Annotated in this window: 52 protein-coding genes and 1 tRNA gene (1 of these 53 running past the window's edge); 39 read left to right on the top strand and 14 right to left on the bottom strand. The window is 71.7% G+C overall.

Going from position 1 to position 56,960, the window contains the following annotated elements; genetic code table 11:
- Both NQ707_RS01860 and NQ707_RS01855 read left to right on the top strand, forming a co-directional pair.
- Positions 1-220: the 3' portion of a metal-sulfur cluster assembly factor gene (locus NQ707_RS01860; RefSeq protein ID WP_058731191.1), read on the top strand. It extends 116 nt beyond the left edge of the window; only the last 220 of its 336 coding nucleotides appear in the window; its start codon lies beyond the left edge, outside the window; it ends in the stop codon at positions 218-220.
- 129 nt (positions 221-349) lie between these two features.
- The gene (locus NQ707_RS01855) at positions 350-1,948 is read left to right on the top strand and encodes an ABC-F family ATP-binding cassette domain-containing protein (RefSeq protein WP_058731190.1); all 1,599 of its coding nucleotides are present in this window, start codon (positions 350-352) and stop codon (positions 1,946-1,948) included.
- 54 nt (positions 1,949-2,002) lie between these two features.
- On the opposite strand, the gene NQ707_RS01850 is transcribed toward NQ707_RS01855, so the two are convergent.
- The 3 genes from NQ707_RS01850 to NQ707_RS01840 are packed head-to-tail and all read right to left on the bottom strand — an operon-like array spanning position 2,003 to position 3,735.
- A complete protein-coding gene (locus NQ707_RS01850) occupies positions 2,003-2,989 on the bottom strand; it encodes an SURF1 family protein (RefSeq protein ID WP_404434471.1) in 987 nt (328 codons plus the stop codon).
- A 57-nt stretch (positions 2,990-3,046) separates the two neighbouring features.
- Positions 3,047-3,292, bottom strand: coding sequence for a hypothetical protein (locus NQ707_RS01845; protein ID WP_058731188.1), 246 nt, complete (start codon positions 3,290-3,292; stop codon positions 3,047-3,049).
- Complete coding sequence (locus NQ707_RS01840; protein ID WP_058731187.1) at positions 3,283-3,735, bottom strand: DUF3099 domain-containing protein; 453 nt, start codon at positions 3,733-3,735, stop codon at positions 3,283-3,285. The genes NQ707_RS01845 and NQ707_RS01840 overlap by 10 nt, the downstream gene beginning before the upstream one ends.
- A 206-nt stretch (positions 3,736-3,941) precedes the next feature.
- Here NQ707_RS01840 and NQ707_RS01835 point away from each other — a divergent pair, with 206 nt between their 5' ends.
- Both NQ707_RS01835 and NQ707_RS01830 read left to right on the top strand, forming a co-directional pair.
- Positions 3,942-4,679, top strand: a complete 738-nt coding sequence (locus NQ707_RS01835; protein ID WP_058731186.1) for a beta-ketoacyl-ACP reductase — start codon at positions 3,942-3,944, stop codon at positions 4,677-4,679.
- A gap of 113 nt (positions 4,680-4,792) precedes the next feature.
- Positions 4,793-5,536, top strand: coding sequence for an SDR family oxidoreductase (locus NQ707_RS01830; protein ID WP_058731185.1), 744 nt, complete (start codon positions 4,793-4,795; stop codon positions 5,534-5,536).
- Positions 5,537-5,591: 55 nt separating this feature from the next.
- Here the strand turns inward: NQ707_RS01830 and serB are convergent, their stop codons facing one another.
- Entirely contained in the window at positions 5,592-6,734 is a 1,143-nt protein-coding gene (gene serB / locus NQ707_RS01825; RefSeq protein WP_328798555.1) for a phosphoserine phosphatase SerB, read from the bottom strand.
- A 150-nt stretch (positions 6,735-6,884) separates the two neighbouring features.
- Between serB and NQ707_RS01820 the strand changes: the two genes are divergently transcribed.
- The 7 genes from NQ707_RS01820 to NQ707_RS01790 all read left to right on the top strand — a co-directional run bounded on the left by NQ707_RS01820 (position 6,885) and on the right by NQ707_RS01790 (position 12,477).
- Positions 6,885-7,319, top strand: a complete 435-nt coding sequence (locus tag NQ707_RS01820) for a thioesterase family protein (RefSeq protein WP_129357494.1) — start codon at positions 6,885-6,887, stop codon at positions 7,317-7,319.
- Between the two features lie 138 nt (positions 7,320-7,457).
- The gene (locus tag NQ707_RS01815) at positions 7,458-8,129 is read left to right on the top strand and encodes a DUF6318 family protein (protein ID WP_404434460.1); all 672 of its coding nucleotides are present in this window, start codon (positions 7,458-7,460) and stop codon (positions 8,127-8,129) included.
- Positions 8,130-8,615: 486 nt separating this feature from the next.
- Positions 8,616-9,068, top strand: coding sequence for a hypothetical protein (locus tag NQ707_RS01810; RefSeq protein WP_404434458.1), 453 nt, complete (start codon positions 8,616-8,618; stop codon positions 9,066-9,068).
- 98 nt (positions 9,069-9,166) lie between these two features.
- Positions 9,167-9,955, top strand: coding sequence for an ABC transporter ATP-binding protein (locus NQ707_RS01805; RefSeq protein ID WP_058731780.1), 789 nt, complete (start codon positions 9,167-9,169; stop codon positions 9,953-9,955).
- Entirely contained in the window at positions 9,952-10,887 is a 936-nt protein-coding gene (locus NQ707_RS01800; RefSeq protein ID WP_404434452.1) for a TrmH family RNA methyltransferase, read from the top strand. The genes NQ707_RS01805 and NQ707_RS01800 overlap by 4 nt, the downstream gene beginning before the upstream one ends.
- 125 nt (positions 10,888-11,012) lie before the next feature.
- On the top strand, positions 11,013-11,273 hold the full coding sequence (locus NQ707_RS01795) for a type B 50S ribosomal protein L31 (protein ID WP_058731781.1): 261 nt from the start codon (positions 11,013-11,015) through the stop codon (positions 11,271-11,273).
- Between the two features lie 178 nt (positions 11,274-11,451).
- Positions 11,452-12,477 (top strand): LCP family protein, encoded by a 1,026-nt coding sequence (locus NQ707_RS01790; RefSeq protein ID WP_058731782.1) that lies wholly within the window; start codon positions 11,452-11,454, stop codon positions 12,475-12,477.
- Between the two features lie 35 nt (positions 12,478-12,512).
- Here NQ707_RS01790 and NQ707_RS01785 read toward each other — a convergent pair whose 3' ends face one another.
- From NQ707_RS01785 to NQ707_RS01760, 6 genes are all read right to left on the bottom strand, one after another.
- A complete protein-coding gene (locus NQ707_RS01785) occupies positions 12,513-12,917 on the bottom strand; it encodes a hypothetical protein (RefSeq protein ID WP_404434449.1) in 405 nt (134 codons plus the stop codon).
- Positions 12,905-14,176, bottom strand: coding sequence for an ABC1 kinase family protein (locus NQ707_RS01780; RefSeq protein WP_404434447.1), 1,272 nt, complete (start codon positions 14,174-14,176; stop codon positions 12,905-12,907). Before NQ707_RS01780 ends, NQ707_RS01785 begins: the two co-directional genes overlap by 13 nt.
- Positions 14,176-15,558 carry a hypothetical protein gene (locus tag NQ707_RS01775; protein ID WP_058731784.1) on the bottom strand — a complete coding sequence of 461 codons (1,383 nt, stop codon included), beginning with the start codon at positions 15,556-15,558 and terminating at the stop codon, positions 14,176-14,178. Before NQ707_RS01775 ends, NQ707_RS01780 begins: the two co-directional genes overlap by 1 nt.
- A gap of 71 nt (positions 15,559-15,629) precedes the next feature.
- The gene (pepN, locus tag NQ707_RS01770; RefSeq protein ID WP_404434444.1) at positions 15,630-18,233 is read right to left on the bottom strand and encodes an aminopeptidase N; all 2,604 of its coding nucleotides are present in this window, start codon (positions 18,231-18,233) and stop codon (positions 15,630-15,632) included.
- A gap of 119 nt (positions 18,234-18,352) precedes the next feature.
- A complete protein-coding gene (locus tag NQ707_RS01765) occupies positions 18,353-20,494 on the bottom strand; it encodes an acyl-CoA dehydrogenase (protein ID WP_404434441.1) in 2,142 nt (713 codons plus the stop codon).
- 68 nt (positions 20,495-20,562) lie between these two features.
- Positions 20,563-21,282, bottom strand: coding sequence for a TetR/AcrR family transcriptional regulator (locus NQ707_RS01760; protein WP_279751873.1), 720 nt, complete (start codon positions 21,280-21,282; stop codon positions 20,563-20,565).
- A 97-nt stretch (positions 21,283-21,379) separates the two neighbouring features.
- On the opposite strand from NQ707_RS01760, the gene NQ707_RS01755 reads away from it, so the two are divergent.
- The 23 genes from NQ707_RS01755 to NQ707_RS01645 all read left to right on the top strand — a co-directional run bounded on the left by NQ707_RS01755 (position 21,380) and on the right by NQ707_RS01645 (position 46,576).
- A complete protein-coding gene (locus tag NQ707_RS01755) occupies positions 21,380-22,678 on the top strand; it encodes an acetyl-CoA C-acetyltransferase (RefSeq protein WP_129357498.1) in 1,299 nt (432 codons plus the stop codon).
- Between the two features lie 131 nt (positions 22,679-22,809).
- Positions 22,810-24,150, top strand: a complete 1,341-nt coding sequence (locus tag NQ707_RS01750; protein WP_404434437.1) for a 3-oxoacyl-ACP reductase — start codon at positions 22,810-22,812, stop codon at positions 24,148-24,150.
- Positions 24,151-24,158: 8 nt separating this feature from the next.
- Entirely contained in the window at positions 24,159-25,112 is a 954-nt protein-coding gene (locus tag NQ707_RS01745) for a MaoC/PaaZ C-terminal domain-containing protein (RefSeq protein ID WP_404434431.1), read from the top strand.
- A gap of 134 nt (positions 25,113-25,246) precedes the next feature.
- Positions 25,247-25,332, top strand: a tRNA-Leu gene (locus NQ707_RS01740).
- Positions 25,333-25,555: 223 nt separating this feature from the next.
- A complete protein-coding gene (locus NQ707_RS01735; protein WP_058731590.1) occupies positions 25,556-26,521 on the top strand; it encodes an L-lactate dehydrogenase in 966 nt (321 codons plus the stop codon).
- A 154-nt stretch (positions 26,522-26,675) separates the two neighbouring features.
- Positions 26,676-26,972, top strand: a complete 297-nt coding sequence (locus NQ707_RS01730; RefSeq protein ID WP_058731591.1) for a hypothetical protein — start codon at positions 26,676-26,678, stop codon at positions 26,970-26,972.
- A 111-nt stretch (positions 26,973-27,083) separates the two neighbouring features.
- Positions 27,084-27,914 (top strand): undecaprenyl-diphosphate phosphatase, encoded by an 831-nt coding sequence (locus NQ707_RS01725; RefSeq protein ID WP_058731592.1) that lies wholly within the window; start codon positions 27,084-27,086, stop codon positions 27,912-27,914.
- Between the two features lie 77 nt (positions 27,915-27,991).
- Positions 27,992-29,320 carry a cysteine--1-D-myo-inosityl 2-amino-2-deoxy-alpha-D-glucopyranoside ligase gene (gene mshC, locus NQ707_RS01720; RefSeq protein ID WP_058731725.1) on the top strand — a complete coding sequence of 443 codons (1,329 nt, stop codon included), beginning with the start codon at positions 27,992-27,994 and terminating at the stop codon, positions 29,318-29,320.
- Positions 29,321-29,325: 5 nt separating this feature from the next.
- Complete coding sequence (locus NQ707_RS01715) at positions 29,326-30,459, top strand: site-2 protease family protein (protein WP_404434425.1); 1,134 nt, start codon at positions 29,326-29,328, stop codon at positions 30,457-30,459.
- A gap of 70 nt (positions 30,460-30,529) precedes the next feature.
- On the top strand, positions 30,530-31,603 hold the full coding sequence (locus tag NQ707_RS01710) for a tRNA (adenine-N1)-methyltransferase (RefSeq protein WP_081046162.1): 1,074 nt from the start codon (positions 30,530-30,532) through the stop codon (positions 31,601-31,603).
- 58 nt (positions 31,604-31,661) lie between these two features.
- Positions 31,662-33,356, top strand: a complete 1,695-nt coding sequence (gene arc, locus NQ707_RS01705; protein WP_279751879.1) for a proteasome ATPase — start codon at positions 31,662-31,664, stop codon at positions 33,354-33,356.
- Positions 33,353-34,939 (top strand): depupylase/deamidase Dop, encoded by a 1,587-nt coding sequence (gene dop / locus NQ707_RS01700; RefSeq protein ID WP_404434422.1) that lies wholly within the window; start codon positions 33,353-33,355, stop codon positions 34,937-34,939. The genes arc and dop overlap by 4 nt, the downstream gene beginning before the upstream one ends.
- A 36-nt stretch (positions 34,940-34,975) precedes the next feature.
- The gene (locus NQ707_RS01695; protein WP_058731722.1) at positions 34,976-35,176 is read left to right on the top strand and encodes a ubiquitin-like protein Pup; all 201 of its coding nucleotides are present in this window, start codon (positions 34,976-34,978) and stop codon (positions 35,174-35,176) included.
- A gap of 5 nt (positions 35,177-35,181) precedes the next feature.
- Complete coding sequence (pafA, locus tag NQ707_RS01690; protein ID WP_404434420.1) at positions 35,182-36,624, top strand: Pup--protein ligase; 1,443 nt, start codon at positions 35,182-35,184, stop codon at positions 36,622-36,624.
- Positions 36,625-36,727: 103 nt separating this feature from the next.
- A complete protein-coding gene (locus NQ707_RS01685; protein ID WP_058743676.1) occupies positions 36,728-37,714 on the top strand; it encodes an FKBP-type peptidyl-prolyl cis-trans isomerase in 987 nt (328 codons plus the stop codon).
- Between the two features lie 33 nt (positions 37,715-37,747).
- Positions 37,748-38,143 carry an FKBP-type peptidyl-prolyl cis-trans isomerase gene (locus tag NQ707_RS01680; protein WP_260008456.1) on the top strand — a complete coding sequence of 132 codons (396 nt, stop codon included), beginning with the start codon at positions 37,748-37,750 and terminating at the stop codon, positions 38,141-38,143.
- 52 nt (positions 38,144-38,195) lie between these two features.
- Positions 38,196-40,283, top strand: coding sequence for a helix-turn-helix transcriptional regulator (locus NQ707_RS01675; RefSeq protein WP_404434417.1), 2,088 nt, complete (start codon positions 38,196-38,198; stop codon positions 40,281-40,283).
- Between the two features lie 73 nt (positions 40,284-40,356).
- Positions 40,357-40,725 (top strand): hypothetical protein, encoded by a 369-nt coding sequence (locus NQ707_RS01670; protein WP_058730877.1) that lies wholly within the window; start codon positions 40,357-40,359, stop codon positions 40,723-40,725.
- The gene (tatA, locus tag NQ707_RS01665; RefSeq protein WP_404434415.1) at positions 40,718-41,017 is read left to right on the top strand and encodes a Sec-independent protein translocase subunit TatA; all 300 of its coding nucleotides are present in this window, start codon (positions 40,718-40,720) and stop codon (positions 41,015-41,017) included. The genes NQ707_RS01670 and tatA overlap by 8 nt, the downstream gene beginning before the upstream one ends.
- A gap of 9 nt (positions 41,018-41,026) precedes the next feature.
- Positions 41,027-41,887, top strand: coding sequence for a twin-arginine translocase subunit TatC (gene tatC / locus NQ707_RS01660; protein ID WP_224799497.1), 861 nt, complete (start codon positions 41,027-41,029; stop codon positions 41,885-41,887).
- A gap of 72 nt (positions 41,888-41,959) precedes the next feature.
- Complete coding sequence (locus NQ707_RS01655) at positions 41,960-44,830, top strand: DEAD/DEAH box helicase (RefSeq protein WP_404434413.1); 2,871 nt, start codon at positions 41,960-41,962, stop codon at positions 44,828-44,830.
- Positions 44,827-45,696, top strand: a complete 870-nt coding sequence (locus NQ707_RS01650; RefSeq protein ID WP_404434411.1) for a hypothetical protein — start codon at positions 44,827-44,829, stop codon at positions 45,694-45,696. The genes NQ707_RS01655 and NQ707_RS01650 overlap by 4 nt, the downstream gene beginning before the upstream one ends.
- 130 nt (positions 45,697-45,826) lie before the next feature.
- Positions 45,827-46,576 carry a polyprenol monophosphomannose synthase gene (locus NQ707_RS01645; protein ID WP_064725701.1) on the top strand — a complete coding sequence of 250 codons (750 nt, stop codon included), beginning with the start codon at positions 45,827-45,829 and terminating at the stop codon, positions 46,574-46,576.
- 168 nt (positions 46,577-46,744) lie between these two features.
- Here NQ707_RS01645 and NQ707_RS01640 read toward each other — a convergent pair whose 3' ends face one another.
- The 3 genes from NQ707_RS01640 to NQ707_RS01630 all read right to left on the bottom strand — a co-directional run bounded on the left by NQ707_RS01640 (position 46,745) and on the right by NQ707_RS01630 (position 48,940).
- Positions 46,745-47,080 (bottom strand): RNA polymerase-binding protein RbpA, encoded by a 336-nt coding sequence (locus tag NQ707_RS01640; RefSeq protein WP_058730873.1) that lies wholly within the window; start codon positions 47,078-47,080, stop codon positions 46,745-46,747.
- 140 nt (positions 47,081-47,220) lie between these two features.
- Positions 47,221-48,396, bottom strand: coding sequence for an SPFH domain-containing protein (locus NQ707_RS01635; RefSeq protein WP_058730872.1), 1,176 nt, complete (start codon positions 48,394-48,396; stop codon positions 47,221-47,223).
- Positions 48,397-48,460: 64 nt separating this feature from the next.
- Positions 48,461-48,940 carry an NfeD family protein gene (locus NQ707_RS01630; RefSeq protein ID WP_404434409.1) on the bottom strand — a complete coding sequence of 160 codons (480 nt, stop codon included), beginning with the start codon at positions 48,938-48,940 and terminating at the stop codon, positions 48,461-48,463.
- 205 nt (positions 48,941-49,145) lie between these two features.
- On the opposite strand from NQ707_RS01630, the gene NQ707_RS01625 reads away from it, so the two are divergent.
- Positions 49,146-49,550 carry a DUF3054 domain-containing protein gene (locus tag NQ707_RS01625; protein WP_081046185.1) on the top strand — a complete coding sequence of 135 codons (405 nt, stop codon included), beginning with the start codon at positions 49,146-49,148 and terminating at the stop codon, positions 49,548-49,550.
- A 22-nt stretch (positions 49,551-49,572) separates the two neighbouring features.
- Here the strand turns inward: NQ707_RS01625 and trpD are convergent, their stop codons facing one another.
- Complete coding sequence (trpD, locus tag NQ707_RS01620) at positions 49,573-50,652, bottom strand: anthranilate phosphoribosyltransferase (RefSeq protein WP_058730870.1); 1,080 nt, start codon at positions 50,650-50,652, stop codon at positions 49,573-49,575.
- A gap of 257 nt (positions 50,653-50,909) precedes the next feature.
- Here trpD and NQ707_RS01615 point away from each other — a divergent pair, with 257 nt between their 5' ends.
- Genes NQ707_RS01615 through NQ707_RS01600 form a run of 4 tightly spaced genes read left to right on the top strand, consistent with a single transcriptional unit; the run spans position 50,910 to position 55,175 of the window.
- Positions 50,910-51,548 carry a heme-copper oxidase subunit III gene (locus NQ707_RS01615; protein WP_058730869.1) on the top strand — a complete coding sequence of 213 codons (639 nt, stop codon included), beginning with the start codon at positions 50,910-50,912 and terminating at the stop codon, positions 51,546-51,548.
- A 54-nt stretch (positions 51,549-51,602) separates the two neighbouring features.
- Positions 51,603-52,394, top strand: coding sequence for a cytochrome c (locus NQ707_RS01610; protein ID WP_058730868.1), 792 nt, complete (start codon positions 51,603-51,605; stop codon positions 52,392-52,394).
- Between the two features lie 55 nt (positions 52,395-52,449).
- Positions 52,450-53,541 carry a ubiquinol-cytochrome c reductase iron-sulfur subunit gene (locus NQ707_RS01605; RefSeq protein ID WP_061225508.1) on the top strand — a complete coding sequence of 364 codons (1,092 nt, stop codon included), beginning with the start codon at positions 52,450-52,452 and terminating at the stop codon, positions 53,539-53,541.
- 2 nt (positions 53,542-53,543) lie between these two features.
- Positions 53,544-55,175, top strand: coding sequence for a cytochrome bc complex cytochrome b subunit (locus NQ707_RS01600; protein WP_058730866.1), 1,632 nt, complete (start codon positions 53,544-53,546; stop codon positions 55,173-55,175).
- Positions 55,176-56,960 lie beyond the last annotated feature (1,785 nt).

Raw genomic sequence — 56,960 nt, 5'->3', positions numbered from 1 at the left:
GACCCGCTGGAACGAGGAGGACGGCGCGCTGGTCATGGACATGACCCTGACCACCGCCGCCTGCCCCCTGCAGGACGTCATCGAGGAGCAGGTCGCCCAGAACCTCGAGCCGCTGATCGACCAGTGGCACGTGAACTGGGTGTGGATGCCGCCGTGGGGTCCCGAGCGGATCACCGAGGAGGGCCGGGACCAGATGCGCGCCCTCGGCTTCAACATCTGATCCCGCGGCACCGACCCGACGCGGTGACCGCACGCCGCTAGGATGAGGGGTCGGCGGGCGCCTGTGGGCCCGCCGGCCCCTCGTCTCGCCCCATCCCACTCCCGCAACCGAAAGGCTGGCCGTAAGCCCTTGCTGACCGTCTCCCACCTCGAACTGCGCGCCGGCGCCCGACTGCTCATGGAGGATGTGAGCTTCCGCATCAACCGCGGGGACAAGATCGGGCTGGTCGGACGCAACGGCGCCGGCAAGACCACGATGACCAAGGTCCTGGCCGGGCAGACCCTGCCCGCCGACGGCGAGGTCACCCGCTCCGGGTCCATCGGCTACCTGCCGCAGGACCCGAAGGTCGAGGACATGACCCAGTCCGCCCGGGACCGGATCTTCTCCGCCCGCAACCTCGCCGGGGTCGTCTCCCGGATGCGGCGCACCCAGGAGGAGATGGCCAGCGAGGACGAGTCCGTGCGGGCCAAGGCCCTGCGCCGCTACGACCGGCTGGAGGCCGAGTTCATCGCCGGCGGCGGGTACGCGGCCGAATCCGAGGCCGCGACCATCACCCACAACCTGGACCTGCCCGATCGCGTCCTGGACCAGCCCCTGTCCACCCTCTCCGGCGGGCAGCGGCGTCGTGTGGAGCTGGCCCGCATCCTCTTCCAGGGTGCTGACACCATGCTGCTGGACGAGCCGACCAACCACCTCGACGCCGATTCGATCGAGTGGCTGCGGGAGTTCCTGCGCACCTACTCGGGCGGCCTGCTGGTGATCAGCCACGACGTCGCCCTGATGGAGCTGGTGGTCAACAAGGTGCTGTACCTGGACGCCATGCGCTGCGTGGTCGACGAATACAACATGGACTGGAAGCACTACCTCGCCCAGCGCGAGCAGGACGAGGCCCGGCGCAAGCGGGAGCGGGCCAACGCGCAGAAGAAGGCCGGGGCCCTGATGGCCCAGGCGGAGAAGATGCGCGCCAAGGCGACCAAGGCCGTGGCCGCCCAGCAGATGATCAAGCGGGCCGAGCGGCTGATGCGCGAGGTCGAGCCGGAGCAGGCCCAGGACCGGGTGGCCGCGATCCGCTTCCCGGCGCCGGCCCCCTGCGGGAAGACCCCGCTGCGGGCCCAGGGGCTGTCGAAGTCCTACGGGTCCCTGGAGATCTTCACCAACGTGGACCTGGCCATCGACCGCGGCTCGCGCGTGGTGGTGCTGGGCCTGAACGGGGCCGGCAAGACGACCCTGCTGCGCATGCTCGCCGGGGTGTCCGCCCCGGACTCCGGCCAGGTGCAGCCCGGGCACGGGCTGAAGCTGGGCTACTTCGCCCAGGAGCACGACACCCTGGACGGCAGCCGCACCGTGCTGGAGAACATGCGCACCGCCGCACCGGATCTGCAGGACACCCAGGTGCGCACCATCCTCGGATCCTTCCTGTTCTCCGGGGACGACGTCGCCAAACCCGCCGGGGTGCTCTCCGGCGGGGAGAAGACCCGCCTGGCCCTGGCGACCCTGGTGGCCTCCTCGGCCAACGTGCTGCTGCTGGATGAGCCGACCAACAACCTGGATCCGGCCAGCCGCGAGGAGATCCTCAACGCGCTGAAGACCTACGAGGGCGCGATCGTCATGGTCTCCCACGACGAGGGCGCGGTGGAGGCGCTGAACCCGGAGCGGGTGCTCATGCTGCCCGACGCGGTGGAGGACCACTGGTCCCAGGAGTACCAGGACCTCATCAGTCTCGCCTGAGCCGGCGGGCCGGGGCGGTCCCGGGTCGGAGTCGGGGCCGTCGGCTCTGTCGGCTCAGTCGCGATCCACCGGGTCCGCGTCGCGGGAGCGGGCCATCGCGTCCAGCAGGGCGTCCTCCTCCTCGGCGTCCGTCGGACGGCTGCGGGCCTTGGCGAGCTTGGGGCGCACGATCGACTTCATGTGCGGGGGCATGTCGTCGATCATCTCCATCTGACGGCGCACCACCGCCTCGTCCTCGGTGCCGATGTAGGTGCCGTCCTCGGCGTAGTAGCTGCGGAACCGGCGCTGCAGCTCCTCGGCCAGCTGGGCATCCAGGCGATCGTTGCGCACCTTCTGCCGGGCGCACCAGCCGTAGGCCACGTACACCAGCACCGCGAAGGAGTACCACTGCAGGGAGTAGGACAGGTTGGGTCCGGCGCTCTGCTCCGGGGCGGACAGCTGCTGCGGCCGCTGGGCCGGGGCGGGATCCTCCGAGGCCATGATCCCGTAGGCGGCCTCGGCCAGATCCAGTCCCGTCTTCCGGGCGTAGTCCGGCAGGTCCACGGACTGGATCTGCCCGGCCGGGGCGGAGCGGTCCGTGGAGGGCTCACCCGCGTGCAGCCGGGCCGTGACCTGCACCGTCCCCGACGGCGGGACGGGCACTGCCTGGGCCGGAGCCGCGTTGGAGTCCCCGGCGGGCACCCAGCCGCGGTCGATCACCACGATTTCACCCTGCGAGGTGCGTAGCGGCACCAGCACCTCGAAGCCGACGGCGCCCTCGTGCGGGCGGTTGCGCACCAGCACCTGGTGCTCGGGCAGGTACCGCCCCTGCACGCGGGCCGGGGTCCACTGCCGGTCGGGATCGAAGCGCTCGAACTGCTCCAGCGCGGCCTGGCCCTCCAGGGGGCGGGCGTCGTAGTTCTCGCTGATCAGGTTGTTGCGGTGATCCAGGGCCTCCTTGCGGTCCATCTGCCAGCCGGCCAGGTACACGCACAGCAGGGAGAACAGCACGCAGACCAGGAAGCCCGCGATCCACCGGCCGCTGACGAGAAATCGGTACACGGAAGTCAGGGGCTCCTCTCGGATCGGGAAAGGGTAAGGGAGGGGAAAGGGCGGGCGTCAGTCGTCGGGGGCGTCCATCGGGCGGATGTCCCGCAGGAATCCGCGGGCCCGCAGGAATCGCGCCAGGTGCTCCCGGTGTTCCTCGCAGGCCAGCCACGTCTTGCGCCGCTCGGGGGCGTGGATCTTCGGGTTGTTCCATTCCAGGCGCCAGCGGGCCGGGGCGGTGCACCCGCGGCGGGAGCACACGGGCCGCTCCGGTGCGGGCGGTTCCCGGCCGACGCCGAGCAGGTCGGTCAGGTCCATGACCGCCCCTTGCGCGGATCCGGCCCGTCCCCGCCGGTTCCGCGCGTCGGCGAGGCGCCCGGGCCCTCGCGGAACTCGCCCTCGATGACGTCCTCCCGCGGCGTGCTCGCGTGATCCCCGGAGAGATCGGGCGAGGGCAGGGGGCGCGGCGCGGGATCGGTGTAGGCGGAGACGTCGCGCACCTCCGCGCGATCGCTGCCGTTGGCCAGGACCACCGCCACCCACGGCAGCACCATGGCCGCGCCCACGCAGGTCCAGCGGATCCAGCCGTCGGTGACTAGCGCCAGGACGATGCACACCAGGCGCAGGGCCATCTTCAGCGCGTAGCGGCGCATCCGCGTCTCGACGCCCTGGCTGTGCGGGGCCTGCGCCCCGGTGATGGAGTACGCCTCGGGCTCCTCCCGGCGGGATGCGCGGGAGCGCGACGTCGTGGCCTCGGACATGGGACACCGCCCTCCTCACCGGATGATCGCGGCGCCCGCCCGGTGCTCATGGAGAGGGGGACCCGCTGGGTTGATGACCGTGCCCATTGTGTCACCTCCGGCTCCGATCGGCAGGGGCCGGTGTCCCGGATCCCACCGGGCGGGCCGGAGGGGACCTCGGCTAGGATGGGGGCGATTCCATCCACCGCATCCCGGGAAGGACCCCGATGAGCATCGAGCACCCCGACGAACCCGCCACGACCCCCCGCACCGTGCTGGTGACCGGCGGCAACCGGGGGATCGGACGCAGCATCGCCGAGGCCTTCCGCGAGCAGGGGCACCGGGTCTGCGTGACCTACCGCTCGGGCGAGGCGCCTGAGGGCTTCTTCGCGGTGCAGGCCGACGTGACCGACGCAGCCTCCGTGGACCGGGCCTTCTCCGAGATCGAGGCCGAGTTCGGCCCGGTGGAGGTCCTGGTCGCCAACGCCGGGATCACCCGCGACACCCTCCTGCTGCGGATGAAGGAGGAGGACTTCTCCGCGGTCATCGACACCAACCTCACCGGCGCGTTCCGGGTGGTGCAGCGGGCGGCCAAGGGGTTCCTGCGGAAGAAGTTCGGTCGCGTCATCCTGATCTCCTCCGTCGTCGGGCTCTACGGCTCCCCGGGCCAGCTGAACTACGCGGCCTCCAAGGCCGGGCTGGTGGGCATCGCCCGCTCCCTGACCCGCGAGCTGGGGTCGCGCAACGTCACGGCCAACGTCGTGGCCCCCGGGTACATCCAGACCGAGATGACCGACGCCCTGCCGGAGGAGACGCAGCAGAAGTACCTCGAGGCGATCCCCGCCAAGCGCTACGGGCAGGCCGAGGAGGTCGCGCGCGTGGTCCGCTGGCTGGCCGGGGAGGACGCCGGGTACATCTCCGGAGCCGTGATCCCCGTCGACGGCGGGCTCGGCATGGGCCACTGAGACACATCGCGGGAATCCCCTCCGGGGGACCCGCGCACCGATCATCCGCCGCGAGCCGGGCCCGCCTGAACGAGGCGGGCCCGGGTGCGGCATCGAGGAAAGGACACGAAGCAATGGGACAGTTGGACGGGAAGTCCGCGATCATCACCGGCTCCTCGCGGGGGGTTGGGGCGGACACGGCCAAGCTGCTGGCCGCCGAGGGCGCCGGCGTCGTGGTGAACTACCGGCAGAAGGCCCCGCGGGCCAAGAAGGTGGTCCAGGCGATCGAGGAGGCCGGGGGCCGCGCCGTCGCCGTGGGAGCGGACGTCACGAAGCACGAGGACGTGCAGACCCTGGTGGACACGGCGGTGCAGACCTACGGGGGCCTGGACGTGCTGGTGCTCAACGCCTCCGGCGGCATGGAGACCGATCTGGGGGAGGACTACGCGCTGCGGCTGAACCGCGACGCGCAGCTGGATGTGCTGCGCACCGCCGCCGCCGTGATGCGCCCCGGGGGTCGGGTCGTGTACGTGACCAGCCACCAGGCGCACTTCATCCGCGAGGTCGAGACGATGCCCGAGTACGAGGCCGTCGCCCGCTCCAAGCGCGCCGGAGAGGACGCCCTCACCGAGGAGATCCCGCAGCTGTCCGAGAGGGGCATCGACTTCGTCGTCGTCTCGGGGGACATGATCGAGGGCACCGTCACCGCGACCCTGCTCAACCGGGCTCGCCCCGGGGCGCTGGAGGCCCGTCGGGCGGAGGCCGGGAAGCTGTACTCGGTCGAGGAGTTCGCCTCCGAGGTCGCCGCGATGGTCACGGCCGGTGTTCCCACCGGCCACGTGGAGCTGGTCGGCGGGGCCAAGGGCTTCGTAGACTGATCGACGCCGCCTCGGTGCCGCCGGTCCCGGATCGGCGGCACCCGTGCTGTCGCGCTCAGCCCAGCAGCGCCAGCAGCGCATCCAGCCGCGGCACGGGGATCCGTGCCGCGGCTGCCGCGTCCAGGGTCGGCTTGGCGCAGTAGGCGACGCCCAGTCCGGCGGCCTCGACCATGAGCAGGTCGTTGGCGCCGTCGCCCATCGCCGTCGTCGCCTCTTCGGCGACGCCGAGCTCCCCGGCCCAGGCGGTCAGGGCGCGGCGCTTGGCCGCGGCATCCACCACGGGCCCGAGCACCCGACCGGTCAGGCGGGGTCCGGACCCGTCGTCGGCGATCTCCAGGCCGTTGGCCAGGGTCCGATCCAGCCCGAGGCTTGCACCCAGGGGATCCAGGATCGCACAGAAGCCGCCGGAGACGGCGCCGATCCGATCCCCCCGGGCGTGCAGCCGCGCCACCAGCTCGCGCGCCCCCGAATTCAGGACGAGGTCCTCGCGCACCTCCTCCAGCACGCTGGCCGACAGGCCCGCCAGGGCGGCGACTCGTTCGCGCAGGGAGGCCGCGAAATCCAGCTCCCCCCGCATGGCCCGCTCGGTGATCGCCGCGATCCGCTCGCGGGCCCCGGCGCGGGCGCCCAGCTCGTCGATGACCTCCTGGCCGATCAGTGTGGAGTCCACGTCCGTGACCACCAGTCGGGGGGTGCCCTCCGGCAGCGCGGGCACGGCCATGACCTGCCAGCGCGCCTGCGGATCCAGGGCGTCCAGGACGCTCTGCACCCGTTCGACGCCGGGGTCCGGGACCTCCAGGTTCACGTCAGCTTCCGACCCTGCGGCGGCTCCGTGAGCGGAAGACTCCGCATCGGCTGCGAGCGTCGGGGGCCAGCGCAGCACGCGGAACCCGGGGCCGGGGGCCTGGCGGGGTCCCCGGCGAGCGGAGGTGCCGCCGTCGCGCGGGGGAAGGGGCGGCACGTGGATCTCCTCGACCCCCGCCGGAAGGCCGATTCCTGCGGCGGCTGCGCGTTGCACCAGCGCCGTGGGCCGGGTACGGGATCCGAGCAGCCCGGGCACGGCCTCCGTCCTCTCCCCGGGTGCTGGCACGGGCAGCTGCCCCAGCGGCGGCGCGGCCGAGGCGGGGGCGGAGGAGGACCGGTTCTCCTCGGACGGGGGACGGGAGGAGAAGGCGATGAGACGGCGGGGGTCGGACATGTCCCCATCGTAGGTGCCGTGCCGAGAGGGACCGTCGGTGGGGGATCGGAGAGCGGTCGCGGGTGCGGCTGGCGTCCGGGCGGCGGTACGGTGATCGAAAGCCGCCGGCGTCCTCGGATGCCCGCGGGTGGTTCGTCGGAAGAGGACGTCATGGCCGAGTATCCCGCGTACGTGTGCACCCCCGAGGTGCGCTGGTCGGATCAGGATCTGCTGGGGCACGTGAACAACGCCCGGGTGATCACCCTGATCGAGGAGGCCCGCATCCGGTGGCTCCGAGAGGCCTGGGACCGGACCGATGTGCGGGATCGCCCGACGCTCGTGGCGCGGATGGAGCTGAACTACCGCCGCCCCGTCGTCTACGGGCCGCAGCTGAGCGTGGAGCTCGGCGTCGGGCGCGTGGGCCGCAGCTCGTACACGATCACCTGCCGCGGCATCCAGGACGGTCGGGTGGCCTTCGACGGCCTGACGGTGATGGTCATGGTCGATGCCGAGACCGGTGAGCCCACGGCCCTGAGCGAGCGGGAGCGGGATCTGCTCGGTCGCTACGGCAGCTTCGACCCGGAGGACCCGACGCGGCTGGACTGAGTCGCCGGTGCGGAGGCGTCGCCCCCCCGGAGCTGTGGACAACCTTCCGGCCGGGGCGTGGGATGGGCTAGTCTCGGGGGACCTGAGTGATTCACATCGCATGATCCTCGTCTGACCCTCGAGCACCCGGAGGCTCCCGTGGCCCGTTCGCACCGTCCCGCATCATTCCTGGCGCCGCTGGTCCTGGCCGGCGCCCTCCTGCTGTCCGGCTGCGGGGGTGAGAGCAGCGGTGAGGTGGTCGGCACCGCGGATCCGCAGGCATCGGCCAGCGCCTCGGTTTCCGCCAGCGCCTCTGCGTCGGCGTCCTCGACCGGGTACGAGAAGGCGACGCCGGAGCACCCGGCCCGCAATGTGCCGGTGCCGAGTCTGCCGGACGTGGGCAAGGAGGAGACCGACGCCGGGGCGAGAGCTTTCCTCCAGTACTGGGCGGACTCCCTGAACTACCTCCTGCAGACCGGGGACCCGCAGTACGTCCGCGAAGCGATGTCGGCGGACAACGACCAGTTCACCAAGGTCATGGAGAACTACGAGCGGTACTACCGCGAGGGCAAGTGGAGCGTGGGCACGGAGCAGCAGATCTACCTGGAGCCGCAGCCCCTGGAGAAGGTCGACCCCCAATACCAGGAACTCTACGTGCGTCTCAACCGACTCAGTGGTGGGGTGTACTCCCCATCAGGACACGAGCATGACACTCCCGGGAGAGACTTCAACAATCAACCCATGACTGCCGTCCTCTCGTGGGAGAAGGACCAATGGAAGTTCCGCGGATTCAACCACATCCAGGATGTTGATTATGGCGATCCGGAGTAAGTGGAAAAGGCTGTGCTTGATCGCAATGGCGCTCCTTTTATATTCATCGTTCGCGTTGCCCCCGAGCTTCGCAGAGAAGTCCGCTGATGATGGGTGGATCGATGGAAACGGCTCCCTCATCATCAAGAGGCAGAAGACCCAACCCGGAGGACGGCCGACCGAACCAGGGAGCCAGCCTCCATCCGGCGGTGACCAAGGAGGAGGTTCTGTCGATGAGATCCCGGAGGACCCTTATGAATACTTCGCACACTACGGATGCCCGAGGCCCGGGGAGGACGTGCCCGGAGACGCATGCAACCCTGCGCTAGACCCGATGGAGGTCGTGGCGTTTTGCATCGAGTCTTTCGTCGCCTCAAATCAGGCGGCGAATGGGAGTCCACGGGAACGCAATACTGCGCGTCTCCCGGCTCCCAGTCCCCCGAAGACGCCGCCGAAAGAGTCACCACACCGCCGACCCCGACCGTCACCGCCGAAGATCTGAAGAAGATGCCCATCCACCCGGGGACCGTGAGCATCCAGCCCGGCCCCAACACGCTGAAGAACTACCACACCAACATCTACGTCGACAGCCGGCCCCAGGAACTGGAGGTCACCCTGTTGGGGCAGCCGGTGCGGGTGCGGGCCACCCCGGTCTCCTACACTTTCGACTACGGCGACGGCCCCACCACCGGCCCCACCACCGACCCCGGGCGCGCCTTGCCGGAGAACAGCTGGGACACCCCCACCTCGACCTCCCACCAGTACCGGGAGACCGGGGACTACGCCATCGTCATCTCCACCGAGTTCCGCGGGGAGTACCGGGTGGGGGACGGCGAGTGGCAGCCGGTCGAGGGTACCGCGACCCTCCCGTCGCAACCGCAGACGGTGAGCGTGTGGCGCACCAAATCCGGGTGGGTTCAGGACGGCTGCTCCGCGAACCCCCGTGCCTGGGGATGCTGAGACCCTGGCGGGATCGGAGAAGAGTCCCTCTGCGGGCGGCCGACCCGAACCGCGGACCGGGTTGGGTCGGTGCGCGCGCCGTGGCTTAGGGTCGAGGCATGAGCACTGTACTGGATCTGGTCGACGTCTCGGTCGTGCGCGGCGGCCGCGCCCTCCTGGACGGAGTGACCTGGCGGGTGGAGGCCGGGCAGCGCTGGGCCGTGATGGGCCCCAACGGGGCCGGGAAGTCCACGCTGATGAACGTCGCCTCGGCACGGCTGCATCCCACGCGCGGCTCGGTGGACATCCTCGATGAGATCCTCGGGGCCGTGGATGTCTTCGAGCTGCGCCCGCGCATCGGGCTGACTTCCGCCGCCGTGGCCGCCCAGATCCCGGCGGGGGAGACGGTGCGCGACGTCGTCGTCACCGCCGCCTACGGGGTGACCGGGCGCTGGCGGGAATCCTACGACGCCGACGACCACGACCGCGCCGAGCAGCTGCTGGTGGACTGGGGCATCTCCCGCCTGGCCGAGCGGACCTTCGGCACGCTGTCCGACGGGGAGCGCAAGCGCACCCTGATCGCCCGCGCCCTGATGACGGATCCCGAGCTGCTGATCCTCGATGAGCCCGCCGCGGGCATGGACATCGGCGGGCGCGAGGACCTCGTGCAGCGTCTGTCCGCGCTCAATGCCGACCCGGACGCGCCCGCGAGCGTCCTGGTGACCCACCACCTCGAGGAGCTGCCGCAGGGAATCACCCACCTGCTGCTGCTCAGCCACGGGCGGGTCATCGCCCAGGGCCCGTTGGAGGAGGTCCTCACGGACCGCAGCTTCTCCCGCGCCTACCAGACCCCGCTGCGGCTGCGCACCGTCGACGGGCGGCACACGGCCTTCGCCGCGCGCCCGTGAGCACCCCGCAGAACGGCCCCGCCCAGCTGGCTGCCCGGCGGGCGCTGGTCGATGCGATCCCCTCGGTGCGTCGGATCGACGCCGAGCAGGTGGAGGCCGCCGACGGGCGAGCCGCGGACCCGGTGCTGCGAGACCTGCGCTTCTACCGGGGGCTGACGGACGTGCGCCTGCGCACCTCCCGGGAAGCCGAGTGGGGCGTCTACCTCGCGGAATCCTCCAAGGTGGTCCGCCGCGCCCTGGCGGCCGGGCACGAGCCGCTCTCCTTCCTCATGTCGGACAAATGGGCCGAGGACCTGGCGGACGTGCTGCGCAGTCATCCGCAGACCCCCGCGTACGTCGCGGAGGACGCCGTGCTGGAGGGTCTGACCGGCTTCCACCTGCACCGCGGCGCCCTCGCGGTGATGCGCCGCCCCGCCCCCGTCCCGGTCGAGCGGGTGCTCGACGGCGCCCGGCGGGTCGCGATCCTGGAGGACGTGGTGGATCACACCAACGTCGGGGGGATCTTCCGCAGCGCCGCCGCCCTGGACGTGGACGCCGTGCTGATCACCCCGCGCTGCGCCGACCCCCTGTACCGACGCTCCATCCGCGTCTCGATGGGCACCGTCTTCCAGGTCCCCTGGGCCCGGCTGGACTCCTGGCCCGCGGACCTGTCCCTGCTGCGCGAGCGCGGATTCACCACGGCCGCCCTGGCCCTCAGCGACGACGCGGTGACCCTGGACCGGCTCGGGCACACCGCCCCGCAGCGACTCGCCCTGGTGCTGGGCACCGAGGGTCACGGCCTGCGCTCGGAGACCCTGGCGGCGGTGGATGCGCGCGTGATCATCCCCATGAGCCACGCCGTGGACTCCCTCAACGTGGCCGCGGCCTCGGCCGTCGCCTTCTGGGAGACCCGCCCGCGGGAGTCCGCCGAGGAAGACGGCGCGCGCCCCTGACCGCGGGGGCCGTCGCGTGGTAGCCTGGGGAGTCGCCGTCGACTCCGACGGCGCCCGCCCGGATGACCGGGCGGGACACCGCGTCCCCAGGCCTGGCAAAATCCAGTCCGCGAGAGGTAGACACCATGCAGACCGATATCCACCCGGATTACCACGAGGTCATCTTCCGCGACCTCGCCTCCGGCAAGTCCTTCCTGACGCGTTCGACCGTCACCAGCTCCAAGACCGACACCTGGGAAGACGGCAACGAGTACCCTCTCGTCGAGGTCGAGATCTCCTCCGAGTCCCACCCCTTCTACACCGGCAAGCAGCGGATCATGGACTCCGCCGGGCGCGTCGAGCGCTTCAACGCCCGGTTCAAGAACTTCGGCAAGTCCGCCAAGTAGGCGGCGACTGCCACCACCGGCTCGGGCCGGGGCGTGCTCACCGGATCGGTGAGCGCGCCCCGGCCCGAGGCGTCTGCGGTCGACCGGGTGGGCCCGTGCCGGTGATCTCGGGGTGAACCCCGAGCCGCTACAGTGGGATCGACCCGATCCCCGCCAAGCCCGAGCCACCGGAGCACCCATGTCCACCACCCCGGAATCCGCCCTTCCCGAGACCCCATCGCGCCGCAGGCCCTGGTCGCGCCGGCGCAAGGTGCTGACCCTGCTCGGTGTTCTGCTGGTGCTGCTGCTGATCCCGGTGCTGATCGTCGGCGGCTTCCTGTACAAGCTCGGCCACGACTTCGACGCCGACTCGCCCAAGCTCTCCCAGGCGCTGCCCTCGGATGACGCCGGCCGGCCCAAGGAGGATGGCTCCTACAACGTCCTGCTCCTGGGCAGCGACTCCCGCAAAGGAGAGGCGGACGAGAAGGTCGTGAGCGGTCAGCGCTCGGACGCGATCATGCTCGTGCACATCCCCTCCGACGGCGGCGCCGCCTACGTGGTGTCCATCATGCGCGACACCTGGGTGGACATCCCCGGTCACGGCAAAGCCAAGATCAACGCCGGGCTGAACTACGGCGGGATACCCCTGGAGGTGCGGACGATCGAGCAGCTCCTGGGCACGCGCATCGACCACGTCGCAGAGATCGACTTCCAGGGCTTCCGCGACCTGACGAACGCCGTCGGCGGGGTGCCGGTGGATGTGCCCATGGACTTCACCGCCGACGGCCACGAGTTCCGCAAGGGCGAGCAGACCCTCGACGGGGACGAGGCGCTGGCTTTCGTGCGCGACCGGTACAGCTTCCAGGACGGGGACTACCAGCGGGTGCGCGACCAGCGGATCTACCTGCGCGGACTCCTGAAGAAGATCCTCAGCCCCGAGACCCTCTCCAGCCCCACCAAGCTCAGCGACGCCGTGGAGAAGTTCTCCCCGTACGTCTCCGTGGACGAGGACCTCACGGCCCGCGAGATCGTCGCGATGGGCATGAAGGCCGGACCCAGCGGGCTGCGGAACATGACCATGTTCACCCTGCCCAACTCAGGCACCGGGTGGTCCGAGGACGGGCAGTCCATCGTCATCCCGGATGAGGACGCGATCCACCGGCTCTCCCAGGCCCTGGAGAACGGGACCATGGCCGACTACGTCAAGACCATCCCGACGGACTGAGTCCGCACCGGGGCGGGGCCGGGGGGGGCGGGGGATCAGCGGCGTCGGCGCGGGCGCAGGGACCAGGCCAGGTACCCGCCGATCATCCCGGCGGAGCCGGCCCCCGCCCCGACCAGCGCCGGATACCAGGACTTGAACCGGCCCGGGTCCGAGGCGACGATGTGCGCAGACCCGTTGATCACCGCCGCCAGCACGGCTCCGGCCACGACCCGGGTGCCCAGCTTCTCGACCTTGCCCATGAGCTCCTCCAGCTCATCGGCGCGCAGGTGCACGTCGAAGCCGCCGCTCTCCAGCACCCCCAGGACCCGGCGCACGGACTCCGGGGCGTCCATGCCCAACGAGAAGGCCTCCTTGGCGGCCTCCCGGGCCCGGCGCAGGAGCATCTCCGGGCTGAGCCGGGAGCGGACGTACTGCTGCGCATAGGGCGTCAGGACGGCCACGATGTCGAAGCCCGGTCCAGGGTGGTGCCCAGCGCCTCGGCGGTGGCGATCATCTTCACCAGCATCGCCGCCTCCGGGGGCAGGACCAGGTGGTGTCGATGCAGCATCCGCAGCACATCCGTGAGCAGCTGGGCCAGGTTCAGCTCCTGCAGGCTGCGCCCGGTGTACCCGGAGATGATCCGCTGCATGTCCGGTTCCAGGTCCGCGGCCCGGACCTCCTGCTCGGGGCGGGCCGTCAGGCGCACCGTCGCCCGCGCGGCCTGGCGCGCATTGCCCGTGGTGATCCCGACCAGCAGCGGGACCAGGCGATCCCGGAACCGCTCCGAGAGCTCCCCGACCATCCCGAAGTCGATGACGGTGATCGACCCGTCCGGCTGCACGAACAGATTGCCGGGGTGCGGGTCGGCGTGGAACAGGCCCAGCTGGAAGACCATGCGGCACAGGGCCTGCGTGGCCGTGACCGCGAGCAGGTGCCGGTCCACCCCGGCGGCATCCAGCGCGGGGATGTCGCTGATCTTCAGTCCCCGCACCCGATCCTGGGTGAGCAGCGCGCAGCTGCTTGCCTCCCAGTGGATGCGGGGGATGCGGATCCAGGGGTCCTCGGCGAAGAACTCCGCGAAGCGATCGCAGTGCTCGCCTTCGATCGTGTAGTCCAGCTCCTCCTCGATGCGCTGAGCGAACTGCCGGGTCAGCTCCACGACGTCGTAGCCGCGGGCGATCCCGACATAGCGGGAGAGCATCTTGGACAGCTCGGCGAGGATGTCCAGGTCCTGGTGCACGCCCGCGAGCACCCCTGGGCGCCGGATCTTCACGACGACGTCGCGCCCGTCCAGCACGGCGGCGTGGACCTGGCCGATGGAGCCGGTGGCCAGCGGCTGCGGATCGATGCTCTCGAAGGAGGCCAGCAGCTGCTCCTCCGGTTGCCCGTCGAACTGCCCGATCAGACGCTGGAAGGAGACCGGCGGGGAGGAGTCCTGCAGCCGGGCCAGCTCCCGCGTGTAATCCTCCGGCAGCAGATCCTGCCGGGTGGAGGCGAGCTGGCCGAGCTTGACGAAGGTGGGGCCCAGCTCCTCCAGCGCCAGGCGCAGATGCTCGGCCTGGGTGTGCCGATGCTGCGGATCCAGCTGCCGCACCTTCCGCAGGGGAGCGGCCCACGGGGCGGAGAGCACCCCGCCCAGCAGAGACCCCAGGCCGTGCTTGATCAGGACTTCGCCGATCTGCAGGAAGCGGTCGGTGCGGGTGCGGGCGCGCTCCAGCATCAGGCGCCCTCGGTCTCCCGGGTCGCACGACGGGAGGCGCGCTGCGGGGCCCAGTCATAGCCCTCGCCGGGGGAGTCCGCCGCCGGAGCATCCGCCGAGGCGTCCGGAGCGGGATCCTGGGTCTGCGGGGCCGACGCCGTCGGGGCGGGAGCCGTCTCCTCGATCGGGGCTGGGTCCTGGTCCAGGGCCGGATGCCGGATGGGCACCGGCTGCTCGGCGACGTCCAGGCGGGCCAGGTACAGCCCGCAGAAGGCCAGGGAGCCGCCCAGCAGCAGTCCCAGGATGCCCAGGACCGGGCGGACGAACAGCAGGACCACCCCGGCCAGCAGCACCAGCGCCCCCAGCACCCCGATGAGCCAGCCGATCCGCTGATTCGGGCCCCGCTGGGCGCGCGGCGCGCGGGAGGCCCGCGGGGCGGAGGCGCTGCCCGCGCGCCGTCGGGCGGGGCGACGCTGCGCCTCCCGCCGCGGGGCGCGCTGGGAGGACGGGGCCGGGTCCTCGGGCGCGGGAGCGGCGGGGCGACGGGATTCCGGGTGCTTCTCGGCGTGGCTGGGCCGGTAGGCGTCCTCCAGATCGTAGTGCTCCTGCTCCGGGACCAGCGGGGGCAGGCCGTGGGGCAGCTGCTCGAACCAGGCAGGTGTCAGGTCCTCGGCGCGAGCGGTCTGCACCGACAGCGACAGCTCGAAGGCGTTGCCGCGGATCGTGCCCCAGGCCGCGGTGAGCTTGTCCCGCTCGAAGGCGTAGCGCACCACCGGGGCCAGCTGCTCGGACATCTGCGTGGACAGGCGCCCGACCACCCGCCGGTCGTGCAGCACGTCCACGGAGTCCGTCTCGGTGCCGTCGGGTTGCCGGTGCCGATCCGCCTCCAGGGTCAGGATCACCCGGCCTTCCCCGGAGACCGGGAGGATCGAGTGCAGGTACTCGGCGTGGTCCTTCTCGTCCAGCACCTTCAGGGTGGGGCCCTGGGGCAGCAGGGCCGCCCGGGACGGGCAGGCGTTGAGGGGGAACAGCTGATCCGGCCGGGCGATGGACAGCACCGCCCGGGATTCCAGGCGCACCTGGCCCGCCTTCCCGCGCATCGTGGCCCACACCCGCACCGGGACCACGGGGTCGTGCCCGGAGACCACGACGCGGGCGATCGCGGGCAGGTAGCGGCGGGAGTCCTCGGCGGACATCCGCGCGATCTTCAGCCCGTCCACCCACACCGCGATGGAGCCGGGGGCGTGCGGATTGTCCGGTTCCGGGACCAGGTGGGCCAGCCCGTCGTGGTGCTGCTCCCGGTCGAAGCGCAGATTGTCCATGAGCCGGAGGATCTCGGTGTCGTAGTAGTCGTCCGTGATCACTTCCAGGGATCCGCGATCATTGAGTGCGTACTGCGTCACGCCAGTTCTCCTTCATGCCCGTTGGATGCCGCACGTGGAGGGGACCAGCGCGCGGCGGCCCCTCCAGAATCTCACACCCCGGCGCAGGCTGCGCGCACCCGGCGCACCCGCAGCGCGTCCTCCCGGTGCTCGATGACCAGCCGACGCAGCGCCCGGGGGGCCTGCTCATGTTCCTCGAGCCAGGCCCCGGCTCGCTGCGGGGAGTCCTCGACGGCGTCGAGGTCCGGGAACAGCCCTCCCACGATCCGGGAGGCCATGCCGATGGAGTGCTCGGCCCACACCGACTCCAGCGCGGCGAAGTAGCGATCGGCGTAGGCCGCGCGCAGCCGCGCCGGACCGTCGGCGATGCCTGCGGCCGCGGCGGAGAGCTCGTCATTGGACAGACGCCCGGAGAAGATCCGCGCCCACGCCCACTGCTTGGCCGCGGCATCCGGCACCGCTGCCCTGGCCCGGTTCCAGCCCACCTCGGCGTGCCGGTTGCGCCGGGCATCCAGGGCGACGTCCAGGTCCTCCGCTGTGAGACGACCGGACACGGCCAGGGCGAGCCGGGCGCTCCAGGCCAACTCGTCGGTCAGCTCCAGCCCGCCCCAGCGGGCCGCACCAGGATCCTCAGACCAGGCGGCGTGCACCTGCTCGGCCACCGGCAGCGCCTCCTCGGTGGTGCGGGCCAGGATCAGGACGTGGCGCAGCAGGATGCGCTGCGCGTCGGATTCGGGGGCCGCTGCCTCCAGGGCGATGAGGAAAGCCTCGGCGGCCCGGGAACGCAGCTGCGGGCGCTGGGCGGGGGCGCAGAGCTCCTCGATGGCCTCGTGCACGTGCCGGGCCGTCGTCTCCAACAGGGTCGCGCTGTTCTCCGCGCGCACCCCGGCCAGAGCGTAGCCGAGGTAGGAGGACGGGGTCAGCTGCGCGTCGCGGACCATGGTCCACAGGGCGGAGCCGAGCACGGCCCGATCCAGCGGGGCCTCCAGGGTGTGTCCGGCTCGCAGCGAGGTGTCCAGCTGGTCCGGGGCCACCCGGGTGACGGCGTAGGTCAGGTCCTCCCGGTTCAGCAGCAGCAGACCCCGCGGATCCGCGGCGGCGAGGGCGCCCGGAAGCTCCAGGTCCAGGCCCTCGGGGCCCGCGGGCACCTCCAGGGCCCGGTCCTCGCGCAGGCGCAGGGTGCCGTCGATCTCGTCGAAGACGCCCGCGTGCAGCGTGTGGGCCCGGCCGAGCTCGGGGGAGACGCCCTCGGGCAGCTCCTGGATGAGGCGGGAGCCGTCCTGGCGCAGCACCGAGACCCCGGAGGTCTGCAGCCACTGCCGCGCCCAGGCCGCGAGGTCCCGCCCGCAGGACTCCTCCAGGGCCGCCAGGAAATCCTCCAGGCGCGCGGTCCCCCAGGCGTGGCGGCGGAAGTAGACCCGGGCGGCACCGATGAACCGCTCGAAGCCCACGTGGGCCACCAGCTGCTTGAGCACCGAGGCGCCCTTGGCGTAGGTGATGCCGTCGAAGTTCTGCTTGGCCGCCTCCACATCGGGGATGTCCGCGACGATCGGGTGGGTCGTGGAGTAGGCGTCCTGGCGATAGGCCCAGGCCTTGCGTCCGTGGGCGAAGCTGACCCAGGCCTGGTCGAAGCCGCCGGCGCGCTCAGCCCCCAGGGCGCCCATGAACTCCGCGAAGGACTCCTTCAGCCACAGGCCGGACCACCAGCTCATGGTGACCAGGTCCCCGAACCACATGTGCGACATCTCGTGCATGATGACGTTGGCCCGCGCCTCGCGCTGGGCCTCGGTGGCCCCGCCCGGGTGCAGGTAGTTCTCGGTGAAGGTCACCAGCCCCGGATTCTCCATCGCGCCCAGGTTGTACTCCGGGACGAAGGCCTGGTCGTACTGCGGGAAGGGGTAGGCCAGGTCGAACAGGTCCTGGAAGAAGTCCAGACCGGCCCCGACCAGCTCGAACAGCTCCCGAGCCGGCAGATGCGCGGCCAGCGCCTGCCGGCAGTACAGGGTCATCGGCTTCGGCTCGACGCCGTCCACCGCGGTCTCCGCGCTGGGCTGGTACATCGAGCTGACCGCGTGGTACTGCCCGGCCAGCAGCGTCGTGATGTAGGTGGAGATCCGCTGCGTCGGGGCGAAGATCCGCTTGCTCACGCTCTCATCCACCGGATCCTGCTCCTCCCGCTCCACCGGGGTGTTGGAGGCGACGACCCAGTCCCTGGGGGCGGTCACGGCGAAGCGGAAGGAGGCCTTCAGGTCCGGCTGCTCGAAGGTCGGGAAGACCCGGCGGCAGTCGGCCGGCTCGTACTGGGTGTACAGATAGGTGCGCCCGTCCTCCGGGTCCAGGAAGCGGTGCAGGCCCTCCCCGGAGCGGGAGTACAGGGAGAAGCCGTGCACGACGAGCTCGTTGCTGCGCTCCAGACCCGTCAGGGTGATCCGCGAGCCGACCACCGCGGTCCGGGGGTCCAGGCGGCGGCCGTTGAGGGTGATCGCCTCGACCGAATGGTGCAGATACTCGATGAACGTGGTCTGAGCCGCCGGATCCTCGGCGAGCACCTCGAAGCGGACCGCCGCGCGCACCGGGTAGGCCAGGCGCTCGGGGTCCACGGCGTGGGTCAGGTCCACATGGACGTCATAGCTGTCGACGCGCAGCAGCGCCGAGCGGTCGCGGGCTTCCTCAGCCGTCAGGTTGTCGTTTCGCACCCCTTCATCAAAACACACGTGAGATGCACCATGTCGGCATGGCCGCACCCGGGTCCCGTGGGGGGGGGAGGGACCCGGGTGCGGCGCATCGGCGAGCGCGACTCGGCGGGGGGGGTGGCTCAGCGGCGTCGGGCGGTCTTCCCGGCGCCGGCCTGACGGGCCCGCAGCGTCTTCTCCTCCACCGGAGCCTCGGAGCTGGCCCGCAGATCGCGGTAGTAGGCGCGGGCCTCCTCCTGGCGCTCGGCCTCGATCCCGGAGGAGATCTCCGCGCGCAGGTGCTCCTGCTCGTAGCCGAAGGCGGCCACCAGATCCAGGGTGTAGGGCTCGATCCGGTCGATCAGGCGCAGGATGTAGGACTCCACGGTGCGGGCCCGCTGGGTGGAGAGCAGGCCGTGGGAGAGGTACCAGCCCAGGTTCTTCTCGATCAGGGTCATCCCGAACAGGTCCCGCAGCCAGGTCAGCACCTCGGCGTTGACGCCCTCGGCCTCCTGCACCGCCCGGTGCAGCGCCTCCCACTGCAGCAGCTCGGCGTGCGAGCGGGCGGCCTCGATCAGACGCACCTGCTGGGAGTTGAACACCTCGGCGGCGTCGGCCTTGGACATCTTCCGGGCCGGGCGCAGCTCATCGGCGATCCGGCCGATCAGGTTGTCCACCCGGGCCCGCATCAGCTGCGCCTGGGCCACCGGATCCTTCAGCGCGTTCGCGGACTTCCGGGCGTCGGCGGTGTCCTGGACCGCCTGGGCCACCCGGCGCAGACCGGAGCGGTTCAGGGCGAGGTCCTCGGCGCGGGAGGAGACGTACTTGGTGATCGAGCCGAAGTCGGCGCCGGCGAACTCCTTGGAGTAGTCCCCGAGCAGCCGCTTGCCGACCAGCTGCAGCAGGATGTGGTTGTCCCCCTCGAAGGTCGCGTACACGTCCAGATCCTGGTACAGCCCGGTGAAGCGGTTCTTGGTGATGAATCCGGATCCGCCGCAGGCCTCGCGGCAGGTCTGCAGGGTGTTCAGCGCGTGCCAGGTGGAGATCGGCTTCAGCCCCGCCGCGAGGGTCTCCAGCTCGGCCCGGGACTCCGGGGTGTCGTTGTCCCCGCTGAACACGTCGTGGAAGGCCTCCAGCAGGTCGTGATGGGCGAAGGAGGCGGCGTAGGTCTGGGCCAGCAGCGGCAGCAGCCGACGCCGATGCAGCTGGTGGCTCATCAGGGTCGCCTCCTCCCCGGCGCCGTCGTCGAACTGGCGGCGCTGGTAGGCGTAGGTCAGCGCGATGGACAGTCCCACCTGGGCCGCCTTGGTCGAGGCCCCGTCCAGGGAGACCCGGCCCTGCACGAGGGTGCCCAGCATCGTGAAGAACCGGCGGCCGGGGGATTCGATGGGGGAGGTGTAGGTGCCGTCCTCGGCGACGTCGCCGTAGCGGTTGAGCAGGTTCTCCCGGGGGATGCGCACGTGGTCGAAGGCCAGCTGGCCGTTGTCGATGCCGTTCAGGCCGCCCTTCATGCCGTCGTCGGCGGACTGCACCCCGGGCAGCAGGTTCAGCTGCGCATCGCGGATCGGCACGAAGAAGCAGTGCACCCCGTGGTTCACGCCCCGGGTGATCAACTGCGCGAAGACCGTGGCGGCCTGACCGTGCACCGCGGCGTTGCCCAGGTACTCCTTCCAGGCGGCCTTGAACGGGGTGTTGATCACGAACTCCTGCGTGTCCGGATCGTAGGTGGCGGTCGTGCCGATCGCGGCCACATCCGAGCCGTGCCCGATCTCGGTCATCGCGAAGGCCCCGGGAATCTCCAGGGACATGATCCCCGGCAGCCACTTGCGGTGGTGCTCCTCGGTGCCCAGCTGGTGCACGGCGGCGCCGAACAGGCCCCACTGCACGCCGGCCTTGATCTGCAGGGACGGGTCGGCCGCGACCAGCTCCTCGAAGCCGGCGATGTTGCCGCCGGGGTTCTCTCCGCCGCCGACGTAGGCGGGGTAGGCCCGGTGCACGGACTGGTTCTGCACGAGGATGCCCAGCTGCTCGAAGACGCGCTGGCGCTGATCGTGGTAGGTCAGCTCGGGCTGCTTCCACAGCGCCGGGTCCTTGATCAGCTTCCGGGTGTCCTCCCGCTCCGCCCGCCAGCGGCCCATCAGCTGCGCGTAGAGGGCGTCGGTGTCCAGGGTGCGGGCGTGGTCCGGGCGGGGAGAACGACGGCGCTCGGGGACCTCGCGGTTGGTGGCGGCATCGTCGGCGGGGGTCGGCTCGGGTGCGGTGCGGGGGTGCTCGGTGAGGGTCATGTCTGCGGTACTCCTTCGTGTCAGACGGGGTCGGATTCCGCTGGATGCGGAGGGGAGTTGGGGGGGGATCAGCCGGTGGGTGCGGGCATCGGGGACAGCACCCAGGCGCTCAGCTGCCGGACCAGCAGGTCGCGGTCGGGGGCGGTGCCTGCGGCCACCTCTCCGGCCCACTGCTCGGCCGCGGCGTGCACCAGGCCGACGACGGAGCGGGCCCAGTAGTGCAGCAGGTGAGCGGCCTGGTCGGGGTCGGGCAGCCGGGCGGCGAGGGCCTGATCGGGGACCGGGCCCAGCGCCTCCAGCAGCAGCCGCGAGACGTGGTCGGCGAACAGCCCCAGGCTCGCGGTCGGTCGCTGGGCCTCGGAGGGTCGGGACCAGCCCAGGCCCGCCTGGGAGGTGACGAAGGCGTGCAGTGCGGGGGAGCGCTGCACGAGGACCAGGTAGACCTCGATCATCCGGGCGACGACGGCGCGCGGCGGGGCGCTGTCCTGCGGATCGCGCCGGACCGCTTCGGCGATGCGGGCCTCCAGGTGCGCCAGCAGGGATTCGCCGAGGGCCTGGCCCAGCCCGTTCTTGTCCCGGAAGTACCGGTAGAAGACGGACTTGGAGGTCCCGGCGTACTGCGCGATCTCCTCCATGGAGGCCTCGGCGCCGATCTCGTGGATGGCTCGTCGGGCCTTGCCCAGCAGCTCCTCGCGGCGGGCGACCCGGTGCGCCTCCCAGCGGGTGCTGCGGCCGTCGCGGGTGCGGTAGGGGCCGTGACCTGCGGGGCGGTGGGCTGCGGTGTTCACGATACGCAGAGTATCAGGTACTCTGTCCTGTGTCAGTCCAGTCACATCTGCCGGCGCGCGGGACCCACCCGCACGCCCCGACGATCCGGAGGATCCCTTGTCAGCAGCAGAAGCTTTCGTCCTCGGCGGCAACCGCATCCCCTTCGCCCGCTCCCACGGCGCCTACGCCGACGTGCCCAACCAGGAGATGCTCACCGCCGCCATCGACGGGCTGGTCGCCCGCTGCGGGCTGGCCGGGGAGCGGGTCGGGGAGGTGGCCGCCGGCGCCGTCCTGAAGCACGCCCGCGACTTCAACCTCACCCGCGAGGCCGTGCTCGGCTCCGCGCTGGATCCCGCGACCCCCGCCTTCGACGTCCAGATGGCCTGCGCCACCGGGGTGGAGACCGTGTGGAACCTGACCAACAAGATCCGGCTGGGCCAGCTGGACTCCGGCATCGCCGGCGGCGTGGACACCGCCTCGGACGCCCCGATCGCCGTATCCGAGAAGCTGCGCCGCGCCCTGCTGGCCCTGGGACGGGCCAAGACCGTCAAGCAGCGCCTGGCCGCCGTCGCCGCCCTGCGCCCCGCCGACATCAAGCCCGAGGCTCCCGGGACCGGCGAGCCGCGCACCGGCCTGTCCATGGGGGAGCACCAGGCCATCACCACCGCCGGCTGGGGCATCACCCGCGAGGCCCAGGACGAGCTGGCCATGAACAGCCACCGCAACCTCGCCGCCGCCTACGACCGCGGCTTCTTCGACGATCTGCTCACCGGCTTCCACGGTCTGGCCCGGGACAACAACCTGCGCCCGGACTCCTCGATGGAGGCCCTGGCCAAGCTCAAGCCCGTCTTCGGCCGCTCCCTGCCGGAGGAGGCCACCATGACCGCCGGCAACTCCACCCCGCTGACCGACGGCGCCTCCGCGGTGCTGCTGGGCAGCCGGGAGTGGGCCGAGGCCCACGGGCTGGCCCCGCTGGCGAAGGTCGTGGACACGCAGGCCGCCGCCGTGGACTTCGTCTCCGGCGCGGAGGGCCTGCTGATGGCCCCCGTCTACGGCGTGCCCCAGCTGCTGGAGCGGCAGGGCCTGAGCCTGCAGGACTTCGACTTCTACGAGATCCACGAGGCCTTCGCCGGGACCGTGCTCTCCGCCCTGGCCGCCTGGGAGGACGACGAGTTCTGCCGCACCCGCCTGGGCCGGGACGGAGCCCTCGGCGCGATCGACCGCGCCAAGCTCAACGTCAACGGCTCCTCCCTGGCCGCCGGGCACCCCTTCGCGGCCACCGGCGGACGCATCATCGCCTCCCTGGCCAAGCAGCTGCACGAGAGCGCCGAGCAGACCGGCAAGCCCCAGCGCGGCCTGGTCTCCGTGTGCGCCGCCGGCGGCCTCGGCGTGGCCATGATCCTCGAATCCGCCTGATCCGCACCCCGGGGGCCGGCCCGGCGCCCCTCCCGGCGCCGGGCCCGGTTCCCATCATCCCCGGCCCCGCCCATCGTCCGCGGCCCCCGTCAGGGCCGCACCACCCACGCCCCAGGAGGCGACGAGAGACCATGAAGGACTCCTACACCCAGCTGGTCAACTCCCCGATCGGCAAGAAGCTGGCCGAAGCCCTCGGCCTGCCCCGACCCACCACCCTGCGCCGCGACGAACCCGTCGCGCCGCTGCTGGCCGACCCCCGCGTTCTGGTCGTCGGCGGCCCCGCGGCGGATCCGCTGGCCCGACGGCTGCTGGCCTGGGACCTCGAGGTGCACCGGCACCCCAGCCCCGGCACCACCTACGGCGCGATCATCGCCGACTTCACGGCCGCGACCGACCCCGGCCAGCTGCAGGAGATCGCCCTGGGCGTCGGTGCGGCGCTGCGCAGCCTGGGCTCCTCCGGGCGCATCGTGGTGCTGGGACGCACCGGCAGCACCGAGGACGACCCCGAGCTGGTCGCCGCCCAGGCCGGCGTCGTCGGCTTCATGCGCTCCCTCGCCCACGAGTCCCGCCGCGGCGCCACCTGCAATGCGCTGCTGCTGGACGGGGACTTCGGCCTCGACGCCCCGGCGCTGGAGGGCCCGCTGCGCTTCCTGCTCTCGGCCCGCTCCGCCTACGTCTCCGGTCAGCCGCTGGTGGTCGCCGCCGCCGATGGCCCGGGCGCCCCGGACCCCGAGCGCCCGCTGGAAGGCAAGGTCGCCGTCGTCACCGGCGCCGCCCGCGGCATCGGCGCGGCCATCGTGCGCCGCCTGCACGCCGACGGCGCCCGCCTGCTGCTCGTGGACGTGCCAGCGGCCGGGGAGGCCCTGACGAAGGTGGCCAACGAGGTCTCCGGCCAGGCCCTGCAGCTGGACATCACCGCCGAGGACGCCGGCCGACGCATCGCCGAGACCGCTCAGCGCGCCTTCGGGACCCTCGACGTCGTGATCCACAACGCCGGCATCACCCGCGACAAGATGCTGGCCAACATGGACGCCGCCCGCTGGGGCTCCGTGCTGGCCGTGAACCTCTCCTCCCAGCTGCGGATGAACCGCCAGCTGCTGGAATCCGGGGCGCTCGGGCAGCACCCGCGCATCGTGTGCCTGGCCTCCACCAGCGGCATCGCGGGGAACAAGGGCCAGACCAACTACGCCGCCTCCAAAGCCGGGATCATCGGCATGGTCGCGGCCGAAGCCGAAGACCTCGCCGAGACCGGAGGGACCATCAACGCGGTGGCCCCCGGATTCATCGAGACGGAGATGACCCGGGCCATGCCGACCGTGACCCGCGAGGTCGCCCGCCGCCTGAACTCCCTGTCCCAGGGCGGGCGCCCGGAGGACGTGGCCCAGGCCGTGGCCTTCCTCGCCTCCGACGCCGCGGCGGGGGTCAACGGACAGACCCTGCGCGTGTGCGGGCAGTCCATGGTGGGGGCATGATCCGCGCGATGCCCAGGATCTCCCTGCCCACGCCCTTCTCCTCCTCCCGATCCACCGGCTCGGCCGGGCCCGCCGGACCCCTGGGAACCCTGGGCTCGGTCGTGCGCCACGAGGCCTCGGGCGCCCTGCGCTCGCGCCTGCCCGGGCGGGGCCGCACCCGCCCGGACGCCCTGCCCGACCCCCAGGCGATCACCCCCGTGCGCCAGCGGGTGCAGGCCGACGCCGAGCGGGCGGCGGCCTTCGCCCGCTGCGTGGGGGCCGCACAGGCCGAGCACGTGCACGCGGGATTCCTGCACACGCTGACCTTCCCCGTCTCCATGCGGGTGCTCACCGCCAAGGCCTTCCCGCTGCCGGTGCTCGGCCTGATCCACCTGGAGAACACCGCGACGGTGCACCACCCGGTGGGCGCCGACGAGCAGCTCACGGTCCGCTCCCGGATCCGGGAGTTCGGGCGTCACCGGCGCGGCATCACCGTCACCGTGCTCGCCGAGATCTGGGACGAGTCCGGACGGCTGGTCTTCTCGGACGAATCCCTGTACCTGTCCAAGACGGCCGCAGGCGACGACGGCGCCCCGACGGCGAAGACCGACCGGCCGGATCCGCGGGAGGGGGCCCGGCTGATCGGGCGCTGGCGCCTGCCGGGCGACATCGGGCGCCGCTACGCCGCGGTGAGCGGCGACGCCAACCCGATCCACCTCAGCGCGGTGAGCGCCAAGGCCTTCGGGATGAAGTCCTCCCTGGCCCACGGGATGTACTGCGCCTCGCGGGCCCTGGGGCTGCTGGTCTCCGATCCCGGCGCGGCCGGGACCTGGCGGGTGGCCTTCGGATCCCCGGTCTTCCTGCCGGCCGCCGTGGACCTGTGGAAGGTATGCGATCCCGAGCCCGACGGGCAGACGGCCGTGCGCGGCATCGGGCGCGGGGCCCGGCAGCACTTCGAGGTCTCCTTCGGCCGTCCGTCCTGAGGCGGCCCCCGCCCCCGCCCCGCGGCTCCGCGGGGGGGGGGCGGGGCTGGCGATGCGGAAGTTGCACAGCGTCGAGCCAGCAGGTAAGTTTCTACTCGTTGTCCGGCGCCCCCAGGGGACGTCAGACGGCACTCGCGCGGGTGGCGGAATAGGCAGACGCGCTAGCTTGAGGTGCTAGTCCTCGTATTAGAGGGTGGGGGTTCAAGTCCCCCCTCGCGCACGCGAGTCATCACAAGGCCCCGGAACGGATCCAGGTTCCGGGGCCTTCGCCGTACTCGGCGGGGTGCGGTCGCGTCTGTGCGGGTTCGTGTGGGGTGCCGCGGCAACATCCACGTCATAAACCCACAGAAACCCACAGAAACCCTCACTCAGGTGGCATCATGGTGCGTGGTATCGGCCCGTCGACGAAGAAAGCGGCCGAACGTCGCAGGAAAGGGAACACCATGACCGTCACCCAGGATCGTCCGTCCACCAAGCTCGGCATCGTCGGAGCGGGCGGCGTCGGCTCCGCCATGGCCTACGCCTCCGTGATCCAGAACGTCGCCCGCGAGGTCGTCCTCTACGACATCGCCGCCCAGAAGGCCGAGGCCGAGGCCCTGGACATCGCCCACGGCTCGCTGTTCGCCTCCAACGTCCGGATCACCGGCGGGGGAGACCCGGAGCTGCTTAAGGGCTGCGACATGATCATCATCACCGCCGGCGCCCCCCAGAAGCCCGGGCAGACCCGCCTGGAGCTGGCCGGGACCAACGTCAAGATCCTCGAGTCCATGATGCCGACGCTGCTGGAGCAGGCCCCGGACGCCGTCTACATGCTCGTGACCAACCCCTGCGACGTCCTCACCGTCGTCGCCCAGCGGATCTCCGGGCTGGGCGCCCACCAGGTCTTCTCCTCCGGCACCGTGCTGGACTCCTCCCGGCTGCGCTGGCTGATCGGCAACGCCGCCGGGGTCTCCAGCGACTCGGTGCACGCCATGATCGTCGGCGAGCACGGGGACTCGGAGTTCCCGCTGTGGTCCTCCGCCACGATCGGGCAGGTCCCCGTGGACCAGTGGACCGGGGATGACGGCTCCGCCCTGTTCACCGACGAGGTCAAGGACACCCTGGGCCACGACGTCATGCGCGCGGCCTACAAGGTCATCGAGGGCAAGGGCGCGACCAACTACGCGATCGGCCTGTCCGGGGCCCGCATCGCCAAGGCCGTGCTGCAGGGTCAGGACGCCGTGCTGCCGGTGTCCACCGTGCTGGAGGGCTACCAGGGCATCGACGGGGTGGCCCTGTCCGTGCCCTGCGTCGTCGGCTTCGGCGGCGTCCGGCGCGTGCTGGAGGTGCCGATGGACGAGGCCGAGACCAAGAAGCTGCAGGCCTCCGCGCAGACCCTGCGCGAGTCCCTGTCCAGCCTCGGGTACTGACAGCCGAAACCCCCAGCGAGAGGCCGATCCGGCTGCTCGCCGACGCCGCGTCGCCGCCGTCCGCTTCCGGGTCACCGGGGACGGCGGCGACGCCGCGTCCGCCCACAGCGTGCCCGTGTTCCCCTGACCGCCGAAAGGGGCTAGTTTGGAGACCATGACGACAGATCCCCGCACCGCGCTGACCCAGCTGACCGAAGCCCTGGAAGAGCACCTGAACGCGGTCGCCTCCCGCCGCGGGGACCAGGACCCGGCCGTGGATGCCGCCTATCTCGGCATCGCCGACGCCTTCGAGGTCTACGAGGACGCCCTCTACGTCACCTACGACGAGGTGACGCCCCTGGAGGTCTTCGTCGAGGACGATGATGAGGACGAAGAAGACGACGACGAGGACTTCGACGAGGAGGACCTCGAGGACGACGATGACGAGGACCCGGAGGGCGAGCTCGACTGAGCCCCTCGGGTGATCTGCGCCCCACCCGCCCCGGCGGATGGCGGCCATGCTGCGGCCCCGCCGCGCAGACGGTGTCTGCGCGGCGGGGCCGTTTCGGTAGAGTCAGCATCCGTGGCATGGTTACAAGCACTCATCCTCGGCCTGGTGCAGGGCCTGACGGAATTCCTCCCGATCTCCTCCTCGGGGCACATCAGCATCGTCGGGCAGCTGCTGCCCCATGACTCGGACCCCGGGGCCGCGTTCACCGCGATCACCCAGCTGGGCACCGAGACGGCCGTGCTGATCTTCTTCTGGCGCGACATCGTCCGGATCATCACCCGGTGGTTCGGATCCCTGCGCGGCACCGTCCCCCGCTCCGACCCCGACGCTCGGATGGGCTGGTACGTGATCCTGGGCTCCCTGCCCATCGGCATCCTCGGGCTGCTGCTGCAGGACTACATCGACACCGAGTTCCGCAGCCTGTGGATCACGGCGACCATGCTCGTCGTCTTCGGCGTGTTCCTGGGGCTGGCGGACCGGGTCGGCCGGGAGCAGCTGCGCCTGAGCGACCTGAACCTGCGCGATGGCGTGCTCTACGGCTTCGCGCAGGCCCTGGCCCTGATCCCGGGGGTCTCCCGCTCCGGCGGGACCATCACCGCCGGCCTGCTCATGGGGTACACCCGCCAGGCCGCGGCCCGCTACTCCTTCCTCCTCGCGATCCCCGCGGTGTTCCTGTCCGGCCTGTACAAATTCGCCAAGTCCATCGGCGACGGCTTCGACGCCTACTACACGGCGGGCCCGACCCTGCTGGCCACCGTGGTCGCCTTCGGCGTCGGCTACGTCATGATCGGCTGGTTCCTGAAGTACGTCAGCTCCCACAGCTACACGCTGTTCGTGTGGTACCGGATCGGCCTCGGCGCGCTGGTCTTCGTGCTGCTGGGCACCGGCGTGCTCGTGCCCTGATCCCCGCCGCATCCCCCGCATCCGCACCGGGATCCGACGCCGCGGCGTCGGATCCCACCCGACGAAAGGCGCCCGCCATGAAGTCCTGGACCGCGACCCCCTGGACCCCGCTGCCCGGTCACGCGCCGGCCCCCACCCTGTACGACACCCGCCTCGCCCGGACCGAGGCCCTCCCGGAGGCCCCGACCGCGGGCCTGTACGTGTGCGGCATCACCCCCTACGATGCGACCCACATGGGACACGCCGCGACCTACGTGGCCTTCGACCTCCTGCACCGCGCCCTGCGCGACGCCGGGCAGGAAGTCACCTACGTGCAGAACGTCACCGACGTGGACGACCCGCTGCTGGAGCGGGCCGAAGCCACCGGGGTGGACTGGCGGGAGCTGGCCGCCGAGCAGACCGAGCTGTTCCGCACGGACATGCGCGCCCTGAACGTGCTGCCGCCGGCCCACTACATCGGCGCGACCGAAGCCGTGGAGTGGATCGTGCCGTGGGTCGAGACGATGCTGCAGCGGGGCACCGCCTACCGCGTGCCCGGCGGCCCCGACGAGCACGGGGTCCCCCAGCCGGACGGGGACGTGTACTTCGACGTGCGCGCCGCCGCGGACACCGAGCACGATCCCGCCCGGTGGTTCCTCGGGCGGGTCAGCGGATACACCGAGGAGCAGATGCGCCCGCTGTTCGCCGAGCGCGGCGGGGATCCGCAGCGCCCGGGCAAGCGCGACCCCTTCGACCCCCTGCTGTGGCGGGTCCACCGCGACGGCGAGCCGTCCTGGGACGGCGCCGCCCTGGGGCGGGGCCGCCCCGGCTGGCACATCGAGTGCACCGTGATCGCCGACCGCTTCCTGGGCATGCCCTACACCGTGCAGGGCGGCGGCTCCGACCTGCGCTTCCCCCACCACGAGATGGGCGCCGGGCACGCCTTCGCCGTGACCGGGCAGGAGATGGCCCTGCGCTACGCCCACACCGGGATGGTGGGGCTGGACGGGGAGAAGATGTCCAAGTCCCGGGGCAACCTGGTGCTGGTCTCCACCCTGCGCCAGCGCGGGGAGGACCCGCGGGCCATCCGCCTGGCCATCCTCGCCCACCACTACCGGGAGGACTGGTTCTGGACCGACGAGCTGCTGGAGCGCTCCCGCGAGCGCCTGCGCACCTGGCGCCAGGCTCTGCAGGCGGCCCGCGAGGCCGAACTGACCGGCCCTCGGGAGGGCGAGGCCGAAGCCGACGAGTCGCCGGCGCGTCGGCTGCTGCGCCAGGTGCGGGAGCGGCTCGGCGATGACCTCGACGCTCCCGGGGCGCTGCGCGCGGTGGACGCCTGGGCGGATCAGGCCCTGCGCGGCGAGGGCGCGGGCCAGGCCGGTCTGGTCCGGGACCTGATCGCCGCCCGCCTCGGCGTCGCCCTCTGAGCGCCGTGGCACCGCAGCGGGGAGCCGAACGCGGGGTGCGGACTCCCGTGGTGCGGGTCTCCGGCTCGTGGTTCCTGCTGACCGGGCTGATCGTCGTCGGCTACGGCGGCTACCTGCACCAGCGCCTGCCGTGGCTCGGCGCCCGGGCCTATCTGGCGGCCCTGGCCTTCGCCGTGCTGCTGGGCCTGTCCGTGCTGGTCCACGAGCTCGCCCACGCCGGGGCCGCCCGGGCCTTCGGCTGGCAGGTGCGGGAGATCCGGCTGACCCTGATGGGCGGGCACACGGCCTTCGACGCCGCGCGGGAGGCCCCCGGGCGCTCCGCCCTGGTCAGCCTCGCCGGGCCCGCCGCGAACCTCGTGCTGGCCCTGCTGGGGGCGATCCTGCTGGGGAGTCTGGACCCCGGCGGCCTGCCGCGGCTGGTCGTGGAGCTGGTCACGACCGCCAACCTGCTGGTCGGGGCCTTCAATCTCCTGCCCGGTCTGCCGCTGGACGGCGGGCACGCCGTCGCCGCCCTGATCTGGCGGATCAGCGGATCCCGCCGGGCCGGGGTGCGCACCGCGGCGGTCCTCGGCGGGCTCGTGGCCGCGGCCCTGGTGCTGCGCCTGCTCCTGCCCGGACGGGCGGCGGGGGTGACGGAGCTGGTCATCACGTTCCTGCTCGCGGTCTTCCTCCTCGACGGGGCCCGCCGGGCCGTGCTGGCCCAGCGCACCCGCGACCGGCTCGCCCCGCTGCGCGCGGGGGACCTGGCCCGTCCGCTGCGCGTGCTGGATCCCCGGGACCCCGTCTCCCGGGCCCTGCGGCTGCAGGAGGGCGTGCCGCCGGACGGCGCGCCCGCCCCGGTCCTGGTGGTCGCCGCGGGTCCCGAGGCCCTGGGCGTGGCCGACGCCCAGGCCCTGGGTCGCGTGGCCGAGGCGGGTGCGGTCTCGACGCCGGTCGAGGCGGTGCTGCGCCGCGCGCCGTTCGGCCCTGCCGTCGCCGCCGACCTGGCGGGGGAGGAGCTGGTGCGCACCGCCCAGGCGCTGCCCGGCGGGTGGTGGCCGGTCACGGGGCTGCCCGCTCCCGCGATCCTGGCCGAGGAGGACGTGCGCCGGGCCGTGACCGGGGCCCTGGCCGCCGGCTCCCGCTCCCGCGGCGCATGAGATACTGGCAGCTGCCCGGAGCTCGTGCTCCGGGGAGAGCTGACCCCGACCAGGAGCAGGTGCCCCGCCCATGACCCCCAGCCCCGAGAATCCCACGCACCCGGCCGACGCTGCGGACGAGGCGCGGAAGGGCCCGGCTGCCCCCGCCGAGCCGGTGGGGGCGGCGCGCCGCCGCGGCCCGCTGCGCCCGGGGGAGCGGGTGCAGCTCACCGACGAGCGGGGCAGGATGAGCACCATCACCCTGGTCGAGGATGGGCAGTTCCACACCCACCGCGGCGTGCTGCACCACGAGCAGCTGATCGGGCGGCCCGAGGGCATCGTCGTGGAGAACTCCGCGGGCTTCCGGTACCAGGCGCTGCGTCCGCTGCTGAAGGACTTCGTGCTGTCCATGCCGCGCGGGGCCGCGGTGGTCTACCCCAAGGACGCCGGGCAGATCATCACCATGGCGGACATCTTCCCCGGGGCCCGGGTCATCGAGGCCGGGGTCGGCTCCGGGGCCCTGAGCATCTCGCTGCTGCGCGCGGTCGGGGAGGCCGGGCACCTGCGCTCCTTCGAGCGGCGCGAGGAGTTCGCCGAGATCGCCCGAGGCAACGTTGAGACGATGTTCGGCGGGCCCCACCCGGCCTGGGAGCTGACTCTCGGGGACCTCGCCGAGGCCCTCGGGGAGCACGAGCAGCCCGGGACCGTGGATCGGGCCGTGTTGGACATGCTGGCCCCCTGGGAGTGCCTGGACGCCGTCGCCACGGCCCTGGCCCCGGGCGGGGTGCTGATCTGCTACGTCGCGACCGTCACCCAGCTCTCGCGCACCGCGGAGGCGATGCGCGCCGATGGCCGCTTCACCGAGCCGGAGTCCTTCGAGACCATGGTCCGGGGCTGGCATGTGGAGGGGCTGGCGGTGCGCCCGGACCACCGGATGGTCGCGCACACCGGCTTCCTCATCAGCGCCCGGCGCCTGGCCGACGGCGAGCAGCGCCTGGCTCCGAAGCGGCGGGCCTCCAAGACCGACTACACCGCGGAGGACCTGGAGGCCTGGACCCCGCAGGCCCTGGGGGAGCGGGCGGTCTCGGACCGGAAGCTGCGTCGGGCCGCCCGCGATGCCCGCTCCCTGGCCCGCCACGCCGCCGGAGAGGCGGACGAGGACTAGCCGCATCCCGGCGCAACGGATTCGGCCCGGTGCGCCCGGTGGTGAGATGCTGAGAGGCATGTCCACCGCCGAGAATCCCCCCGCCGACCGAGAGCGCGAGCGGCTGCGTCGCGAGGCCGCAGGACTGCGCCAGCAGCGGCTGAGCCTGGACCGCGCCCTGCGCGAGGCCATGGCCCGCAACGAGCGGCTCACCGGAACCCTGCGCACCGCCCAGGACGACATCCGCCGGCTGCGCCAGGCCCTGGCCCAGGAGCTCGAGGCCCCGATGAACGAGGCGCTGGTGCTGCGGGTGAACCCGCCGGTGCGCGCGGGGGCGCTGACCCAGGAGGCCGAGACCCCGGCGATCCTGACCCAGGCCAGCCTGGACGTGCTGCTGGGCGGGCGCCGGATGCGGGTGCCGGTCAGCCTCCTGCTGGACCCGGAGCAGCTGCGCCCCGGGATGGTCGTGCTGCTCACCGAGTCCGCGGGGGCCTGCGCGAACCTCGGCTACCGGCTCTCCGGGGAGATCGCCACAGTCCGGGAGATCCTGGACGAGGACCGGCTCGTGGTGGGCACCGGACAGTCCACCCAGGCCGTGGCCCGTCGATCCGGGCTGCTGGCCGAGGTCCCGCTGGGCATCGGCGACGCGGTGGCCTGGGATCCGGCGGCGGGCCTGGCCCTGTGCACCGTGCCCAAGACCGAGGCCGAGGAGCTGGTCCTGGAGGAGACCCCGGAGACGACCTTCGCGGACATCGGGGGGCTCTCCGCGCAGATCGAGCAGATCCGCGACGCCGTCGAGTTGCCGTTCCTGCATCCCGAGCTGTACCGCGAGCACCATCTGAAGGCCCCCAAGGGGATCCTGCTCTACGGCCCGCCCGGCAACGGCAAGACCCTGATCGCCAAGGCCGTGGCCCGCTCCCTGGCCCAGCGGATGGAGGCCGCCGCCGGCGGGGCCGATGTGCGGGGGTATTTCCTCAACGTCAAGGGCCCGGAGCTGCTGGACAAGTTCGTGGGAGAGACCGAGCGCCAGATCCGGGCGATCTTCTCCCGCGCCCGGGACAAGGCCGACGCCGGCAGCCCCGTGGTGATCTTCTTCGACGAGATGGAGTCCCTGTTCCGCACCCGAGGGGCCGGGCGCTCCTCGGACGTGGAGACCACCATCGTCCCGCAGCTGCTCGCCGAGATCGACGGCGTCGAGGCGCTGGACAACGTCATCGTCATCGGGGCCACCAACCGGGAGGACATGATCGATCCGGCCGTGCTGCGCCCCGGCCGCCTGGACGTGAAGGTGCGGGTGGACCGCCCGGACCGGGAGGGCTCAGCCCAGATCCTCGGACTCTACGTGACCACCGAGCTGCCCCTGGACGCGCAGGAGGTGCGCGCCCACGGCGGGGACCGGGCGGCCGCCGTCGCGGCGATGATCGAGACCACCGCCGAGGAGATCTTCGCCCGGGACGAGCGGCACCGGTACCTGGACGCGATCCTCGCCGACGGCCGCCGGATCCCGGCGCACTGGGGGGATTTCGTCTCCGGGGCGCTGCTGCGCAACGTCGTGGATCGGGCCAAGAAGCACGCGATCAAGGAGTACCTGGAGACCGGGGAGAAGGGGCTGGCCACCCGGCACCTGGTGCGCAGCGCGGCCGAGGAGTTCGCCCAGCAGCGCGACGCCGCCTCCCGGGCGGATGTGGAGGACTGGCTCAAGAGCCTCGGGCACTCCGTGGCCCTGCAGGGGCTGGAGCGGCCCGCGGCGGCGTCGGGGGAGGGGCGCTCGTGATCTTCACCCGGCCCATGGGCTCCGAGACCGAGTTCGGGGTCAGCTGCCCGACGCGCCCCGGCGCCCACGAGACCATCCTGTCCGCGCTGGTCGTCGACTCCTACCCGGATGCGGCCCGGGACGCGGGCTGGGACTACGCCGGGGAGACGCCGCTGCGCGATGCCCGCGGCGGGCGGATGGAGGAGGAGCAGGCCCACCCGAGCCAGCTGACCCACCGCAGCCGGGTGCTCACCAGCCAGGACGTGGCCCGGGAGCTGATCGCCGATTCCCCGCAGGCCGCGGATCCGCGGTTCTGGGAGCGGGCCGCGATGAACCGCGTGCTGCCGGACGGCGCGCGCTTCTACGTGGATCACGCCCACCCGGAGTACTCCGCCCCGGAGACCACCCACCCGTGGGAGGCGCTGGTGCGCGACGCCGCCGGAGACCTCATCGCCGGCCGGGCGGCCCAGGCGGTGCCCGCCCGCTACGGCGCCTCCTGGCCGGATCCGGTGGTGCTGCACAAGAACAACACGGACAACAAAGCCGTGTCCTACGGCTACCACGAGAACTACCTCGTGCCCCGCCGCATCGACTTCTCCCGCATCGCCGCGGTCATGATCCCCTTCCTGGCCACCCGCCCCGTCCTGGCCGGGGCCGGGCGGGCCGGACTCGGGGCGCAGGGCGTGCGCCCCGGCTTCCAGATCAGCCAGCGCGCGGACTTCTTCGAGCGCACCATCGGCCTGGAGACCACCATCCGGCGTCCCCTGGTCAACACCCGGGACGAGCCCCACGCCGATGCCGCCCGGTGGCGGCGCCTGCACGTGATCCCCGGGGACGCCACCCTCTCCCACACCTCCACGCTGCTGAAGTTCGCCTCCACCGCGGCCGTGCTCACCCTCATCGAGCACGACGCCGCCCCGGCCCTGGAGCTGGCCGCCCCCGTGCATGCCATGCAGCTCATCTCCCGGGACCCCTCGCTGACCACCCGCGTGGAGCTGACCGACGGGCGGCGCCTGACGGGTCTGGAGATCCAGCGGATCTACGCGGAGGCCGCCCGCGAGCGCGCGGAGGCCCTGGGCGCTCTGCAGCCGCGGGACGAGGAGATCTTCCGGATCTGGTTCGAGGTGCTGGATGGGCTCGCGCGGGATCCGCTGAGCCAGGCGGATCGCCTGGACTGGGTCGCCAAGTACGCCCTGATCCGCGGTTACGCCCAGCGCGGCATCGACGTCGGGCACCCGAAGGTGCAGGCCCTGGACCTGCAGTACGCGGATCTGCGCCCGGAGCGCAGCCTGTACGCCAAGCTGGTCGCCCTGGGTCGGATGCGCACCCTGGTGCCGCAGGAGCGGATCGAGGAGGCGGTGCGCACGCCCCCGGAGGACACCCGCGCGTGGCTGCGGGGTCGGCTGATCGTCCTCTGGCCGGATCAGGTGCACTCGGCCGGCTGGGAGGTGCTGGCGCTGCGCGACCCGGACACCGATCGGGTGCACCGCTGGGTCGTTGATGACCCGCTGCGCGGGACCCGGGCCGAGACCGAGCACGTGCTGGAGACCTCACCGAGCGCCGTGGCGGCCCTGCGTAGACTCGGGATGCAGACCCTGGGCTGAGCAGGCCCGCGACCCCGGAGGAGAGGACAGATCGAGATGGCGCAGTTCCGCGACGCCGCGCAGCAGCGGCAGACCGAGACCGGTACCGAGACGGACCAGGAGCTGCTGGGCGCCGCGCGCCCGGTGGATCAGCAGCTGGTGAGCGAATCCGATGACATCCTCGACGAGATCGACAGCGTCCTGGAGGAGAACGCCGAGGACTACGTGCGCGGCTTCGTGCAGAAGGGCGGCCAGTAGGCCCCATGCGCAGCAGGATCTTCGGCGTCGAGACCGAGTTCGGCCTCCGCTTCGCCCCGGACGGGCTGGGGCAGCTGGCTCCCGAGGAGGCCGCCCGCGTGCTGTTCCGGCCCGTGGTGGAGTGGGGGCGGTCCTCCAACGTGTTCCTCGGCAACGGCGCGCGGCTGTACCTCGACGTCGGTTCCCACCCGGAGTACGCGACGGCCGAGTGCGCGAGCCTGACCGATCTGGTCCGTCAGGACAAGGCCGGCGAGCGGATCTTCGAGGATCTCGCCGAGCAGGCCGAGGACGCGCTGACGCTGAGGGACCGTCCGGGCCGGCTGCACCTGTTCAAGAACAACGTGGACTCGGCCGGGAACTCCTACGGCTCGCACGAGAACTACCTGATCTCCCGGCGCGTGGAGTTCCCACGGCTGGTGCGCCACCTGGTGCCGTTCCTGGTGACCCGGCAGCTGGTGGTCGGCGCGGGCCGACTGCATCCCCCGGGCTCCGCGGCCGCCGTGCAGGCCGGCCGGGAGGGCGGGTCCTACTCCTTCTCCCAGCGCGCGGACCACGTCTGGGAGGCCGCCTCCTCGGCGACCACCCGCTCCCGGCCCCTGATCAACACCCGGGACGAGCCGCACGCGGATCCCTCGGCCTACCGGCGCCTGCACGTGATCGTGGGGGACTCCAACATGTCCGAGACCACCCTGCTGGCGCGGGCGGGCATGACGGATCTGATGCTGCGGATGATCGAGCACCGGGTGGGCCTGCCGGATCTGCAGCTGCGCCACCCCGGGCAGGCCCTGCGCGCGGTCTCCCACGACCCCACGGGTGCCGCCGAGGTGGAGCTGGCCGACGGTCGCCGGCTCAGCGGGCTGCAGCTGCAGCGGATCTGCCTGGAGGCCGCCGCGGACTTCCTCGATGCCCAGGGCTCGGACCGCCCGGAGACCGACGTCGTGATGGACCTGTGGGAGCGCACGCTGGAGGCGATCGAGACCCAGGACATCTCCGGGATCGACACGGAGATCGACTGGGCCATCAAGCGCCGGCTGATGGAGCGGGTCTCACGGGGCCACGGCCTGGATCCCGCCGACCCGCGCCTGGCGCAGGTGGACCTGGCCTACCACGACATCAACCGCTCCCGGGGGCTGTTCCACCTCCTGCAGCGGCGGGGCCTGACCCGGCGGTGGGTCACGGAGGAGCAGATCGCCCAGTCCATCGCCGAGGGTCCGCGGACCCGGGCCCGGGTGCGCGGCGGATTCATCCGCGCCGCCCGCGAGGCCGGCCAGGACTTCACGGTCGACTGGGTGCACCTGAAGATCAACCAGCGTCCCGACCTCTCCCACGTGTGCCAGGATCCCTTCGCGGCCAGCGACCCGGCCGTCGAGGAGACCGTGCGCACCCTGGTGGGTCGCCGGGCGCCGGCAGACCCGCCCGAGGATCAGGCCGGCGTCCCGCTGGTCTAGTCCGGCGCAGAGTGCGCCCCGGCGCATGTACTAGAGTCGGGCACGCATCCACCGGTGAGGCACCGCGAAGACCACCGATCCCGTCAGCGAGGAAAGAATCCCAGTGCGCAAACCCCTCAAGCTCTCCGCCGCCGCGGCCATCCTGGCCCTGGCCCTGACCGGCTGCGGCCAGCACGCGATGGACTCCATCGACTACACGGACAAGGGAGCGGACAAGGCCCCCGAGGTCAGCTTCCAGACCCCGTTCAAGGTCGACGACGCGACCACCAAGGTCCTCAAGGAAGGCGACGGCGCCGACGTCGATCCGGGGGACACCGTCATCGTCAACGCCGCGCTGTACAACGGCGAGGACGGCAAGGAGGTGCAGGACACCTACCAGAGCCAGCAGCCGATGACCGTCGTGCTCAACGACGACGTGAAGGACAAGCTGCCCGAGCTCTACGACGCGCTGGTCAACGCCAAGGTCGGCACGACCTTCGCCTTCGCCCAGGCCCCGGATGAGGCGAAGACCGGCTCGAAGGACGCCTCCGTGCTGGAGGTCTACACCGTGTCCGAGAAGATCCTGGACCACGCCGAGGGCGATGAGGTCAAGGACCTGCCCTCCGGCCTGCCCAGCGTGAAGATCGAGGACGACGGCCCGAAGATCACGATCCCGAAGGACACCGAGCAGCCCACCGAGCTGACCGCCCAGAACCTCATCAACGGCTCCGGCACGGAGGTCAAGGCCACGGACACCGTGTTCGTGAAGTACGCCGGGGTGAAGTGGTCCGACGGCAAGCAGTTCGACTCCAACTGGACGAAGGACCCGACCAGCTTCGCCCTGGACCAGGTCATCGCCGGATGGAAGGACGGGCTGAAGGGCAAGCACGTCGGGGATCGGGTGGAGCTGGTGGTCCCGGCGGACCAGGCCTACGGCACCGACGAGGAGGTCAAGGGCACGAAGAACCCGGGCGGGGCCCTGGTCTTCGTGGTGGACATCCTCGGCACCCAGCCCACCCCGAAGCAGACCACACCCTCCCCGAGCCCCTCCGGACAGGCCTCCTCGGCCCCCGCCTCGGCGGCTCCTTCGGCCTCGGCCGAGAGCAAGTGAGCATCCCACCCCGACGACGATAAGGAGCATCCCATGTCCTTCGGCCAGCGCACCCTGGATCGAACCAAGCCCGAGATCGACTTCCCCGAGGGCCCGGCGCCCACCGAGCTGGTGGTCACCGACCTCATCGAAGGCGCCGGGCGGGCCGCGCAGCGCGGCGACACCGTCAGCTGCCACTACGTCGGCGTCACCTTCTCCGGCGGGGAGGAGTTCGACGCCTCCTGGAACCGCGGGGAGCCGCTGCGATTCACCGTGGGCGTCGGGCAGGTCATCGAAGGGTGGGACCAGGGCCTGCTCGGGATGCGGGTGGGCGGACGCCGCCGCCTGGAGATCCCGGCGCAGCAGGCCTACGGCGAGCGCGGGGCCGGCGGGGTGATCGGACCGAACGAGGCGCTGATCTTCGTCGTCGATCTGGTCGACGCCCGCTGAGCGGCACCGCCGTCGTGGGGCACAGATCCGCCGCGCGCCAGAGGCGGCGCCGATGAGCAGCACCGTGCCGGCCGGGGTCTCCGAGCGTCTGCTGGCCCTGTACGCCTTCCTGATCACCCGGGAGCTTCCCGCGGACCGAGCCAGGATCCGCGAGGCCATCCAGGACTACCGGCAGGCCCCGAGCGAGGAGGCCTTCGAGCGCAGCTTCGAGCGGGACAAGGCGGCCCTGCGCGCCGTCGGTCTCCCCCTGCGCACTGTGCACCGAGCCGATGGCCCGGCCTACGTCCTGGATCAGGACGGGCTGTGGCTGCCCCGGCTGAGTCTCAGCGCACGCCAGCGGCTCTTCCTGGGCCTCGCCTCCCGACTGTGGGAGGAACCGGAGCTGGTGCGCGAGGGCGACCAGGCCCTGCGCCGGCTCCGGGTGCTGACCCCCGAGGCCGCTTCGGACCGAGAGGCCGAGGCCGAGCTCCCCGGGCCCGCGGAGTCCGGGCCGGTGACCGACATCCCCGATGAAGACCCGGTGACCACGGCGCGCCTGGATCGCCTCGAGGTGCGGCTGAGCTCCGCCCCGGGGCTGGACCAGGTGCTGGATGCCCTGGCGCTGGGCGAGGACCTGCGCTTCACCTACCGCGGCGCCCTGGAACTGACCGGGCGGGAGCGACGGATGCGCCCGTGGGGCCTGGGCCAGCGCTTCGGGCACTGGTACGTCCACGGCTGGGATCCGCAGCGGCGGGCGCCCCGGCTGTTCCGGCTCTCGCGCATGGCCCAGCTGCGGCGGGCCCCCGCCCAGGGGCGGTCCGTCCCGACGGACCTGGACCTGTCGGCCGTGCTGGACGGCATCACCGAGGTCTCCGGGCCTCGTGCCGTGCTGCGCGCACCGGCCGCCCTCGCTCCGCTGGTGCGGGACTGGATCGAGGAGGGCCTGGCGCTGCGGGCGGATCCGGAGACCCCGATCACACCGGAGGACGGGGTTCCTGTGCGGATCCTCGACGTGCTGGAGCTGGCTCGCTGCCTGGCCGAAGCCGACGGCGCCGTCACCGTGGAGTCCCCGGAGCTGGGAACACGAGGCCTGGAGGCGGTGCGAACCCGGGCCCGACATCTGGTGGACGCGGCGCAGGACCGACGCGAGCTGATCCGCCGGGCCCGGGCGGAGGGCCGGGTACGCACCCGCCCGGTCCGCCGCAGCCCGGAGCGGGAGAGCCGCTACGCCCGGTTCGCCCGCCTGGCTGATCTGATCGTGCGCCTGTCCGAGGTCCCGGGGGCGGAGGTCTCGCAGCTGGCCGAGGAGTTCGGGGTGGATCGCCGCAGGATCGTGAAGGACCTGGAGATCCTGGCCGACGCGGGCGACGCCGTGGGGGACGGTGCCGACCTGCGGGTCGAAGCGCACGAGGACGACGTGCGCCTGAGCCTGAGCACCCGCCTGGCCGGCCCGGTGCGCCTGGGGCCCCAGCAGACCCTGCGACTGCTGTTGGGCACCCGCCTGCTGGCCGAGCTGCTGCCCGACCACGACGCCGAGCTCGGCGAGCTCGCCCTGATGCTCGCCCGCACGCTGCCGCGCCCGGACGAGGCGGCCGCCCCCGTACCGGCCCTGTCCGTGCGTCTGGAGGAGGACCTCAGTCGGCTCGCCGGACGCCTGCGGGAGGCCGCCCGCACGGGGGGACGGGTCCGGCTGAATTACCGCTCGCGGGGCGATGACCGACCGCGGGAGCGGCTGCTCCAGCCCCTGGCGGTCGAATCCCGGCGAGGCATCTGGTACCTGCGGGCCCGAGACCTCGCCCGGGATCAGGAGCGCACCTACCGGCTGGACGCGGTGCACGGCGTGCACGACGCCGGCCCCGGCCGGCCCGGGGAGCCGGATCTCCCGGCCACGGAGCCGGAGGAAGCGCGGGCCCGGGTGCGGACGGGCGCAGCGGCGCAGGCGAGCATGCTGCTGTGGGTGCACCCCGACGTCGAGGCCGACGCGGCCCGGGAGCTGGGCGCGATCCGTGAGGCCGAGGTCCTCGCCCCGGCGGACCTGGCCCGGGCCGGGCTCTGGCGCATCCCCGTGCGCGATCCCAACCAGCTGCGCCGGGTCCTGCGCCGCCACGGCGGGCAGATGGCGGCCTGGGAGCAGATCCCCGACGTCACACCCGCCACCTGAGCCGCCCCGGAAGCGGGTATCCGGTGCTCGCCGCTGCGGTCCCGGCGCCCCTCGTCTGCGTATACTGGGGCCCATGCCGTGGTGGTTCTGGGTCCTGCTCTGGGCCGTGCTCGCGCTGACGGGCCTCGCCGTGCTCGCGATCCTGACGCTGCGCACCGGACGCCGAGCCCTGGCCGCGCTGGAAGCCGTCTCCGAGCTCGGCGAGGACATGACCCGCCGCTGGGAGCAGGGCTCCGCGGCGGTCGCACGTCACATCCGCCGGACCCCGGTGCCCGGTATCCTGGTTCCGTTGGATCAGGCGCGGCGGGAGTACCTGACCGGGCGGGAGGCACGTCGGGACCGCTTGGCCGCCCGCCGCATCGCCCGTCGTGACCGCCGAGGCCAGCCGCAGCGCGTGGATGACCTGCGCCGCGGCGCACAGAAAGGAAACAACCATGGGTAACCTCTTCCACAGCCCCACGCACCTGCTCATCCTCATCGTGGTCCTGCTGCTGCTGTTCGGGGCGCCCAAGCTGCCCGGCATGGCCCGCAGCCTGGGCCAGTCCATGCGCATCTTCAAGTCGGAGGTCTCCGAGATGCGCAACGACAAGAAACCCGCTTCCGGCCAGTCCACCACCGTGGTCAACGGCGAGGTCGTCAAGGACGGGTCCGCCTCCTCCGGCGAAGGCTCCACCGCGGCCGACCAGTCCCGCGCCGAGCAGACCAGCACCGGCTCGGATTCCACCCGCAGCTGACCGGGAGCCATGGCACGTACCCAGAGGGCGGACCGCCCGCGCCGTCGCAAGCGCACGCCCGGCGCCCAGATGGAGCTGCGCGAGCACCTGAGGGAGTTCCGCAACCGTCTGATCAAATCCGCCGTCGCGACCCTGGCCGGCATGGTCGGAGGGTTCTTCCTCTACGACCCGGCGATGCAGGCCATCCAGGCGCCCCTGCACCAGATCGCGCAGGATCCCTCCCGCAACATCTCCATCAACTACTCCGCGGTCGGGTCCCCCTTCGACCTCATGGTGCAGGTCTCCCTGACCATCGGCGTCATCCTGGCCTCCCCGGTGTGGCTCTACCAGCTGTGGGCGTACATCCTGCCGGCTCTGCACCGGAAGGAGAAGGCCTACGCCCTGGTGTTCTTCTGCAGCTCCGTCCTGCTGTTCCTGGGCGGAGTGGTCATCGCGTGGCTGTGCATGCCGGCGGCGGTCATCGCCCTGACCATCTTCACGCCGGAGGGCGGGGACAACTTCATCGACGCCAAGACCTACATCGCCTTCGTGCTGCGCCTGCTGCTGGCCTTCGGCGTGGCCTTCGTGCTGCCGGTCGTGCTGGTGGGGCTGAACATGATGGGGCTGATCCGGGGCCGCACCATCCTGAAGTCCTGGCGCTGGGTCGTGGTGCTGGTGGCCCTGCTCGCCGCGATCGCGGCTCCCGGCTCGGACGTGCTGACCATGTTCTACCTCATGGCCCCGCTGCTGATCCTGTTCTTCCTGGCCATCGGCCTGTGCCTGTGGGGGGACCGACGACGGGACCGCAGGGCCGCCGCCGCGCTGGACGATGCCGGCGTCGGATCGGATGCGGCCACCCCGGAGGATCAGCTGCGCACCCTGGGCCGCTGAACCTGTCTCGGGGCTGTCCGCCGCCCGCCGAATCCCGGATGAGCCGCACAGCTGCGCCGATAGGATGGGGACATGCCCAGCTACGCCGACCAGTACCTCGCCGCCCGGGACCGCTCCTCCTTCGCCAAGACCCCGCTGGGGCGCTTCGCCGCCGGACTGGACTTCGAGCTGGATGACTTCCAGCTGCAGGCCTGCCGCGCCGTCGAGGACGGTGAAGGGGTGCTCGTGGCGGCGCCGACCGGGGCCGGGAAGACCGTCGTCGGCGAGTTCGCGGTGCATCTGGCCCGCGCCGAGGGCGCCAAGGCGTTCTACACGACCCCCATCAAGGCGCTGAGCAACCAGAAGTACCAGGACCTGGTGCGGGTGCACGGCGCGGACCGCGTCGGCCTGCTCACCGGGGACGTGTCGGTCAACACCGAGGCGCCGATCCTCGTGATGACCACCGAGGTGCTGCGCAACATGCTCTACGCCGGCTCCCCGACGCTGCGGGGCCTGCGCTACGTGGTCATGGACGAGGTGCACTACCTCGCCGACCGCTTCCGCGGGGCCGTGTGGGAGGAGGTCATCATCCACCTGCCGGCCTCGGTCAGCGTCATCTCCCTGTCCGCGACCATCTCCAACGCCGAGGAGTTCGGGCAGTGGCTGGACGCCGTGCGCGGCTCCACACGCGTGGTGGTCTCCGAGCACCGGCCCGTGCCGCTGTGGCAGCACGTCATGGTCGGCTCGCGGTTGTTCGACCTGTTCTCCGGGGACACCACGATCGCCCAGGCCGCGGACATCGTGCGCGATCGCGGGGCCGACCAGGTGAGGGTCAACCCGGACCTGCTGCAGGCCACCTCCCACCGCACAGGTCCCCGGCGCGGGCGCCGCGGCGGGCAGCGACCCCGCACCCCGCGGACCCGCCGGGCCCCGCGCCCGGTGGTGCTGCAGGAGATGGATCGGGAGGGTCTGCTGCCCTCGATCGTGTTCATCTTCTCCCGAGCCGCCTGCGACGACGCCGTGCGCCAGTGCATCGACGCCGATCTGCGCCTGACCGACGACCGCCAGGCCCGGCTCATCCGGGCCTACCTCGCGGAGGCCACGGTCGGGGTGCCGCTGAAGGATCTGCGCGTGCTGGGATACGACACCTGGCGGGAGGGCCTGACCCGCGGCATCGCCGCCCACCACGCGGGGATGCTCCCGCTGTTCAAGGAGATCGTGGAGCAGCTGTTCTCCCAGGGGCTGGTCAAGGCCGTGTTCGCGACCGAGACCCTGGCCCTGGGCATCAACATGCCGGCCCGCTCCGTCGTGCTGGAGAAGCTCACCAAGTTCAACGGCGAACGCCACGTGGACATCTCACCGGGGGAGTACACCCAGCTGACCGGGCGGGCCGGGCGGCGCGGCATCGACGTCGAGGGCCACGCCGTGGTGCTGTGGAACGACGGGATGGACGCCAAGTCCATCGCCGGGCTGGCCTCCCGCCGAACCTATCCCCTCTACTCGAGCTTCAAGCCCACGTACAACATGTCCGTGAACCTGCTGGATCGCTTCGGGGTCGAGCGGACGATGACCATTCTGGAGTCCTCCTTCGCCCAGTTCCAGGCGGATCGCTCCGTGGTCAGCCAGGCCGCGAAGGTCCGCCGCCAGGAGCAGGCCCTCGCCGGGTACGAGGAGTCCATGACCTGCCACCTCGGGGACTACGCGGAATATGCGGACCTGAAGTACAGGTTGAATCAGCTGGAGAAGAAGTCCACCCGGGACCGCCGCTTCGCCCGCCGGGCCGTCGCCGCGGACGACCTGCGGCTGCTGCAGCCCGGGGACATCCTCGAGGTCCCCCATGGGAAGCACGCCGGGCACGCCGTCGTGATCGCCCGGCCTCAGGAGGCCCGGGACGTGCAGGTGGGGGTGGTCACCGAGGCCGCTCAGCTGCGTCAGCTGCGTCCGGAGGACTTCGCGGGTGCTGTGCGCCCGGTCTCCCGGGCCAAGATGCCCAAGGGTTTCGCCCCCCGCAGCGCTCAGGAGCGCCGGGATATGGCCTCGCGCATGTTCGCCGCCCTGCGCGAGCACAAACCGCCCCGCTCGATCTCCGGGGCGCGGGAGGCCGACTTCCATCCGGCCCGGGACACCCGCCGGGAGGAGATCGATCGACTGCGCACCGCGGTGGAGTCCCACCCGTGCCACGGCTGCTCCCACCGCGAGGAGCACGCCCGCTGGTTCAACCGGTGGGTGCGCCTGCGCCGGGAGACCGACGCCCTGCGCCGGGAGATCGACTCCCGCACGAGCACCATCGCCCACCGGTTTCAGCGCATCACCGACCTGCTCACCGACTACGGCTACGTCGAGCGCGGCGGCGAGCGCGAGGAGCTGAGACTGACCCCGCTGGCGGCGCCGCTGCGCCGGATCTACGGGGAGCGGGACCTGCTGACCAGCCTTGCCCTGAGCGACGGGGTCTTCGACGATCTGGACCCGGCGGCCCTGGCCGCGGCCGTGACCGCCGTCGTGCATGAGGGCAAGCGCGAGGCCACGGAGTTCCTCGGCCGGTATCCCGCGGGCCTGGGGGAGCGGATGGCCCAGCTGCGCCGGCTCTGGCAGCGGCTGACCGAGGCCGAGCGGCACCACCGCCTGCCCGAGACCCCCGCGCCGGACGTCGGGCTGATGTGGTCCATGCACCGCTGGGCCCGGGGGGACAGCCTCGCGCAGTCCCTGGAGAACTCCGGGCTGGCGGCCGGGGACTTCGTACGCGCCGCGAAGCAGGTCATCGACGCGCTGGATCAGCTCGGACACGCCCGCGCAGAGGATCCCGACTGGCGCACCCTGTGCGAGGCCGCCGCGGCCCGCGTGCGCCGCGGCGTCGTGCTGCACGAGCTGGACCCGCAGGCGCGCACCCCCGATGAGGCCGCGGCGCAGGAGCCCCGCGCGCAGGCACCGCGCGGGGAGGAACCGATCGAGGAGGAGCGGCGATGAGCGCGCAGCAGCAGATACGAACGGTCGATCGGAGCGCGGCGACGGTGATCTACCGGAACGGCTCCGTGTACTCGCCGGTCGATCCCTTCGCCACCGCGCTGCTGGTCCAGGACGGCCGGATCCGCTGGGTCGGGCAGGAAGCCGGGGCCGACTCCCTCACGGACGCGCACGTGCACACCGTGGACCTGGACGGCCTGCTGCTGACCCCCAGCTTCGCGGCCGCCGGACCGGAGCCCTCGGAAGAGCGGGGCTGGCTGGACCTGCGGCGGGCCGGCGTGCACGCGGTCCTGGATCCGCAGCGCGGGTGGGTGGACGCCGCCGGTCAGCGCAGCCCGCTTCCCGCGCGCGTGCGGCGCCTGGGCCCGCAGGGACCCCTGGATCCGGCGCAGGCCGAGCAGGCGGAGGGCGATCCGCTGCTCGTGCTGGCCCCGGAGGACGCACCGGAGCCGGGCGGATGGATCGACGTGGCCCGGGCGGGCCTGAGCGCCGGGCGACCCCTGGGCGTGGCCGAGGTCCTCGAACCCGGAACGGCCCCGCGGCCGTGGCGGCTCACGCTGGCGGCCCTGCGCCTTGAGCAGCAGGGCCCCGGGATCTCCACCCGCGGCTGCTTCGGGCTGCAGACCCGCGGGGTGCGTCGGGTCTGCGGCGTCGACGGACCCTTCGGCGGCCAGCTCGTGCCGGAGGCCCCCGCGGATCTCATCGGGTGGCGCACGGAGGCGCTCATGGTGCAGACCGCCGATGAGAGGATCGCCGCCTGGAGCACGGATCCCCGAGCCCGCACCCCGCTGCTGCCCGCGCTGGGGCCGGATGTCCCGCTCCCGCAGGCCCGCCTCTCCCTGATCGGCACCTCGGAGCTGACCTGGTGAGAGGCCCGTCGGACGGGGTGCCCGGTCGCTGGGTCGGTGCGGGGGAGGGCTGGCCGATATACTGGCCAGCGACCCGAGACTATGCTCGCCGCGCGCCCTGGGACGCGGCGATGAGGAGTGCCCTGTGCGACTGAAGACCCTGACCGTGATCCCCACGTATGACGAACGGGAGGCGCTGCCGGTGGTGGTGCGTCGCCTGCGCGCCGCGCAGCCGCAGGTGCACATCCTGGTGGTCGATGACAACAGCCCCGACGGCACGGGACAGCTGGCCGATGAGATCGCGGCCGCCGATGAGCACGTGCACGTCCTGCACCGGCAGGGTAAGGCCGGCCTCGGCGCGGCCTATCTGGCCGGCTTCCGCTGGGGCCTGGAGCGGGACTATGACGTGCTGGTGGAGATGGACGCGGACTGCTCGCACCAGCCCGAGCAGCTGGGCCGCCTGCTGGAGGCCGTGGAGCGGGGCGCGGATCTGGCCATCGGCTCCCGGTACGTCCCGGGCGGCGAGACCGAGAACTGGCCGTGGTACCGGCAGGCGCTCTCCCGCGGCGCAAATGTGTACACCCAGGTGATGCTGGGCACCGGGGTCAAGGACATCACCGCCGGCTACCGGGCTTTCCGACGGACCACCCTGGAGCGGATCGACCTGGACGGCGTCGAATCCGTGGGCTACTGCTTCCAGGTGGATCTGGGGTGGCGAGCGGAGCTGGCCGGGATGCGCGTGGTGGAGGTGCCCATCACCTTCGTCGAGCGCGAGGTGGGCAGCTCCAAGATGGATTCCGGGGTCATCCTGGAGTCCATGACGAAGGTGGCCCGGTGGGGCCTGAGTGCGCGGGCCGCAACCCTGGGCCGCCGCGTGCGCCAGCTGTTCTCCCGAGCCTGAGCAGCCCAGGCGGCAGGGGAGTAAGCCGGCGCCGTCGGGCCCGTTCCCACAGCATGAGAAAGGCCCCCGCGCACCCGTGAAGGGTGGGCGGGGGCCTTTCGCCGCCCTCAGCGCTCCGCGGTCGCACCGTCTGCGGCGCAAGGAGCGCGGCGTGGGTCTTCCGGCGCCTCAGACGGCGTGGCGCTCCCGGTAGTACTCGAGGCGCTGCTGGAGGGTCTGCTCCAGCTCCTCCATGCTGCGCCGCTCCAGCAGCATGTCCCAGTGCGTGCGCACGGGCTTCTCGTGGGAGGCGTCCGGCTTGGACCCGTCCACCAGCACGGCCTCCTTGCCCGACTTGGCGGTCCAGGTCGGGGGGATCTCCGCCTCGGCGGCAAAGATCACGAAGACCCGCTCGCCGTCCTCGGTGCGGTACTCCACCCGCTGGCGCGGGGCCGGCTCCACACCGGCTTCGGTCTCCATGGACTGAGAGCCCAGGCGCATGCCCCGGAGGCTGCGATCGCTCATCGGTGATCCCTTCGCATGTCTCGTCCCGGTCTCCGGCTCGCGAGCCGGGGACGCGCTTTTCTGTCACCCTACAACCGGACGGACCGGCCCGTTATTCCCCGGGATGCCCGGTTCGTCCTGGGCCGACCCGCACCGGCGGTTCAGGAGCGGGCGGGTCCCTCGTCGGGCTCGGCGCCGGCCTCGGGTTCGGCTGCGGTGCCGGAGGCAGGGGTGCGGGGGAAGGGATCCGCCGCGGACGCCGGGGCCTCCGGGTCGATGCTGGAGGGCGGCATCTCGAATTCGTCGGGATCCACGCTGGTGCGCGTGGGATCCGCGGTGAGGTCCTCATCGGTGATGCGAAGCTCTGGGCTGTCCACGATCGGCTCGTCCTCCGGTTCAGGCTCCGGGGCGGGCTCCTGCTCATCCGTCCCGCCGAAGGGGGAGAGGGGATCCCCGGGGGTGCCGTCGCCGAAGGCCTTGCCGATGCCGCGCAGGGCGTCGCCGAGCTCGGTCGGCACGAACCACAGCTTGTTCGCGCTGCCCTCGGCCAGCTTCGGCAGGGTCTGCAGGTACTGGTAGCTGAGCAGCTTCTGGGTCGGCTTAGCCCGGTGGATCGCGGTGAACACCTTGTGCACGGCCTGAGCCTCGCCGTCGGCCCGCAGAATCGCGGCCTTCGCGTCGCCTTCCGCGGAGAGGATCGCGGCCTGGCGCTCACCCTCCGCGGTGAGGATCTGGGACTGCTTCTCGCCCTCGGCCGTCAGGATCGCGGCACGCCGGTCCCGCTCGGCGCGCATCTGCTTCTCCATCGAATCCTGGATGGAGGCCGGCGGGGTGATCTCCTTGATGTCCACGCGGGACACGCGCAGCCCCCAGCGCCCGGTGGTCGAGTCCAGGACCCCGCGCAACTCGGCGTTGATCTGATCGCGGGAGGTCAGGGTCTGCTCCAGGTTCAGCCCGCCGACGACGTTGCGCAGGGTCGCGCTGGTCAGCTCGTCCACGGCGTGGATGTAATTGGTGATCTCGTAGGTCGCCGCCTGCGGATCGGTGACCTGGAAGTAGACCACGGTGTCGATGCCGACCACGAGGTTGTCCTCGGTGATCACGGACTGGGACGGGAAGGAGACCACCTGCTCGCGCAAGTCGATCAGGGGCAGCACCCGGTCGATGAACGGCACCGTGAAGTGCAGACCGGGGTTCAAGGTGGTGTGGTACTTGCCCAGGCGCTCGACGATCCCGGCACGAGCCTGGGGGATGATGCGCACGGCCTTGAACAGCACGACCGCGACGAACAGGATGAGCAGGGCCAGCAGGATCAGTCCTGCGGTTCCGCCGTTCATGGTTTCTCCTCGGGGGTCAGGAAGGGGACGCGGCCCCGCCGGTGATGGTGGATGGTGTCGAGGGTCAGTGGGCGGAGACGGAGGACTCGCCGGCATCGGCGTCGGGCTCGACCACAGCGGTCGCCCCGTCGATGCGCACGACCCGTCCGAAGGCGCCGGTGTCCAGGCTCAGCCCGCCCGCCCTGCGAGCGGTCCAGACGTCGCCTTCCAGGCGCACCAGCCCCTGGAGGCCGGTGACCCGCTCCAGGGCCTGCACGGGTCGACCCACCAGCGCCTCGGCGTTGTTGCGGGTCTCCGGGGTGTTGCGGTTCAGCCGCCGGACCATGGACGGGCGCACCAGACCGAGCAGGGCCAGGGAGACCGCGGCGAACACCAGCACCTGGATCGGCCAGGAACCGGTGGCGACGGCGGTCACCGCGGCGGCCGCCGCGCCGCCGGCCATCATCAGGCAGACGAACTCCAGCGAGAACATCTCGATCACGCCGAGCAGGAGCACGACCAGCAGCCACAGGGCCCAGGGATTCTGTGCGAACCAGTCGAACATGGCGGGTGGGTTCCTCTCCGGTGGCGATGTCGGCTCGTGCTCACCATCCTGCCGAATCCGGGCACCGAGGGCCACCTCATGCGCGGGATTCCGCCGCCCCATAAAACGCCGATAATCTACATTATGTAAAGTAGAGCGCGGAGCGCCCCTCCTCCGGCGGCGGCGGATGCGGCTCGAAACGAGGTCCCCGGTAGATTCGGAGATCATGAGCTCTCGGCATCCCCGCACCACCGCATCATCCTCCGACGCCGCGCCGACGCGGGCGGTGTGGCCCGTTCTGACGGCCGACGTTCTCGCTGTCGTGGTGTTCGCCGGCCTCGGCAGGCTCTCGCACGGCGAAGATCTGCTGGGCACCCCGGTGACGGCTTGGCCGTTCCTCGTCGGCCTGGCCGTCACCTGGCTGGTCTGCCGCGCCTGGCGCGCCCCGGGCGGGCTCTGGCCCACCGGGATCGTCGTGTGGCTGGGCACGGTGCTGCTCGGCATGGTGCTGCGCCGCCTCGTCGGTGAGGGCACACACTGGAGCTTCGTCGTCGTGACCCTGATCGTCACCGGGATCTTCCTGCTCGGGCACCGTGCGCTGGGGCGGCTGCTCGCCCGCCGTTGCCCCTGAGGACATCCGGCAGAAGTCAACCTCAAGCTGAGGTTGTGTCTTCGTCGAGCTCTCCATCGGTCAGGAACCGGATCCAGCGCTCCAGCAACCGCTGCGCGGCCCCCGAATCCAGGGCCCGCTGCGCGCGCGGAATCGCCTCGACGATCCGCTCGGCCAGCGGGCGGCCGACGTCCGCCCGGCGCGCCACGAGCCCGGCGGCGGCGTTGAGCACGACGGTGTCCCGGATGGGACCCGGCTCCCCCGCCAGCACCCGGCGGATCACCTCCGCATTGTGCGCGGCGTCCCGGCCGGTGATGTCCTCCAGGGTGTTTCCGGGCAGGTCCACGTCCGCCGGCTCCAGGCGCACCCGCTGGATCTGCCCGTCCGCAGTCTCCCAGATCTCGTTGGGCCCGATCAGGCTGAGCTCATCGAGGTTCCGGGCGCCGGTGAAGACGAGGGCGCGGTCCCCGCGGCGGGCGAAGACCTCCGCCATGAGCGGAGCCATCCTCGGGTCCGCGACGCCGATCACCGAGGAGCGCACCCGGGCGGGGTTGGCCAGCGGCCCCAGCACGTTGAACACGGTCGGGACGCCGAGGGCGCGGCGCACCGGGGCGATGTGGCGCATCGCCGGGTGGTAGGTGTTGGCGAACAGGAAGCTGAATCCGACGGCGTCGGCGGCCGCCTCGATCCGCTCCTGGGGGGCATCCAGGGGCGCCCCGAGGCGCTCCAGGGCATCCGCGGAGCCGGTCGCGGAGGTCGAGGCGCGGTTGCCGTGCTTGACCACCTTCTCCCCCGCGCCGGCGATCGTCAGGGCCGCCATCGTCGAGATGTTCACCGTGTTGTGCCGGTCCCCGCCCGTGCCCACGATGTCCACGGCCTCCCGTGAGCCGGCATAGGGCCGGGCCATGGCGAGCATGGTTTCGGCCAGGCCCCGCAGCTCGGCGGCCGTCTCCCCCTTGGTGCGCAGCCCGACCAGGAATCCGGCCACGACCACGGGGTCCGCACTCCCGCTCATCATCTCGCGCATGGCCCAGGCGGCCTGCTCCTCGGTGAGGTCCTCCCGCCGTTCGATGGCGAGGAGGAGCTGCGTCCAGCTGGTTCCGGTGCTCTGCTGCGTCGTCATGCCTTAAAGACTAGGAGAACACGCGCGCAGGGTGCGCCGCCACCCTGGGGAGCATCCGCACGTGTTCTGGGAGTCTGCTGGGAACCGCTCCCCTGCCCTTGCCATCCGCGCCGGTACGGGTTACGTGATCTTTACGATGGTCGGCGGCCGGAAACACGCGGGATTCGGCGGGCCGCAGGCCCTGTGAGGGACACGCCGAGGGGTCGACATGGGCGCGCCTGTTGGTGGCCTGTGAGTTTTACCGACATAATGTCTGTGTGACAACTGCATCCCATACCCCCAGTCAGTCGGCGGCACCGACCCTGAACCGGCCCAACATCGTGTCCGTAGGCACGGTGGTGTGGCTGGCCAGCGAGCTGATGTTCTTCGCCGGCCTGTTCGCCATGTACTTCACGCTGCGTGCCACCTCGCCGGAGATCTGGGCGGAGGACACGAAGCTGCTGGACGTGCCCCTGGCCTTCGGCAACACCGTGGTCCTGGTGCTCAGCTCCGTGACCTGCCAGTTCGGCGTGTTCAAGGCGGAGCAGCTCAAGGCCCGCCGCACCGGCTCGATCTTCCAGATCGGCCAGTGGGGCATGGTCGAGTGGTTCTTCCTGACCTTCATCATGGGCGCCGTGTTCGTGAGCCTGCAGGCCATGGAGTACGCGACCCTGGTGCAGGAGGGCGTGACCATCGCCGCCAACGCCTACGGCTCGGCCTTCTACATCACCACCGGATTCCACGCGCTGCACGTGACCGCTGGGCTCATCGCGTTCCTGTTCATCATCGGACGGGCGCTGGTGGCCAAGCGATTCGGGCACTACGAGGCCACCTCCGCGATCGTCGTGTCCTACTACTGGCACTTCGTCGACGTCGTGTGGATCGTCCTGTTCGCCGTCGTCTACTTCCTGAAGTAGCACCGTCCCGCGGGCTCCCCCACGTACTCACTCACACACCGAAGGATCATTGACGTGAAGGCACTTTCCCAGAAGCGGCGTCACCCGCTGGCGGCCGTCGTCCTCCTGGCCATCGCCCTGGTGCTCACCGGCGGTCTCTACGCAGTTGCCACCGCCTCCAACCAGGCCCAGGCTGACACCGCCGCGTACACCAGCCAGGACATCGAGCAGGGTGAGAAGCTGTTCAGCGCCAACTGCGCCACCTGCCACGGCACCGAGGCCGCCGGCACCGATGCGGGCCCGTCGCTGATCGGCGTGGGCGCTGCCGCCGTCGACTTCCAGATCGGCACCGGGCGCATGCCGCTGGAGATGCAGGGGGTGCAGGCCCAGGTCAAGCCCGGCCAGTTCAACGACGAGCAGATCAAGCAGCTCGCCGCCTACGTGGCCTCCCTCGGCGCGGGCCCGGGGGTGCCCGACGACGAGGACGTGGACGTGTCCAAGGGCGACGCCGCCAACGGCGCCAAGGTCTTCCTGGCCAACTGCGCCATGTGCCACAACGCGGCCGGCGCCGGTGGTGCGCTGACCCGCGGCAAGTGGGCCCCGACCCTGATGGGCGTCTCCGAGAAGCACATCTGGGAGGCCATGGAGACCGGCCCGCAGAACATGCCGGTGTTCAACGACGCGAACATCACCCCCGAGGAGAAGCGCGACGTCATCACCTACCTGAAGTCCCTGGAGACCAACACGACCCCCGGCGGCTTCGCGCTGGGCTCCCTGGGCCCCGTCTCCGAGGGCCTGTTCATCTGGACCATCGGGCTGGGCATCGTCATCGCCTTCACCGTCTGGCTGACCTCCCGCTCCGCCTGAGCGGACAGGCCGCGCTCACACACAAGAATTCGTACCTAGGAAGATAGAGGAACACATGGGCAACCATCGTGACGCAGCACCGGAGAGCTCCGGCGCCGTCGCTACCTCCGATCAGCACCGCGAGGGCTCGTTCCCCGATCCGGGGCTTCCCCACCACCGTCCGCGCCTGACGGATGTGGATCCGAAGGCCGCCAAGAAGGCCGAGCACCGCGTCTCCTGGCTGTTCGTGCTCTCGATGCTGGGCTCGCTGCTGTTCTTCGTGGGCTTCTTCGGGGTCCGCGTGGACGGCGACATCTACGACGTCATGGATCCCGATCCCACCGCGCGGCTGCGCCTGCAGAACCTGCTGCTGGGGCTGGGCATCTCCTTCGCGATGTTCGGCATCGGCGTCGGGATCGTGCAGTGGGCCCGCAGCCTGATGCCCGATCACGAGATGGTCGAGATGCGCCACGAGATCTCCGCCGAGCCCGACCGGGCCGAGGCCCAGGAGATCGTGGAGACCATCATCGAGGAGTCCGGGGTCAAGCGCCGCCCGCTGCTGCGCAACACCCTGATCGGCGCCGTGATCCTCGCGCCGCTGACCTTCGTGACCCTGTTCCGCGAGCTCGGCCCCATCAACCCCGGCGTGCTCAAGCAGACCCTGTGGGGCGAGGGCGTGCGCCTGGTCCGGGACCCCTCCGGGACCCCCATCCGCGCCGCGGACGTGACCATCGGCTCCGCCTACCACGTGCTGCCGGAGAACATCCTCGGGATCTCCCACCAGGACGGCTACCTGGAGGAGAAGGCCAAGGCCGTCGTCCTGCTGATGCGCATGAAGCCCGAGGAGATGCACGTCTCCAAGGGCCGCGAGGACTGGAACGTGGACGGCATCGTCGCCTACTCCAAGGTCTGCACGCACGTCGGGTGCCCCATCGCCCTGTACGAGCAGCGCACCCACCACCTGCTGTGCCCCTGCCACCAGTCCACCTTCGACGCCTCCCACGAGTGCGAGGTCATCTTCGGCCCCGCCGCGCACGCCCTGCCCCAGCTGCCCATCCGGGTCAACGCCGAGGGCTACCTGGAGGCGCGCAGCGACTTCCACGAGCCCGTCGGCCCGGCCTACTGGGAGCGCGGCAAGCAGAAAAAAGAAATGGCGAGTGAGGCCTGATCATGTCCAACGCTGTGACCGAATACCAGCCGGAGACCCGCACCGGCCGCATTGCCAACTTCGTCGACTCCCGCGTCGGGATGTCCGGGATCATCAAGGAGTTCGGCCGGAAGATCTTCCCGGATCACTGGTCCTTCATGTTCGGCGAGGTGGCCCTGTACTGCCTGGTCATCCTCATCCTGTCCGGGACCTACCTGACCTTCTTCTTCAACCCCACCATGGACACCGTCATCTACGACGGCGCCTACGTGCCCATGAAGGGCGTGGAGATGTCCGGGGCCTACGCCTCGGCGCTGGACATCTCCTTCGAGACCCGCGGCGGGCTGTTCATGCGCCAGGTCCACCACTGGGCCGCGCTGATGTTCGTCGTCGCGATCGCGGTGCACATGATGCGCGTGTTCTTCACCGGCGCCTTCCGCCGCCCGCGCGAGCTGAACTGGGTCGTCGGCGGCACGCTGTTCGTGCTGGCCATGGCCGCCGGGTTCACCGGCTACTCCCTGCCCGATGACGTGCTCTCCGGCAACGGCCTGCGCATCATCGACGGCGTCATGAAGGCGATCCCGCTGGTCGGCACCTACCTCTCCCTGTTCTTCTTCGGCGGGGAGTTCCCGGGCCACCACGTGATCGGGCGCCTGTACACGCTGCACATCATGATCGTGCCGGCCCTGATCCTGCTGACGGTGGCCATCCACCTGTTCATGGTCGTCGTGCACAAGCACACCCAGTACCCGGGTCCGGGCCGGACCGAGAAGAACGTCGTGGGCTTCCCCGTGGGCCCCGTCTACGCCGCGAAGGCCGGCGGGTTCTTCTTCATCGTCTTCGGCGTGATCGCCCTGCTCGGGGCGACCACCACGATCAACGCGATCTGGAACTACGGCCCCTATGATCCCTCCCCCGTGCAGGCCGGTACGCAGCCGGACTGGTACATCGGCTGGGTCGACGGCGCCCTGCGCCTGATGCCCGGCTCCTGGCCGTGGCACTGGCAGCTGCAGGCCGGCGGCACCTGGGTCCTGGCGGTCCTGCTGCCGATGATCCCCGCCGCTATCCTGCTGGGCGTGTTCTTCACCTGGCCGTGGCTGGAGCGGTGGGTGACCAAGGACAACCGGGAGCACCACATCCTGGATCGTCCCCGCAACGCCCCGTTCCGCACGGGTGCCGGGGTCGCCGGGATCACCTGGTACGCCGTGATGATGACCGCCGCGAGCTCCGACCTGATCGCCACCCACTTCCACGTGGCCTTCAACGACGTGCTCTACGTGCTGCGGTTCCTGTTCTTCTTCGGCCCGTTCATCGCCTTCGAGATCACTCGGCGGATCTGCCTGTCCCTGCAGCGCAAGGACCGGGAGCTGGTCCTGCACGGCGTCGAGTCCGGTCGGGTCGTCCAGCTGCCGCACGGCGAGTTCATCGAGATCCACGAGCCGCTGAACGAGTACGACCGGTACCGCCTGGTCTCCTTCGAGTCCCCCGTCTACCAGCCGGCCACCCCGGATGAGGACGGGAAGATCGGCGGCAAGGAGAAGATCCGCGGGGCCCTGTCCCGCCTGTTCTTCCACGACCGGGTCGCCCCGGTCACCCCGCGTGAGCTGGAGGCGGCACAGCACCACCACGAGCTGGAGTCCGACGAGAAGCACTGATCCGCTCCCCCGGTCTGGACAGGCCCCGCGCATCGGCTGATGCGCGGGGTCTCTTCGCATACTCTGGGCCGGGTTCGGACCGGGCTCACCTCGCGGGCCGTTCGGGAGGGGTTCGTCGTTTCGGGACCGGAATACCCCGTCCCGAAGCGACGAACCCGTCCCCAAACGCGGCCGATGCCGGTTCCGGTCCCCTGGTGCTCATGACGTGAGACCCGGCCGGCACACACCCACCGGGTCCGAACGGGGACCCGCCCTCGCCTCCACGTCGCCCTGCGCCGCACTGGCGAGGCCCTGAGGTCCCTGTTCCGGAGCCGGTGCCCTGTCCCGGAGCGGATCCGGCGCCCCCTCTGGCGGCGTCGGCCCACCGTCACCACTCTTGCGGGGCTGCCCGCTGACTTGCGTTCGGAGGCGCACACAGACGCAGAGAGGCGCTGGAGCACGGGGCCGGCGCGGCGGGCGCAGGCCGGGGGTGCCATATCCGGGCTGGGCGGGTGCTGCGGCGCGGTGCCCGGCTCCAGGTGGGAGCGCGAGAGGGGACGAGGGGCAGGCTCTCGGTCGGGTCTCGGTCATCACGTTGAGTACGTGCGGTCACAAGGTGGATTTGGTCCCCGCCGGGGAGAGCCGCAGGAGCCGCAGGGCCGATCCAGCGTCCTGGGCGTCGCTTCCTGACTCGTCTCTCTCCCCGCCCCCGCGGAGATACCGGATGCGTGCTGAGATGCGGGGATCGTGTTGGGATACCGCACGACGGGACGCACCTGAGAACGAACAGTGTACCCCAGCACTAAACCCTCATCTCAACGCACTCGGGAGTGCTGCACTCACGACGCTGCGGGCACGCGGCATCACCGGGAAGGCATCGCCGGAGCCGGACGCGGGGCGGGCGTCCTGCATCCGATGATCCGGGGTAGGTCCTTCTGCCGGGGACCCGCCCCGGCTTCCGGCATGGCGCCGACGGTTTGGCGAAAACCAGAGGAGCACTCCCCGGTCGGCCCAGCGTCGCCCCCGTCGGTCTGGGATCGGCCCAGGGTCAGTCCGGGAACGAGACCACCCGGATCCCCCGACTTGGCTCGCCCGTAGGGGACAGACAGAGGGTTGCCTCCGGCGGAGAACCGGGGCCCGTGGGACCGGTATCGGACCCTGCGGGGGGCTCCAGCATGAGGCAGCCCTCGGCAGATGGTCCCCGGTCCCCCACCGGGCCGATGGCGCCCGGCGGGGCCCGGCATCGACGGGCGCCACGGCGACAGCTGCTCGCCACGAGAACGGACGCCCCTCGGGCAGACTGTCCGCGGGCCCGAGGCGTGCGCATCCCCGCAAGGCCGCGGGCCGGGAGAAGAAAGCCGGCTTCCGAGCGCAGCGGCCCCGCGAGGGCATCAGACAGGGGCATAGGGGCGCAAGCATACGAAAAAGGAGCGTCCCCCTCGGTGCAGAGCATGCTCTGCACCGAGGGGGACGCTCCCGTATCGTGCCGGTACCTACCCGGCGGGGGGGGGGGGGCCCCCCCCCGCGGGGCGGGGGGGGGGGGGGGGGGGGGGGGGGGGGGCCGGGGGGGGGGGGGGGGCGCGGCCGGGGGGGGCCGCCCGCGGGGGGGGGGGGGGGGGGGGGCCGGGGGCGGGGGCCCGGGGGGGGCGGGCCGGGGGGGGGGGGCCCGGGCCCCCCCCGGGGGGCGCGGAGCTGGTGGCCAACGAGTCGGCCCCGCACCGGGCCGAGCTGGTGCGCACCTCCCTGCGGCCCCTGGACCCCGCCCGGTATGCGGTGCTGACCGGGGACGGGCGGCGGATCCGGGAG

It is taken from the genome of Rothia sp. BD8 (genome assembly GCF_044878465.1).
Classification (GTDB): domain Bacteria; phylum Actinomycetota; class Actinomycetes; order Actinomycetales; family Micrococcaceae; genus Rothia; species Rothia kristinae.
Note: the sequence above shows the minus strand (reverse complement) of the source record. Positions and strands in the feature narration are given on the sequence as shown.

Excerpts from the sequence above, each read along its gene's own strand:
- NQ707_RS01845 (WP_058731188.1), bottom strand. The coding sequence starts at position 3,292 with ATGGACCTGACCGACCTGCTCGGCGTCGGCCGGGAACCGCCCGCACCG.
- NQ707_RS01840 (WP_058731187.1), bottom strand. The coding sequence starts at position 3,735 with ATGTCCGAGGCCACGACGTCGCGCTCCCGCGCATCCCGCCGGGAGGAG.
- NQ707_RS01835 (WP_058731186.1), top strand. The coding sequence starts at position 3,942 with ATGAGCATCGAGCACCCCGACGAACCCGCCACGACCCCCCGCACCGTG.
- NQ707_RS01830 (WP_058731185.1), top strand. The coding sequence starts at position 4,793 with ATGGGACAGTTGGACGGGAAGTCCGCGATCATCACCGGCTCCTCGCGG.
- serB (WP_328798555.1), bottom strand. The coding sequence starts at position 6,734 with ATGTCCGACCCCCGCCGTCTCATCGCCTTCTCCTCCCGTCCCCCGTCC.
- NQ707_RS01820 (WP_129357494.1), top strand. The coding sequence starts at position 6,885 with ATGGCCGAGTATCCCGCGTACGTGTGCACCCCCGAGGTGCGCTGGTCG.
- NQ707_RS01810 (WP_404434458.1), top strand. The coding sequence starts at position 8,616 with ATGCCCATCCACCCGGGGACCGTGAGCATCCAGCCCGGCCCCAACACG.
- NQ707_RS01805 (WP_058731780.1), top strand. The coding sequence starts at position 9,167 with ATGAGCACTGTACTGGATCTGGTCGACGTCTCGGTCGTGCGCGGCGGC.
- NQ707_RS01795 (WP_058731781.1), top strand. The coding sequence starts at position 11,013 with ATGCAGACCGATATCCACCCGGATTACCACGAGGTCATCTTCCGCGAC.
- NQ707_RS01790 (WP_058731782.1), top strand. The coding sequence starts at position 11,452 with ATGTCCACCACCCCGGAATCCGCCCTTCCCGAGACCCCATCGCGCCGC.
- NQ707_RS01780 (WP_404434447.1), bottom strand. The coding sequence starts at position 14,176 with ATGCTGGAGCGCGCCCGCACCCGCACCGACCGCTTCCTGCAGATCGGC.
- NQ707_RS01765 (WP_404434441.1), bottom strand. The coding sequence starts at position 20,494 with ATGACCCTCACCGAGCACCCCCGCACCGCACCCGAGCCGACCCCCGCC.
- NQ707_RS01750 (WP_404434437.1), top strand. The coding sequence starts at position 22,810 with ATGAAGGACTCCTACACCCAGCTGGTCAACTCCCCGATCGGCAAGAAG.
- NQ707_RS01745 (WP_404434431.1), top strand. The coding sequence starts at position 24,159 with ATGCCCAGGATCTCCCTGCCCACGCCCTTCTCCTCCTCCCGATCCACC.
- NQ707_RS01735 (WP_058731590.1), top strand. The coding sequence starts at position 25,556 with ATGACCGTCACCCAGGATCGTCCGTCCACCAAGCTCGGCATCGTCGGA.
- NQ707_RS01730 (WP_058731591.1), top strand. The coding sequence starts at position 26,676 with ATGACGACAGATCCCCGCACCGCGCTGACCCAGCTGACCGAAGCCCTG.
- mshC (WP_058731725.1), top strand. The coding sequence starts at position 27,992 with ATGAAGTCCTGGACCGCGACCCCCTGGACCCCGCTGCCCGGTCACGCG.
- NQ707_RS01710 (WP_081046162.1), top strand. The coding sequence starts at position 30,530 with ATGACCCCCAGCCCCGAGAATCCCACGCACCCGGCCGACGCTGCGGAC.
- arc (WP_279751879.1), top strand. The coding sequence starts at position 31,662 with ATGTCCACCGCCGAGAATCCCCCCGCCGACCGAGAGCGCGAGCGGCTG.
- NQ707_RS01695 (WP_058731722.1), top strand. The coding sequence starts at position 34,976 with ATGGCGCAGTTCCGCGACGCCGCGCAGCAGCGGCAGACCGAGACCGGT.
- pafA (WP_404434420.1), top strand. The coding sequence starts at position 35,182 with ATGCGCAGCAGGATCTTCGGCGTCGAGACCGAGTTCGGCCTCCGCTTC.
- NQ707_RS01680 (WP_260008456.1), top strand. The coding sequence starts at position 37,748 with ATGTCCTTCGGCCAGCGCACCCTGGATCGAACCAAGCCCGAGATCGAC.
- NQ707_RS01675 (WP_404434417.1), top strand. The coding sequence starts at position 38,196 with ATGAGCAGCACCGTGCCGGCCGGGGTCTCCGAGCGTCTGCTGGCCCTG.
- NQ707_RS01670 (WP_058730877.1), top strand. The coding sequence starts at position 40,357 with ATGCCGTGGTGGTTCTGGGTCCTGCTCTGGGCCGTGCTCGCGCTGACG.
- tatA (WP_404434415.1), top strand. The coding sequence starts at position 40,718 with ATGGGTAACCTCTTCCACAGCCCCACGCACCTGCTCATCCTCATCGTG.
- tatC (WP_224799497.1), top strand. The coding sequence starts at position 41,027 with ATGGCACGTACCCAGAGGGCGGACCGCCCGCGCCGTCGCAAGCGCACG.
- NQ707_RS01655 (WP_404434413.1), top strand. The coding sequence starts at position 41,960 with ATGCCCAGCTACGCCGACCAGTACCTCGCCGCCCGGGACCGCTCCTCC.
- NQ707_RS01650 (WP_404434411.1), top strand. The coding sequence starts at position 44,827 with ATGAGCGCGCAGCAGCAGATACGAACGGTCGATCGGAGCGCGGCGACG.
- NQ707_RS01640 (WP_058730873.1), bottom strand. The coding sequence starts at position 47,080 with ATGAGCGATCGCAGCCTCCGGGGCATGCGCCTGGGCTCTCAGTCCATG.
- NQ707_RS01635 (WP_058730872.1), bottom strand. The coding sequence starts at position 48,396 with ATGAACGGCGGAACCGCAGGACTGATCCTGCTGGCCCTGCTCATCCTG.
- NQ707_RS01630 (WP_404434409.1), bottom strand. The coding sequence starts at position 48,940 with ATGTTCGACTGGTTCGCACAGAATCCCTGGGCCCTGTGGCTGCTGGTC.
- NQ707_RS01625 (WP_081046185.1), top strand. The coding sequence starts at position 49,146 with ATGAGCTCTCGGCATCCCCGCACCACCGCATCATCCTCCGACGCCGCG.
- trpD (WP_058730870.1), bottom strand. The coding sequence starts at position 50,652 with ATGACGACGCAGCAGAGCACCGGAACCAGCTGGACGCAGCTCCTCCTC.
- NQ707_RS01605 (WP_061225508.1), top strand. The coding sequence starts at position 52,450 with ATGGGCAACCATCGTGACGCAGCACCGGAGAGCTCCGGCGCCGTCGCT.
- NQ707_RS01600 (WP_058730866.1), top strand. The coding sequence starts at position 53,544 with ATGTCCAACGCTGTGACCGAATACCAGCCGGAGACCCGCACCGGCCGC.